General features: G+C 60.4%; 61 protein-coding genes (2 of these 61 cut by a window edge). 15 read left to right on the top strand and 46 right to left on the bottom strand.

Going from position 1 to position 54,541, the window contains the following annotated elements; all coding sequences use genetic code 11:
* Positions 1 to 440 carry the 5' portion of a thiopurine S-methyltransferase gene (locus tag ACEN8Z_RS10615; RefSeq protein WP_495597582.1) on the bottom strand. Its footprint begins 217 nt before the window's first position, so the window shows 440 of its 657 coding nt (coding positions 1-440); the start codon lies at positions 438 to 440; its stop codon lies off the left edge, out of view.
* 102 nt (positions 441 to 542) lie between these two features.
* On the opposite strand from ACEN8Z_RS10615, the gene ACEN8Z_RS10610 reads away from it, so the two are divergent.
* Positions 543 to 1,310 (top strand): DODA-type extradiol aromatic ring-opening family dioxygenase, encoded by a 768-nt coding sequence (locus tag ACEN8Z_RS10610; RefSeq protein ID WP_495597581.1) that lies wholly within the window; start codon positions 543 to 545, stop codon positions 1,308 to 1,310.
* A 220-nt stretch (positions 1,311 to 1,530) separates the two neighbouring features.
* Here the strand turns inward: ACEN8Z_RS10610 and ACEN8Z_RS10605 are convergent, their stop codons facing one another.
* Complete coding sequence (locus tag ACEN8Z_RS10605) at positions 1,531 to 3,204, bottom strand: DEAD/DEAH box helicase (protein ID WP_008002675.1); 1,674 nt, start codon at positions 3,202 to 3,204, stop codon at positions 1,531 to 1,533.
* Between the two features lie 423 nt (positions 3,205 to 3,627).
* Between ACEN8Z_RS10605 and ACEN8Z_RS10600 the strand changes: the two genes are divergently transcribed.
* A complete protein-coding gene (locus tag ACEN8Z_RS10600) occupies positions 3,628 to 4,419 on the top strand; it encodes a crotonase/enoyl-CoA hydratase family protein (RefSeq protein WP_495597580.1) in 792 nt (263 codons plus the stop codon).
* Positions 4,420 to 4,529: 110 nt separating this feature from the next.
* Here the strand turns inward: ACEN8Z_RS10600 and ACEN8Z_RS10595 are convergent, their stop codons facing one another.
* On the bottom strand, positions 4,530 to 5,285 hold the full coding sequence (locus ACEN8Z_RS10595) for a spermidine synthase (protein ID WP_495597579.1): 756 nt from the start codon (positions 5,283 to 5,285) through the stop codon (positions 4,530 to 4,532).
* Between the two features lie 150 nt (positions 5,286 to 5,435).
* Between ACEN8Z_RS10595 and ACEN8Z_RS10590 the strand changes: the two genes are divergently transcribed.
* Positions 5,436 to 6,782 carry a class II 3-deoxy-7-phosphoheptulonate synthase gene (locus ACEN8Z_RS10590; RefSeq protein ID WP_108229893.1) on the top strand — a complete coding sequence of 449 codons (1,347 nt, stop codon included), beginning with the start codon at positions 5,436 to 5,438 and terminating at the stop codon, positions 6,780 to 6,782.
* 123 nt (positions 6,783 to 6,905) lie between these two features.
* Here the strand turns inward: ACEN8Z_RS10590 and ACEN8Z_RS10585 are convergent, their stop codons facing one another.
* Both ACEN8Z_RS10585 and ACEN8Z_RS10580 read right to left on the bottom strand, forming a co-directional pair.
* Positions 6,906 to 8,135, bottom strand: a complete 1,230-nt coding sequence (locus ACEN8Z_RS10585) for a winged helix-turn-helix domain-containing protein (RefSeq protein WP_495597578.1) — start codon at positions 8,133 to 8,135, stop codon at positions 6,906 to 6,908.
* A gap of 80 nt (positions 8,136 to 8,215) precedes the next feature.
* Positions 8,216 to 8,431, bottom strand: coding sequence for a DUF1127 domain-containing protein (locus ACEN8Z_RS10580; RefSeq protein ID WP_007983517.1), 216 nt, complete (start codon positions 8,429 to 8,431; stop codon positions 8,216 to 8,218).
* A gap of 95 nt (positions 8,432 to 8,526) precedes the next feature.
* Here ACEN8Z_RS10580 and ACEN8Z_RS10575 point away from each other — a divergent pair, with 95 nt between their 5' ends.
* Positions 8,527 to 9,381 carry a LysR substrate-binding domain-containing protein gene (locus tag ACEN8Z_RS10575; RefSeq protein WP_108229891.1) on the top strand — a complete coding sequence of 285 codons (855 nt, stop codon included), beginning with the start codon at positions 8,527 to 8,529 and terminating at the stop codon, positions 9,379 to 9,381.
* On the opposite strand, the gene ACEN8Z_RS10570 is transcribed toward ACEN8Z_RS10575, so the two are convergent.
* Positions 9,371 to 10,105, bottom strand: a complete 735-nt coding sequence (locus ACEN8Z_RS10570) for a sulfite exporter TauE/SafE family protein (RefSeq protein ID WP_495598114.1) — start codon at positions 10,103 to 10,105, stop codon at positions 9,371 to 9,373. The genes ACEN8Z_RS10575 and ACEN8Z_RS10570 overlap by 11 nt on opposite strands.
* A 125-nt stretch (positions 10,106 to 10,230) precedes the next feature.
* Between ACEN8Z_RS10570 and ACEN8Z_RS10565 the strand changes: the two genes are divergently transcribed.
* From ACEN8Z_RS10565 to ACEN8Z_RS10550, 4 genes are all read left to right on the top strand, one after another.
* Complete coding sequence (locus tag ACEN8Z_RS10565) at positions 10,231 to 11,187, top strand: LysR family transcriptional regulator (RefSeq protein ID WP_495598113.1); 957 nt, start codon at positions 10,231 to 10,233, stop codon at positions 11,185 to 11,187.
* Positions 11,188 to 11,254: 67 nt separating this feature from the next.
* Complete coding sequence (locus tag ACEN8Z_RS10560; protein ID WP_495597577.1) at positions 11,255 to 11,716, top strand: MarR family winged helix-turn-helix transcriptional regulator; 462 nt, start codon at positions 11,255 to 11,257, stop codon at positions 11,714 to 11,716.
* 358 nt (positions 11,717 to 12,074) lie between these two features.
* On the top strand, positions 12,075 to 12,494 hold the full coding sequence (locus ACEN8Z_RS10555; protein WP_007983526.1) for an organic hydroperoxide resistance protein: 420 nt from the start codon (positions 12,075 to 12,077) through the stop codon (positions 12,492 to 12,494).
* Positions 12,495 to 12,528: 34 nt separating this feature from the next.
* Complete coding sequence (locus tag ACEN8Z_RS10550) at positions 12,529 to 13,542, top strand: alpha/beta hydrolase (protein ID WP_495597576.1); 1,014 nt, start codon at positions 12,529 to 12,531, stop codon at positions 13,540 to 13,542.
* A gap of 185 nt (positions 13,543 to 13,727) precedes the next feature.
* Here ACEN8Z_RS10550 and ACEN8Z_RS10545 read toward each other — a convergent pair whose 3' ends face one another.
* Positions 13,728 to 14,297 (bottom strand): elongation factor P, encoded by a 570-nt coding sequence (locus ACEN8Z_RS10545; RefSeq protein WP_007983530.1) that lies wholly within the window; start codon positions 14,295 to 14,297, stop codon positions 13,728 to 13,730.
* A 48-nt stretch (positions 14,298 to 14,345) separates the two neighbouring features.
* Entirely contained in the window at positions 14,346 to 15,488 is a 1,143-nt protein-coding gene (gene earP / locus ACEN8Z_RS10540) for an elongation factor P maturation arginine rhamnosyltransferase EarP (protein ID WP_495597575.1), read from the bottom strand.
* Positions 15,489 to 15,612: 124 nt separating this feature from the next.
* Between earP and ACEN8Z_RS10535 the strand changes: the two genes are divergently transcribed.
* Together ACEN8Z_RS10535 and ACEN8Z_RS10530 are read left to right on the top strand one after the other, a co-directional pair.
* Positions 15,613 to 16,023 carry a hypothetical protein gene (locus tag ACEN8Z_RS10535; protein WP_007998139.1) on the top strand — a complete coding sequence of 137 codons (411 nt, stop codon included), beginning with the start codon at positions 15,613 to 15,615 and terminating at the stop codon, positions 16,021 to 16,023.
* Between the two features lie 2 nt (positions 16,024 to 16,025).
* Entirely contained in the window at positions 16,026 to 16,508 is a 483-nt protein-coding gene (locus ACEN8Z_RS10530) for a GreA/GreB family elongation factor (RefSeq protein WP_495597574.1), read from the top strand.
* A gap of 16 nt (positions 16,509 to 16,524) precedes the next feature.
* On the opposite strand, the gene cysB is transcribed toward ACEN8Z_RS10530, so the two are convergent.
* The 5 genes from cysB to ACEN8Z_RS10505 all read right to left on the bottom strand — a co-directional run bounded on the left by cysB (position 16,525) and on the right by ACEN8Z_RS10505 (position 20,482).
* Complete coding sequence (gene cysB / locus ACEN8Z_RS10525; RefSeq protein ID WP_007998136.1) at positions 16,525 to 17,499, bottom strand: HTH-type transcriptional regulator CysB; 975 nt, start codon at positions 17,497 to 17,499, stop codon at positions 16,525 to 16,527.
* Positions 17,500 to 17,612: 113 nt separating this feature from the next.
* On the bottom strand, positions 17,613 to 18,116 hold the full coding sequence (locus tag ACEN8Z_RS10520; RefSeq protein WP_007973551.1) for a universal stress protein: 504 nt from the start codon (positions 18,114 to 18,116) through the stop codon (positions 17,613 to 17,615).
* 95 nt (positions 18,117 to 18,211) lie between these two features.
* On the bottom strand, positions 18,212 to 19,117 hold the full coding sequence (locus ACEN8Z_RS10515) for a 5'-nucleotidase (RefSeq protein WP_495597573.1): 906 nt from the start codon (positions 19,115 to 19,117) through the stop codon (positions 18,212 to 18,214).
* A gap of 25 nt (positions 19,118 to 19,142) precedes the next feature.
* Entirely contained in the window at positions 19,143 to 20,099 is a 957-nt protein-coding gene (locus ACEN8Z_RS10510; RefSeq protein ID WP_495597572.1) for a putative 2-dehydropantoate 2-reductase, read from the bottom strand.
* Entirely contained in the window at positions 20,096 to 20,482 is a 387-nt protein-coding gene (locus ACEN8Z_RS10505; protein ID WP_033052386.1) for a thioredoxin family protein, read from the bottom strand. Before ACEN8Z_RS10505 ends, ACEN8Z_RS10510 begins: the two co-directional genes overlap by 4 nt.
* Between ACEN8Z_RS10505 and ACEN8Z_RS10500 the strand changes: the two genes are divergently transcribed.
* Both ACEN8Z_RS10500 and ACEN8Z_RS10495 read left to right on the top strand, forming a co-directional pair.
* Positions 20,481 to 20,924 carry a PilZ domain-containing protein gene (locus ACEN8Z_RS10500; protein WP_204934229.1) on the top strand — a complete coding sequence of 148 codons (444 nt, stop codon included), beginning with the start codon at positions 20,481 to 20,483 and terminating at the stop codon, positions 20,922 to 20,924. The two genes, ACEN8Z_RS10505 and ACEN8Z_RS10500, sit on opposite strands and share 2 nt — an antisense overlap.
* A 189-nt stretch (positions 20,925 to 21,113) precedes the next feature.
* Entirely contained in the window at positions 21,114 to 22,190 is a 1,077-nt protein-coding gene (locus tag ACEN8Z_RS10495) for a 3-deoxy-7-phosphoheptulonate synthase (protein WP_495597571.1), read from the top strand.
* A 71-nt stretch (positions 22,191 to 22,261) separates the two neighbouring features.
* Here ACEN8Z_RS10495 and ACEN8Z_RS10490 read toward each other — a convergent pair whose 3' ends face one another.
* On the bottom strand, positions 22,262 to 22,549 hold the full coding sequence (locus ACEN8Z_RS10490; protein WP_007973562.1) for a GNAT family N-acetyltransferase: 288 nt from the start codon (positions 22,547 to 22,549) through the stop codon (positions 22,262 to 22,264).
* A 639-nt stretch (positions 22,550 to 23,188) separates the two neighbouring features.
* On the opposite strand from ACEN8Z_RS10490, the gene oprI reads away from it, so the two are divergent.
* Complete coding sequence (oprI, locus tag ACEN8Z_RS10485; RefSeq protein ID WP_003199355.1) at positions 23,189 to 23,440, top strand: outer membrane lipoprotei OprI; 252 nt, start codon at positions 23,189 to 23,191, stop codon at positions 23,438 to 23,440.
* A gap of 121 nt (positions 23,441 to 23,561) precedes the next feature.
* On the opposite strand, the gene ACEN8Z_RS10480 is transcribed toward oprI, so the two are convergent.
* The 11 genes from ACEN8Z_RS10480 to ccmA all read right to left on the bottom strand — a co-directional run bounded on the left by ACEN8Z_RS10480 (position 23,562) and on the right by ccmA (position 32,675).
* A complete protein-coding gene (locus ACEN8Z_RS10480) occupies positions 23,562 to 24,536 on the bottom strand; it encodes a L,D-transpeptidase family protein (protein ID WP_007998126.1) in 975 nt (324 codons plus the stop codon).
* Between the two features lie 771 nt (positions 24,537 to 25,307).
* The gene (locus ACEN8Z_RS10475) at positions 25,308 to 25,715 is read right to left on the bottom strand and encodes a hypothetical protein (protein WP_008000415.1); all 408 of its coding nucleotides are present in this window, start codon (positions 25,713 to 25,715) and stop codon (positions 25,308 to 25,310) included.
* 15 nt (positions 25,716 to 25,730) lie between these two features.
* Positions 25,731 to 26,933 carry a c-type cytochrome biogenesis protein CcmI gene (ccmI, locus tag ACEN8Z_RS10470; RefSeq protein ID WP_495597570.1) on the bottom strand — a complete coding sequence of 401 codons (1,203 nt, stop codon included), beginning with the start codon at positions 26,931 to 26,933 and terminating at the stop codon, positions 25,731 to 25,733.
* Entirely contained in the window at positions 26,926 to 27,399 is a 474-nt protein-coding gene (locus tag ACEN8Z_RS10465) for a cytochrome c-type biogenesis protein (protein ID WP_495597569.1), read from the bottom strand. Before ACEN8Z_RS10465 ends, ccmI begins: the two co-directional genes overlap by 8 nt.
* The gene (locus ACEN8Z_RS10460) at positions 27,396 to 27,932 is read right to left on the bottom strand and encodes a DsbE family thiol:disulfide interchange protein (RefSeq protein ID WP_008000409.1); all 537 of its coding nucleotides are present in this window, start codon (positions 27,930 to 27,932) and stop codon (positions 27,396 to 27,398) included. The genes ACEN8Z_RS10465 and ACEN8Z_RS10460 overlap by 4 nt, the downstream gene beginning before the upstream one ends.
* Positions 27,929 to 29,917 (bottom strand): heme lyase CcmF/NrfE family subunit, encoded by a 1,989-nt coding sequence (locus tag ACEN8Z_RS10455; protein ID WP_495597568.1) that lies wholly within the window; start codon positions 29,915 to 29,917, stop codon positions 27,929 to 27,931. Before ACEN8Z_RS10455 ends, ACEN8Z_RS10460 begins: the two co-directional genes overlap by 4 nt.
* 3 nt (positions 29,918 to 29,920) lie before the next feature.
* The gene (gene ccmE / locus ACEN8Z_RS10450; RefSeq protein ID WP_008000405.1) at positions 29,921 to 30,376 is read right to left on the bottom strand and encodes a cytochrome c maturation protein CcmE; all 456 of its coding nucleotides are present in this window, start codon (positions 30,374 to 30,376) and stop codon (positions 29,921 to 29,923) included.
* The gene (gene ccmD, locus ACEN8Z_RS10445) at positions 30,373 to 30,549 is read right to left on the bottom strand and encodes a heme exporter protein CcmD (protein ID WP_007983322.1); all 177 of its coding nucleotides are present in this window, start codon (positions 30,547 to 30,549) and stop codon (positions 30,373 to 30,375) included. Before ccmD ends, ccmE begins: the two co-directional genes overlap by 4 nt.
* Positions 30,546 to 31,301, bottom strand: coding sequence for a heme ABC transporter permease (locus ACEN8Z_RS10440; protein WP_008000403.1), 756 nt, complete (start codon positions 31,299 to 31,301; stop codon positions 30,546 to 30,548). Before ACEN8Z_RS10440 ends, ccmD begins: the two co-directional genes overlap by 4 nt.
* Before the next feature lie 73 nt (positions 31,302 to 31,374).
* The gene (gene ccmB / locus ACEN8Z_RS10435) at positions 31,375 to 32,043 is read right to left on the bottom strand and encodes a heme exporter protein CcmB (RefSeq protein ID WP_116263136.1); all 669 of its coding nucleotides are present in this window, start codon (positions 32,041 to 32,043) and stop codon (positions 31,375 to 31,377) included.
* A complete protein-coding gene (gene ccmA / locus ACEN8Z_RS10430) occupies positions 32,040 to 32,675 on the bottom strand; it encodes a cytochrome c biogenesis heme-transporting ATPase CcmA (RefSeq protein WP_007983328.1) in 636 nt (211 codons plus the stop codon). Before ccmA ends, ccmB begins: the two co-directional genes overlap by 4 nt.
* Before the next feature lie 199 nt (positions 32,676 to 32,874).
* Here ccmA and fliK point away from each other — a divergent pair, with 199 nt between their 5' ends.
* Both fliK and ACEN8Z_RS10420 read left to right on the top strand, forming a co-directional pair.
* Positions 32,875 to 34,449 (top strand): flagellar hook-length control protein FliK, encoded by a 1,575-nt coding sequence (gene fliK, locus ACEN8Z_RS10425; protein ID WP_495597567.1) that lies wholly within the window; start codon positions 32,875 to 32,877, stop codon positions 34,447 to 34,449.
* Complete coding sequence (locus ACEN8Z_RS10420; RefSeq protein ID WP_495597566.1) at positions 34,446 to 34,775, top strand: EscU/YscU/HrcU family type III secretion system export apparatus switch protein; 330 nt, start codon at positions 34,446 to 34,448, stop codon at positions 34,773 to 34,775. The genes fliK and ACEN8Z_RS10420 overlap by 4 nt, the downstream gene beginning before the upstream one ends.
* Positions 34,776 to 35,123: 348 nt before the next feature.
* Here the strand turns inward: ACEN8Z_RS10420 and ACEN8Z_RS10415 are convergent, their stop codons facing one another.
* From ACEN8Z_RS10415 to fliM, 21 genes are all read right to left on the bottom strand, one after another.
* Positions 35,124 to 35,516: a DUF2802 domain-containing protein gene (locus ACEN8Z_RS10415; RefSeq protein ID WP_495597565.1), complete on the bottom strand. Its 393-nt coding sequence runs from the start codon at positions 35,514 to 35,516 to the stop codon at positions 35,124 to 35,126.
* Entirely contained in the window at positions 35,517 to 36,002 is a 486-nt protein-coding gene (locus ACEN8Z_RS10410) for a chemotaxis protein CheW (RefSeq protein ID WP_007980742.1), read from the bottom strand.
* Positions 36,003 to 36,075: 73 nt separating this feature from the next.
* On the bottom strand, positions 36,076 to 36,996 hold the full coding sequence (locus ACEN8Z_RS10405; protein WP_495597564.1) for a CheW domain-containing protein: 921 nt from the start codon (positions 36,994 to 36,996) through the stop codon (positions 36,076 to 36,078).
* Positions 36,997 to 37,122: 126 nt separating this feature from the next.
* Entirely contained in the window at positions 37,123 to 37,911 is a 789-nt protein-coding gene (locus tag ACEN8Z_RS10400) for a ParA family protein (protein ID WP_115948140.1), read from the bottom strand.
* 43 nt (positions 37,912 to 37,954) lie between these two features.
* Positions 37,955 to 38,845 (bottom strand): flagellar motor protein MotD, encoded by an 891-nt coding sequence (gene motD, locus ACEN8Z_RS10395; RefSeq protein ID WP_008000388.1) that lies wholly within the window; start codon positions 38,843 to 38,845, stop codon positions 37,955 to 37,957.
* Between the two features lie 12 nt (positions 38,846 to 38,857).
* A complete protein-coding gene (locus tag ACEN8Z_RS10390; protein ID WP_442096860.1) occupies positions 38,858 to 39,598 on the bottom strand; it encodes a flagellar motor protein in 741 nt (246 codons plus the stop codon).
* Positions 39,598 to 40,728, bottom strand: a complete 1,131-nt coding sequence (locus tag ACEN8Z_RS10385) for a protein-glutamate methylesterase/protein-glutamine glutaminase (protein ID WP_495597563.1) — start codon at positions 40,726 to 40,728, stop codon at positions 39,598 to 39,600. The genes ACEN8Z_RS10390 and ACEN8Z_RS10385 overlap by 1 nt, the downstream gene beginning before the upstream one ends.
* A gap of 48 nt (positions 40,729 to 40,776) precedes the next feature.
* The gene (locus tag ACEN8Z_RS10380) at positions 40,777 to 43,065 is read right to left on the bottom strand and encodes a chemotaxis protein CheA (protein WP_495597562.1); all 2,289 of its coding nucleotides are present in this window, start codon (positions 43,063 to 43,065) and stop codon (positions 40,777 to 40,779) included.
* A 47-nt stretch (positions 43,066 to 43,112) separates the two neighbouring features.
* Positions 43,113 to 43,901: a protein phosphatase CheZ gene (locus tag ACEN8Z_RS10375; protein WP_007975364.1), complete on the bottom strand. Its 789-nt coding sequence runs from the start codon at positions 43,899 to 43,901 to the stop codon at positions 43,113 to 43,115.
* Positions 43,902 to 43,922: 21 nt separating this feature from the next.
* Positions 43,923 to 44,294, bottom strand: a complete 372-nt coding sequence (locus ACEN8Z_RS10370; protein WP_003183998.1) for a chemotaxis response regulator CheY — start codon at positions 44,292 to 44,294, stop codon at positions 43,923 to 43,925.
* Positions 44,295 to 44,462: 168 nt separating this feature from the next.
* Positions 44,463 to 45,203, bottom strand: coding sequence for an RNA polymerase sigma factor FliA (fliA, locus tag ACEN8Z_RS10365; RefSeq protein ID WP_008001745.1), 741 nt, complete (start codon positions 45,201 to 45,203; stop codon positions 44,463 to 44,465).
* Positions 45,200 to 46,030: a flagellar synthesis regulator FleN gene (gene fleN / locus ACEN8Z_RS10360; protein WP_008001746.1), complete on the bottom strand. Its 831-nt coding sequence runs from the start codon at positions 46,028 to 46,030 to the stop codon at positions 45,200 to 45,202. Before fleN ends, fliA begins: the two co-directional genes overlap by 4 nt.
* Before the next feature lie 116 nt (positions 46,031 to 46,146).
* Positions 46,147 to 47,475: a flagellar biosynthesis GTPase FlhF gene (gene flhF / locus ACEN8Z_RS10355; protein WP_495597561.1), complete on the bottom strand. Its 1,329-nt coding sequence runs from the start codon at positions 47,473 to 47,475 to the stop codon at positions 46,147 to 46,149.
* An 11-nt stretch (positions 47,476 to 47,486) separates the two neighbouring features.
* A complete protein-coding gene (gene flhA / locus ACEN8Z_RS10350) occupies positions 47,487 to 49,616 on the bottom strand; it encodes a flagellar biosynthesis protein FlhA (protein WP_007975358.1) in 2,130 nt (709 codons plus the stop codon).
* A gap of 254 nt (positions 49,617 to 49,870) precedes the next feature.
* The gene (gene flhB / locus ACEN8Z_RS10345; protein ID WP_495597560.1) at positions 49,871 to 51,010 is read right to left on the bottom strand and encodes a flagellar biosynthesis protein FlhB; all 1,140 of its coding nucleotides are present in this window, start codon (positions 51,008 to 51,010) and stop codon (positions 49,871 to 49,873) included.
* A 3-nt stretch (positions 51,011 to 51,013) separates the two neighbouring features.
* On the bottom strand, positions 51,014 to 51,799 hold the full coding sequence (gene fliR / locus ACEN8Z_RS10340; RefSeq protein ID WP_495597559.1) for a flagellar biosynthetic protein FliR: 786 nt from the start codon (positions 51,797 to 51,799) through the stop codon (positions 51,014 to 51,016).
* Positions 51,800 to 51,802: 3 nt separating this feature from the next.
* Positions 51,803 to 52,072, bottom strand: a complete 270-nt coding sequence (gene fliQ / locus ACEN8Z_RS10335) for a flagellar biosynthesis protein FliQ (protein WP_007975354.1) — start codon at positions 52,070 to 52,072, stop codon at positions 51,803 to 51,805.
* Positions 52,069 to 52,827, bottom strand: a complete 759-nt coding sequence (gene fliP / locus ACEN8Z_RS10330; RefSeq protein WP_008001750.1) for a flagellar type III secretion system pore protein FliP — start codon at positions 52,825 to 52,827, stop codon at positions 52,069 to 52,071. Before fliP ends, fliQ begins: the two co-directional genes overlap by 4 nt.
* Complete coding sequence (gene fliO, locus ACEN8Z_RS10325) at positions 52,827 to 53,282, bottom strand: flagellar biosynthetic protein FliO (RefSeq protein WP_495597558.1); 456 nt, start codon at positions 53,280 to 53,282, stop codon at positions 52,827 to 52,829. The genes fliP and fliO overlap by 1 nt, the downstream gene beginning before the upstream one ends.
* The gene (gene fliN / locus ACEN8Z_RS10320) at positions 53,283 to 53,729 is read right to left on the bottom strand and encodes a flagellar motor switch protein FliN (RefSeq protein WP_495597557.1); all 447 of its coding nucleotides are present in this window, start codon (positions 53,727 to 53,729) and stop codon (positions 53,283 to 53,285) included.
* A gap of 66 nt (positions 53,730 to 53,795) precedes the next feature.
* Positions 53,796 to 54,541: the 3' portion of a flagellar motor switch protein FliM gene (gene fliM, locus ACEN8Z_RS10315; protein WP_008001753.1), read on the bottom strand. 223 nt of this gene lie beyond the right edge of the window; the window shows 746 of its 969 coding nt (coding positions 224-969); its start codon lies off the right edge, out of view; it ends in the stop codon at positions 53,796 to 53,798.

The following is a 54,541-nucleotide window of genomic DNA, read 5'->3' as shown; positions in this document are numbered from 1 at the left end:
TTCGGCAATATGCGATTCAGGTGCGCGGCATATTGCTCACGCATCTTCGGCGGCAAAGCAATCAGCGCGGCGCGATCATAGAGCGCAGAGCAATCAGCCGTGTCCCCGGCCGTCAGCTCAAAGAAATCGCCGCACCACAGCTCAATGGAACCTGCCCGATAAACCTTGAACGGCCCCTGCTCGCTGACGGCCGGATCAAAGCCATGTTCGCTGAAAAACTCCTCGACGGCTTTTTCCGACAGCTCGATTCCCAAGACCTCATGACCTTGATGGGCGAGCCAAAGCAAATCCAGGCTTTTTCCACATAACGGCACCAACACGCGTGCCCCTTCTTCAAGGCTTAACCCTGGCCAGAACCGCTTCAGATAAGGGTTCACCTGCGGCAGGTGAAAGCCGATCTGATTCGCCGCCCATTTTTTGTGCCAAAACTCAGGCTGCATAATTAACCCCGAAAATTCGATCAAAACACCCTAAAACTTATATTAGATTTAGATCAATGATCTGGCTGAAGATGTAGCATCTTAACTCTCAGGAGCTCATTCATGTTCCCCAGCCTGTACATATCCCACGGCTCCCCGATGCTCGCTCTGGAACCCGGCGCCAGCGGGCCGGCGCTCGCTCGCCTGGCCGCCGAGATACCGAAGCCCAAAGCCATCGTGATTGTTTCTGCGCACTGGGAAAGCAATGAGCTGCTGGTCAGCGGCAGTCCACAACCGGAAACCTGGCATGACTTCGGCGGCTTTCCCAAAGCCCTGTTCGAGGTGCAGTACCCGGCTCCCGGCGATCCACGACTCGCCGCAGAGGTTGCCGGGTTATTGAAAACAGCTGGCTTTCCTGCACGTATCGACAGCAATCGGCCTTTCGACCATGGTGTCTGGGTGCCTTTATCGTTGATGTACCCGCAAGCAGACATCCCGATTGTCCAGGTTTCGCTGCCCACCCGTGGCGGCCCTGCCCTGCAGACCCGCGTTGGCCACGCGCTGGCCAGCTTGCGTGAGCAAGGCATACTGCTGATCGGCTCCGGCAGCATCACTCACAACCTGCGGGAACTGGACTGGCATGCCGGCCCCGAAAGCGTTGAGCCCTGGGCCCTGGCGTTTCGCGACTGGATGATCGGGAAACTCGCAGCGAACGACGAAGCCGCGCTGCACGACTATCGCGCGCAAGCACCGAATGCCGTGCGCAACCATCCCAGCGACGAACACCTGTTGCCGCTGTACTTTGCCCGAGCTGCCGGTGGGCCGTTCAGCATTGCCCACCAGGGGTTCACCATGGGTGCGTTGGGGATGGATATCTATCGCTTCGGGTAACCCATGGACCGAGTCGTCCCCATCGCGAGCAGGCTCGCTCCCACATACGACCGCGTTTTTTCAGAATGAATACGATCAAATGTGGGAGCGGCGGTGCGGCGATCCGACTTGCTCGCGAAGGGGCCACCGCCGCTCACCAGCCAAGTCTTGACGACAGGCAAAAAAAATCCCCGAACCAGTCGGGGATTTTTTATGTTCGATCAATCAGCCCGAAAGCGGATCAATCTTCGCGGTAGCGACGCAGCTTCAACTGCTTACCGGCAACGCGAGTGTCCTTCAGCTTGGTCAGCAACTTCTCAAGACCATCTTCCGGCAGCTCGACGAGGCTGAAGCTGTCACGCACCTGGATGCGACCGATCGCTTCACGCGCCAGACCACCTTCGTTGAGGATGGCGCCCAGCAGGTTCTTGGCGGCGATACCGTCACGCGCGCCCAGCGCGGTACGGCAACGGGCACGACCTTCGGCCAGTGGCATCGGAGCACGACGCTCACGGTCACCACGCTCAGGACGATCACCGGAACGCTCTGGACGATCGCCACGCGGTGCATTGTTCGGCACCAGTGGACGCTCTTTCTCGATAGCGGCCAGGTTCAGCGCTTGACCGTTGGTAGCCTTGCGCAGCAGGGCTGCGGCCAGGGCACGCGGGCTGCAACCGATGTCGGCAGTCAGGCGATCCAGCAGATCACCGTGGGTCGATTCAGCATCGGCCACCAGTGGCGACAGGCTGTTGGTCAGTTTCTTGATGCGCGCATCCAGAACAGCTTGAGCGTCTGGCAGGCGAACTTCAGCAACCTTTTGACCGGTTACACGCTCGATCACTTGCAGCATGCGGCGCTCGCGCGGAGTCACCAGCAGCAGTGCACGACCTTCGCGACCGGCACGGCCGGTACGGCCGATACGGTGAACGTAGGACTCTGGATCGTACGGCATGTCAACGTTGAACACGTGAGTGATGCGCGGAACGTCCAGACCACGAGCAGCAACGTCGGTCGCCACAACGATGTCCAAACGGCCATCCTTGAGGGAGTCGATTACGCGCTCACGCTGGTTCTGGGCGATGTCACCGTTCAGCGCAGCGGCTTTGTAGCCTTTGGCTTCCAGGGCACTGGCCAGATCCAGGGTCGCTTGCTTGGTGCGCACGAACATGATCAGGGCGTCGAAATCTTCCACTTCCAGCAAGCTGAGAACGGCCGAAGTCTTCTGGTCAGCGTGAACCAGCAGGTGAGCCTGCTCGATCGCGGTAACGGTCTGGGTCTTGCTCTGAATCTTCACGTGCTTCGGATCGCGCAGGTGGCGTTCGGCGATGGCACGGATCGATTGAGGCAAAGTAGCCGAGAACAATACGGTCTGACGGGTTTCCGGCATGGCCTTGAAGATGACTTCCAGGTCGTCCATGAAGCCCAGCTTGAGCATTTCGTCGGCTTCGTCGAGAACCAGGTGGTTCACGGTCGCCAGTACTTTTTCGTCGCGACGCAGGTGGTCGCACAGACGGCCCGGAGTGGCGACAACGATTTGTGCGCCATTACGGATTGCTTTCAGTTGTGGGCCCATCGGCGCGCCGCCGTAGACAGCCACAACAGTTACACCCGGCATTTGCTTGGCGTAGGTTTCGAAAGCGGTTGCAACTTGTAGCGCCAACTCACGAGTTGGGGCCAGGATCAGAGCTTGCGGCTCGCGCTTGGACGGATCAATGCGGTGCAGAATTGGCAGAGCAAAGGCAGCGGTTTTACCGGTACCGGTTTGCGCCTGACCAATCATATCGTGACCGGCGAGAATGATCGGGATCGACTGCTGCTGAATGGCCGAAGGCTCTTCATAGCCGGTAGCGACTACTGCAGCGACAATATTTGGATGAAGTTCAAGAGCGGCGAAGCCGCCGATTTCCTGGGTCATGGGTCTGCCTCTAAGTGCATCCGCAAAGACCCATGCTCCAAAGCTGCGCATGCCGTGTTGAGACTCAAGAGTCGCCCTGGCAGCTTTGTCGGCGGGGATTTGCGAAAACGAATGAATGAAAAGAATCGTCAAGGAAGAGTCCGCTGGGCGGACGTGCAGCCGAAGCTGGCTTCGGGGAATTGCGCTACCTAAACGCGGCCCGGTTAAAGGCCGGCGCGCACTATACCGGAATTCGCCCAAAAAGGGAGTTTTTTTTATCGGAAATCCACTGGATACGCCGTTGTGTCACAGGCTTTGCGAATAATCGATCAGCCGTCTATTTTTCAAAGGCCCGGCCTTGCGGGTGACGGCGCTAAAACGGTTCACCCTTTGCCGTGCAGACGGCCTGTCTGGCACGCCTTTCCTACCCCCGAGGATCGCTCCATGAATCAGCCCTGCTCCAGTCGAGTCAGCCGCGAACGGCATGGTCATGTGTTCCTGATCGGTCTGGATCGGGTGGCCAAGCGCAACGCCTTCGATCTCGACCTGCTCAACGCATTGAGTCTGGCCTATGGCGAATTCGAAACCGACAGCGAGGCGCGGGTGGCTGTAGTGTTCGCTCATGGCGAGCACTTTACCGCCGGGCTCGATCTGGTCAATGCCAGCGTCGCACTGGCAGATGGCTGGCAGGTTCCACCCGGCGGCTGTGATCCGTGGGGAGTGTTCGCAGGTCCCCGGGTCAGCAAACCGGTGATCGTCGCCGCCCAAGGTTATTGCCTGACCATCGGCATCGAACTGATGCTGGCCGCCGACATCAACCTGTGTGCCAGCAACACCCGGTTCGCGCAGATGGAAGTGCAACGCGGGCTCTTCCCGTTCGGCGGTGCCACCCTGCGTCTGCATCAAGTCTCAGGTTGGGGTAACGCCATGCGCTGGTTGCTGACCGGTGATGAGTTCGACGCCCATGACGCCTTGCACCTGGGACTGGTGCAGGAAGTCATGGCCAGCGAGGATTTGCTGCCCCGGGCGATCGAGCTGGCAGAACGGATCGCCCGCCAGGCTCCGCTCGGGGTCCAGGCAACGCTGATGTCTGCACGACAGGCCCGGTATGAAGGGGAAACCGCAGCGGCACAGGCGTTGCCGCTGCTGGTCAAGAAGTTGATGGCTAGCGAGGACGTCAAGGAAGGCGTGCGATCGATGGTTGAGCGGCGGCCTGGCGTCTTCAAAGGGCTTTAGCCTTGTATTGCCAGGTAGAAAGCTATCGCGAGCAAGCTCGCTCCCACAGGGGATCGCGTTCAAATGTGGGAGCGGGATTGCCCGCGAAGAGGCCCGGATAGTCAGCGCAATCATGTCGCCGGGCGAATGCACTTGATCAACGACTGCAACGAATACCCCAGGCGCGGCGCCAGCGCTTCGGCGCGGGCGATCAGGCCGGCCATGTCCAGTTCCTGGTCCAGCTCCGACGGCACGATCAGAATCACGTTGCCCTCCTTCACCGGCAGCTCCCAGTAATGTCGGTGATACAAACCGCGCAACAAGGCGGCGCCCAAGGGTTTGCCGTCGTCGGTAGCCCATTGGTTGATGACCAGCCAGCCACCCGGATTCAATCGCTTCTGGCAGTTTTCCAGAAAGCTCCAGGCCAGATGCCCGACACCCGGACCGACATCGGTATAAAGGTCGACGAAAATCAGATCGGCCGATTCAGCGGTGTCGAGCAACTCCAGCGCATCGCCAACGCGGATGTACAGGCGCGGGTCGTCATCCAGCCCCAGATACTCAATGGCCAGGCGCGGTACATCCGGGCGTAGTTCGATGGCTTCGACATCTTCCAGCGGCAGGAACTTGAGGCAAGCCTGGGTCAGCGTACCGGCGCCGAGGCCGAGAAACAGCGCACTTTCCGGTTGTTCGTGGCACAACGCACCGATCAGCATCGCCCGGGTGTAGTCGTACTCGAGCCAGCTCGGATCGGCCGTGAACACGCAGCTTTGCTCGATGGCATCACCGAACTCGAGAAAACGGTAATCGGCCACTTCCAGCACACGAATCACGCCGAACTCGTCCTGTACCTCGGCGAGCAGATGCTCGACGCGCTCCTCAGTCATTTCATCTCCTGATCGTCACCGGGGCCGGCAACGCAATAACACCGCGTGTAGAGAGCGGCAAAGGCGAGATTGTCGGCGAAGCGACGGGAGCAGGTCACGTACTAATTTGCTGATAACATGGACGTCCGAGCGAAAACACTAGAGACCGTGATGAGCCAACCCTGGAGCCCTGACAGCTGGCGCGCCCTGCCGATCCAGCAACAACCCCAATACCCCGACGCCGCACATTTGCAGCAGGTCGAGCAGACCCTGGCCAGCTATCCGCCTCTGGTGTTTGCCGGTGAAGCCCGCGAGTTGCGCCGTCAGTTTGCCGAGGTGACCCAGGGCCGCGCGTTTCTGTTGCAGGGTGGCGACTGCGCCGAAAGCTTCGCCGAGTTCTCCGCGGCGAAAATCCGCGACACCTTCAAAGTGTTGTTGCAGATGGCGATCGTGATGACTTTTGCCGCAGGCTGCCCGGTGGTCAAGGTCGGGCGCATGGCCGGGCAGTTCGCCAAACCGCGTTCGGCCAACGACGAAACCATCGATGGCGTGACCCTGCCCGCCTACCGTGGCGACATCGTCAACGGCATCGGTTTCGACGAAAAAAGCCGCGTGCCAGACCCGGAACGCCTGCTGCAGTCCTATCACCAGTCCACCGCCACCCTGAACCTGTTGCGCGCGTTCGCCCAGGGCGGTTTTGCCGATCTGCATCAGGTGCACAAGTGGAACCTGGACTTCATCGCCAACTCGGCACTGGCGGAAAAATACCGCCACCTGGCCGATCGCATCGATGAAACCCTGGCGTTCATGCGCGCCTGCGGCATGGACAGTTCGCCGCAACTGCGCGAAACCAGTTTTTTCACCGCCCACGAAGCCCTGCTGCTGAACTACGAAGAAGCCTTTGTGCGTCGCGACAGCCTGACCAACGATTACTACGATTGCTCGGCGCACATGCTGTGGATCGGCGACCGCACCCGCCAGCTCGACGGCGCCCACGTCGAATTCCTGCGTGGGGTGAACAACCCGATCGGGGTCAAGGTCGGCCCGAGCATGAACCCCGACGACCTGATTCGCTTGATCGACGTGCTCAACCCGGACAACGACCCGGGCCGCCTGAACCTGATCGCGCGGATGGGCGCGAACAAGGTCGGCGATCACTTGCCGCAACTGATCCGGGCCGTCCAGCGTGAAGGCAAGCAGGTGCTGTGGAGTTCCGACCCGATGCACGGCAACACCATCAAGGCCAGCAGCGGCTACAAGACCCGCGACTTTGCGCAAATCCTTGGCGAGGTGAAGCAGTTTTTCCAGGTGCACCAGGCCGAAGGCAGTTATGCCGGTGGCATTCACATCGAAATGACCGGGCAGAACGTTACCGAGTGCATTGGTGGTGCGCGACCGATTACCGAGGACGGCTTGTCGGATCGCTACCACACCCATTGCGATCCGCGGATGAATGCCGATCAGTCGCTGGAGCTGGCGTTCTTGATTGCGGAAACACTGAAGCAGGTTCGGCGGTGAGTCAGTAACCTTTTTGCTGCCTGATAGTCCGCCTTCGCGGGCAAGCCCGCTCCCACAATAAACCGCGTTCGTCCGGATAATTCGGTCAAATGTGGGAGCGGGCTTGCTCGCGAAGGGGCCAGTTCAGTCACCCTCAATCTGTGCCAATGCCACCCGCAACCGCGCCGCACTCGCCCGCGGGCAATTCAACTGAACCTGCGCCAACCCCAGCCAAGCCGCCATCTGTCGCAGATTGACGGCCAACGCCAGCATTCCCTCGTCATCCAGCCCCGGCTCTTCCTCATGCACTGCATACACCGCCAGTCGCCCCATCGCCCGTTCGGCGCGCAGGTCGACCCGCGCGGCAATCCGTTCGTTGTGCAAAAACGGCAGGACGTAATAGCCGTAGACTCGCTTGTCCTGCGGCGTGTAGATCTCCAGGCGGTAGCGAAAGTCGAACAGGCGCTCGGTGCGGCTGCGCTCCCAGATCAGCGAATCGAACGGTGAGAGCAATGCACTGGATACAACTTTGCGCGGCACCTTGGGCTCGGGCAGGCAGTAAGCCGGCTGTCGCCAACCCTGTACTTCACAGGCACTCAACTCACCTGCCTCGAGCAACTCCGCCAATCGCAAACGACTGTCCGTCGGGTTCAGGCGAAAATAGTCCCGCAAGTCTTTCTCCGTGCCCACGCCCAAGGCTGTCGCGGCATGCAGCAACAGGCCGCGCTGGGCCTCGGCCTCACTGAGTAGGGGTTGTTGCAGAATCGCAGCAGGGATCACCCGCTCGGGCAGGTCATAGAGCCGTTCGAATCCCCGCCGGCCGGCAACGGTCACTTCACCGGCAGCGAACAACCATTCCAGTGCATGCTTTTCCGCACTCCAGTCCCACCAGGGCCCGGCACGCTCCTGACGGGTCGACAGGCTCCCGGCGCCCAGCGCGCCCTGCTCTTCAACCGAAGCCAGCACCCGGCGAATAGTGTCCTGTTGTTCCCGCCCAAAGCGCGCCAATTGCTGATAAATGTCTTCGCCGCGGCTTGCACGCTGCATGCGCCAACGCATCAATGGGAACATGGAAAGTGGCAATAACGAGGCTTCATGGCCCCAATACTCGAACAACGTACGGCGCCGGCCCTGGCTCCAGGCAGCCTGGTCGAGCAAATCGGAGGAGTAATTGCCGAGGCGGGAAAACAGCGGAAGGTAGTGCGAACGCACCAATGCATTGACCGAATCGATCTGCAAGATGCCCAGCCGCTCGATCAGGCGATTGAGCGCAACAGCCTTGATCGCCGCTGGCGGCGACCGCCCATTGAACCCTTGGGCGACCAGCGCCAGACGCCGAGCCTGTTTGAGGGTAAAGGACAACGTTGCGGGCATGGATACCTCCTTGTCTGCTCGCAACCTACCTCACTGGTAAGGGGTTTGTGTAGCGTGGCATTCATCATTTATTGACCGGATCATTTATGCATCGGGTCGTTCCAGAACGGTTTGATCGACTCGTTCTCCACATCCGCACGGCTCATGCCGATGTCCTTGAGTGCTTCGTCGCTCAAGCTCGCCAGCAGTTCGCGCTCGCGATGCAGTTCGTACCAGCGGCCGACCTTGTGCAGCAGATCGGAAATCACGTGAATCGAGTGTTTTTCTGCACCGTGGAACTCATGTTGACCTTTCATCTTGTTACCCTCCGTTTGGATGGCTCCAGTCTCGCGCCGGGTCTAAGATCAATCCAACGAATGTTTCTGATGTCACATATCTCGGAGATTGATGGATGTCGGCCTACCCGAGTATCGATACCGAAGTCTTGCGCACCTTCGTCGCCATCGCCGACCAGGGCGGCTTTACCCGCGCCGGTGAAATGGTCAATCGCACCCAGTCAGCCGTCAGCATGCAGATGAAACGGCTGGAAGAAGATGTGCTGCAGCGCCAGTTGTTCCAGCGCGACGGGCGGCAGGTGCGGCTGACAGCCGAAGGCCAGGTGTTGCTCGGCTATGCGCGGCGTATCCTCAAGCTGCACAGCGAGGTCTTCAATACGCTGCGTGAGCCCGATATGGTCGGCACGGTGCGCATCGGTACGCCGGACGATTATGTGATGCGATTTCTCCCGGGGATTTTACGCCGGTTTGCCCAGTCCTATCCGCTGATTCAGATCGAAGTGCACTGCGAATCATCAAAGCAACTGCTGATGCGCCAGGACCTCGACCTGTCCATCGTCACCCGCGAACCGGGCAGCGAAATCGGCCAGTTGTTGCGCAAGGAGCGTTTCGTCTGGGCCGAGGCGCAATGCTATAGCGCCCACGAGCAGACGCCGCTGCCCCTGGCGATGTTCAACAGCGACTGCTTCTGCCGCCAGTGGGCCTGCAACGCCCTTGATGCCCAGGGGCGCGATTACCGGGTGGCGTACAACAGCGACAGCCTGTCGGCGATCATGGCCGTGGTCAGCGCCGGCCTGGCCGTCACGGCACAGCTTGAAAGCCTGATCACCGCGGACATGCGCATCCTCGGTGAAGCCGAGGATCTGCCGCTGCTGCCCGAGGCCAGCATCATGCTCGTGCGCAACCTGCATAATCCGTCGCCGATCACCGAGTGCCTGGCCGAGCACATCATCGAAGGCTTCAAACTTTGAAGGCGAGCATCACCGCACACGCCACCAGATAGCCGCAGAACAGCCCACGCAGCAGCCGCTCCGGAATTGCATGGGCAATCTTCACGCCCCAACTGATGCTGAGCAGCCCGCCTATCGCCAAGGGCACGCCGATCAACCAGTCCACCTGATGGTGCACGGCATAAGTCACCAACGTCACGCCGGTGCTTGGCAACGCCAGGGCCAGGGACAGTCCTTGCGCCACCACTTGGCTGGTCCCGAACACGCTGGTCAGCACCGGTGTCGCCACCACGGCTCCGCCGACGCCAAACACGCCGCCCATGGTGCCGGACGCCGCACCGAGTACGCCCAGCCATGGCCACGGATAATTCATCTGCGACGCCGCCGGGGCGCTGGCGGAGAACATTCGTGCCAGGTTAAGGGCCGACAGCGCGATGAGGAACCCGACAAAGCCTGAACGCATGGTTTGTGCATCAATGCCCACGGCCCATATCGAGCCGAGCCAGGCAAAACTGAAACCCATCGTTGCCAACGGCAGCGCATGTCGCAGTTCAATCCGGTTGCGCTGCTGATAACGCCATAGCGCCAGCATCACGTTCGGCACCACCATCACCAGCGCTGTGCCTTGGGCAATCTGCTGGTCGAGCCCGAACAGCACGCCCAGCAGCGGAATGGCGATCAGGCCGCCGCCGATACCAAACAACCCGCCGAGCGTGCCCAACGCAGCGCCGAACACCAGATACATCACAAACTCAATCACGGCCGATTTCTCCTCACATCACGCCATTGATCCTACGCAGTTGCTTCTGGCGCGGAAACGCACAGCAACGCACAATGGCTGTGCCAAATTCGCACAAGCGCAAACCTGCCATGAACCCCAGTCAACTGACCGACCAACTGGCTTTGTTCCTCGACGTGCTGGAAACCGGCAGTTTTTCCGCCGCATCGCGCCGTCATCCGCTGACCCCTTCGGCCGTGGCACGGCGGATCGACAGCCTGGAAAGCGCGGTCGGCAGTCAGTTGTTCATCCGCAGCACCCATGCGGTACGCGCCACCCCGGCGGGATTGGCCTTTGCCGAGCGCGCACGGCGGATCGTCGCCGAGTTGCGCCTGGCCCGGGCCGAGGCAGTGTCCCTGAGCAGCGCGCCGGAAGGCTTGATTCGTATCGATGCGCCGGCAGCCTTTGGTCGCCGGCATCTGGCACCGGTGATTGCCGATTTCCTGATGCTCTACCCCGGACTCGACGTGCAACTGCACTTGATCGACAGCTTCGTCGACATGCAGGGCCAAAACCTTGGCAAGGTCGATCTGGTGCTGCGTGCCGGACAATTGGCCGACACCCGGCTGGTGGCCACGCCACTGGCGAGCATGGTGCGCATCGCCTGCGCCAGCCCTGATTATTTGCAGAGCCGCGGCGTGCCGACCGATCCGTCGCAACTGAGTGAACACGATGGACTCGACTGGGATGGCCTGACCCCGCCCTTCGCCTGGCGCTTCGAGCGGGACGGGCAAATGCAGTTGCACCGGCCGGCACGGATCCGCATGAGCGCCAACAATGCCGAGGCGCTGGTGTGCGGCGCATTGGCCGGACTGGGTATCGCACACCTGCCGACCTGGCTGGCCAGCGAGTACCTGTTGCGCGGTGAGTTGCTGCCGCTGTTCTGCGAAAGCGGCCTGCCGAAACCGGAAAGCGCCGGCATCTATGCCTTGCGCCTGGAACAGCAACCCAACTCCCGCAGTCGCTTGTTGCTGGAGTACCTGAAAACCCGCTTCAGTCCAGTTCCACCCTGGGATCTGGTGCTTCAAACCCATTTGCAACGGCACTGATCAAAATTATCTGGCGCATTAAAGATTCGCCCGCTAGATTCCTAAGATCACAGATCAAGGCTTCGACATGACCACCGAGCGCGACACTCCGGACACCTGCGACGACCTGCTGCTGGACAACCAGGCCTGCTTCGCCCTGCATTCCACTTCGCTGATGATGACCAAGGTCTACAAACCCTTGCTGCAAGCATTGGGGCTGACCTACCCGCAATACCTGGCAATGATGGTGTTGTGGGAACGGGACGGTTTGACCGTAGGCGAAATCAGCACGCGGTTGCTGACCGATCCTGGCTCGCTCACCCCGCTGCTCAAACGCCTGGAGGCCGAAGGCGTGCTCAGCCGCACCCGCAGCCGCGAAGATGAGCGGGTGGTGATCGTCGAACTCACCGAACAGGGCCGGGCGTTGCGCGACAAGGCCCGCAACATACCCCAGTGCATCCTCGGCGCCAGCGGGATGACGCTGGAGCGCCTGCAAAAGCTGCAAGCGGAACTGCAAGAGCTGCGTCGTCACCTGCAAGACAGCCTGTAACCTCCAATCCAACCCCCCTGTGGGAGCGAGCCTGCTCGCGATTGCAATGTCACATTCAACATTGATGTTGGCTGACACACCGTAATCGCGAGCAGGCTCGCTCCCACAGTAGTTCTGCGGCGTACCGAAAAACGGGTTCGCCACCTTTTCCTGAAAAAATCCAGACTGAAAAAGCTCGTTCCAACAGCTCTAAATCAACGCTTCCAACCAAAACCGCCCTGCTGCCCTTTGGTATTTTTCAAATTTCTTTGAAATTTTATCTTGCGCGCTAAACATTAGCGCGATACATTCATCTCGCACTTACTTAGCGCACAAACATTTAGCGCAAAAAAATCAAACCCTGAACGAGGCTTTCTCCATGCAAACTCTCTACACCGCAATCGCAACTTCCACTGGTGGCCGTGACGGTCGTGCGGTTTCCAGCGACAACATCCTCGACGTCAAACTCGCCACGCCGAAAGAACTCGGCGGTGCCGGCGGCGCAGCCACCAACCCTGAGCAACTGTTTGCCGCCGGTTATTCCGCCTGCTTCATCGGCGCCCTGAAATTCGTCGCCAGCCAGTCCAAGCGCAGCATCCCCAACGACGCCTCGATCACCGCCCACGTCGGCATCGGCCAGATCCCTGGCGGTTTCGGCCTGGACATCGACCTGCACATCAGCCTGCCGGGTCTTGAGCAAGCCGATGCACAAGCACTGGTCGACGCGGCCCACCAGGTCTGCCCGTACTCCAACGCCACCCGTGGCAACGTCGATGTGCGCCTGCACGTAACCGTCTAACCGCTGACCTACCAGGCCCGAACAGGAAACGAACATGAACACTTTCAGCAAAGTCTTGACCGGTACCCTTCTCGCCCTGTCCATCCACAGTGCATTTGCCGGCGACGTTGAACACAACACCCAGGCATTCCTTGATGTGCTGAATGCCGGCACCGGCAAGCCGCTTGAACAGCTCAGCCCGAAAGACGCCCGCGCCGTGCTGACGGGCGCGCAGGCCGGGGTGAAACTGACACTGCCAAAAGCCGATGTCAGCCAGAAAACCATTCAAGTCGACGGCCAACCGCTGAACCTGACCATCGTCCGGCCGGCCGGGGTCAAGGGTGAGCTGCCCGTGTTCATGTTCTTCCACGGTGGTGGCTGGGTACTGGGAGACTTCCCAACCCACGAGCGGCTGGTGCGTGACCTGGTAACGGGTTCGGGTGCAGCGGCCGTGTTCGTGAACTACACACCGTCGCCGGAAGCGCATTACCCGGTGGCGATCAACCAGGCTTACGCCGCGACAAAATGGGTGGCCGAGCACGGTAAAGAGATCAACGTCGACGGCAAACGCCTCGCCGTGGCCGGTAACAGTGTCGGCGGCAACATGGCGGCCGTGGTTGCGCTGATGGCCAAAGACAAGGGCACACCGGCGATCAAGTTCCAGGTGCTGTTGTGGCCGGTGACGGATGCCAACTTCGAAACCGCGTCCTACAACCAGTTTGCCGAAGGGCACTTCCTCACCAAAAATGCGATGAAGTGGTTCTGGGACAACTACACCACCGACGCCAACCAGCGTAACGAGATCTACGCCTCACCGTTGCGCGCAACCACCGCCCAGTTGAAAGGGTTGCCGCCAGCGCTGGTACAGACCGCCGGTGCCGATGTGCTGCGCGATGAAGGTGAAGCCTACGCCCGCAAACTCGATGAAGCCGGTGTGCCGGTGACCTCGGTTCGCTACAACGGCCTGATCCACGACTACGGTCTGCTCAACGTGGTGAGCCAGGTGCCAGCGGTGCGTTCGGCGATGTTGCAGGCGTCTGAAGAGCTGAAACAACACCTGAAGAAGTAACACCGCCCCCACCCTGTAGGAGCGAGCTTGCTCGCGATGGTTGTTAACGATAACGCGGGCTATCTGAATGCCCGCGTTGACTGGGCCTCCATCGCGAGCAAGCTCGCTCCTACAAAGGGTGGACTGTTTCAGGCACAAAAAAGCCCGACTCAATGGTCGGGCTTTTTTCATTCCTCAAGCTGTGCTTATTTGGCACGGCCTTTGTAGGAACCGCCTTCGCGGGTATCAATCTCGATCATATCGTCGATATTGATGAAGTCAGCAACCGACAGCTCGGTACCGTTCTTCAGTTTGGCAGGCTTCATCACCTTGCCGGAAGTGTCGCCGCGAGCGGAACCTTCGGTGTAGGCAACCTGACGCACGATGGTGGTTGGCAGTTCTACGGAAACCAGACGGCCTTCGAAGAACACGGCTTCGCAAACGTCGGTCATGCCTTCTTCAACGAACGGCAGAACGGCTTCGATGTCTTCGGCGTTCAGCTCGTACATGGTGTAGTCAGTGGTGTCCATGAACGTGTAGGAGTCGCCGCTGATGAAGGACAGGGTCGCTTCCTTGCGGTCGAGGATCACGTCGTCCAGCTTGTCGTCCGCACCGTATACGGTTTCGGTCTTGTAGCCGGTCAGCAGGTTTTTCAGCTTGGTCTTCATGATCGCGCTGTTACGACCGGACTTGGTGAATTCAGCTTTCTGAACCAGCCAAGGATCGTTGTCGATACGGATCACGGTACCGGGTTTGAGTTCTTTACCAGTTTTCATTGCGAATATCCGAATTTGGATGGGATTTACAAAAATCTAGGCCGCGTATCATATCCAATTTCCATAAAACTGTACCAGCGCCGTGGCAAGATCGGCCTGCAAGGCCTGTTCCAGACACCATGCCTCGGCGTGTTTTTCCAGCTCTGGCCAGTGTTTACGGGTGAATTGCCAGTGGTCGGCCATTTTCTCACCAACGTTCCACGCCCGCCAGAGACCGCTGATCGCCTCCCGCGCAGGTTCCGAAAGCCCCTTTACATAGAGTTCGAGGAAGGCTTCGAGCTTGTCCAGGTGGATGTCCTCTTCCTGCTGGTAGATGTGCCAGAGAAAAGGCCGGCCAGCCCATTGAGCGCGCACAAAGGAATCTTCGCCGCGTACGGCATTGAAATCGCAGCACCACAGCAAGCCGTCGTACTGGTCCTGGCGGACGAATGGCAGCACTTGAATGGTCAAGGCATCACGCACATGCACGGCACCAGCCGTCAAACCCTGCACACCGAGCCAGCGTTCGACATCGCCGAGAATCCGCCCTTCCGGCACCAGCAGATGAGTGGCCGTCGAATCGCCAGCCATCGCATCGAGCCAACTGGCCAAACCGGTGTTTTCGTAGGCAAACAATGAGATCAACTGTGCGCCGGGCGCACGATCAATCCCCAAACCTTGCAGGAATTCTTCTTGAGCCTCCGGGTTTTGCTGAAATTGCCGACGACGCTCAAGCAACCCTCGCTCACGTAACAACCCACCCGTGCCCTTCTGGAATCCAGGGAAGAAAAAGAACTTCTGTACGCTTTTGTACTTCACCGAGGGCAAGCCGTGGCAACCGATCACCCAGGCTTCGGCACTGAGGTAGTCGAGGTTCATCCACAGCGGTGTCTTTTCCCGTTCGACCATGGCGTCCATGTAAGCGCTCGGCAATTGACAGGCAAATGCAGCAATCACCACATCGGCGGCTTCGGTCGGCTGCCACTCGGCTGGCCATTGGCGCACTTCGACGTCTTGCTGCCACTGCTGAGGAGCGTGGATGTCGACTTCCGGGCACAGGCGCTCGAACGCTCGCAGGTCATCGACCCATAGACGCACCGCCAGTCCATGTTCGGCCACCAGTTGCCGGGCCAGTCGCCAGGTCACGCCGATGTCGCCGAAGTTGTCGACCACGGTGCAAAAAATATCCCAGCGGGTTTTCATTTCAGGCATTCCAGGTTCCCGTTGGCAAAGGCGCCGATTGTCCGCATAAATTACCCCGCGCAGAAGAGCCGACGGCGATTATTCTTCATGCGACAATCGCCACTCGCCAGTGACCTTTCGCCAGGAGGCAACCATGCCCCACCGCCCCACTCCGCGCCGATCCTTCCCCATCAGCCTCAATGCCCTGCAACTGACTGGCAGCATCGCCCTTGGCATGTGGCTGGGATTCATTGCCATTGTGCTGACCTGCTGGCTCGCTTCCCACTTTTTGTTCAGCAAACAACTGGCACCTGTTGCAGCCGCCGTGGAGCAACTGGCCAAACCGTCCGTGGCAGCGCAACCGGTACCGGACATTGCGCCGCAGAATCCACTGTTCGAGCAGTACGAAGAAAACCTGCGCAAGAACGAGCAGGCACAACGGCTCGATCAGGCTCGCAGCAGCAGCCGCAACCTGTCCAATCCGACCTGTCAGTTCTGGTTGCAACAGGACCGGACGATACCGAGCGAAAAAAGCCGCGCCAACGTCCTGCAATTCTGCGATTGATCATGAATAAGCATACCGTCCACCAACTGATTCTCGACAAGCTGCGGATCGATCTCGACATCGCCGAACGGGCCGCGCAAACCGCTTACGAAACGGCGACCCACGAAGAAAACATCGCCGAGAACAAGTACGACACCCTGGGGCTGGAAGCGTCCTATCTCGCGGCCGGACAAGCTAAAAGGGTCGAGGAGATTCGCCAGTCACTGACCCTTTGCCAGAACCTGGCCCTGCGCCCGTATGACGATCAGCGGGGCATCGAAGTGGGCGCGTTGCTCGGGATCGAGGACGAAAAGGGGCGCGAACAATGGCTGTTTCTCGCCCCTGATGCAGCCGGGTTGAAAGTCGATCTGGTGGGGCAACTGATTACCGTCATCACCCCGCGCTCACCGCTGGGCAAAAGCCTGCTGGGCAAGTTCGAGGGCGATGAGGTGGAGATTTTGGTGGCGGGCGCTCGGCAACAGTTCGCTGTCACCGAGGTGGTTTGACCGGCAGGAAACGCTATCAGTGAACGGGCAGTTCGACGCCGTCGAACAGCTCTTCCAGTTCCTGCTTGTTGTGGCATTGAATGGCCTTGGCCATGACTTCGCGGGTCAGGTGTGGCGCGAACTTCTCGATGAAGTCGCACATGAACCCCCGCAGGAAAGTGCCACGACGGAAGCCGATCTTGGTCACGCTGGACTCGAACAACTCACTGGCATCGAGCACCACCAGGTCGCTGTCGAGTTTGCTGTCGACAGCCATTTTCGCCACGATGCCCACCCCCAGACCCAGGCGAACATAGGTTTTGATCACGTCGGCGTCGGCAGCGGTGAACACCACTTTCGGCGTCAGGCCACGATGACTGAACGCTTCGTCGAGTTTCGAACGGCCGGTAAAACCGAACACGTACGTCACGATCGGGTATTCGGCCAGCGCTTCGAGGGTCAGTTTCGACAGCTTGGTCAGCGGATGGCCCTGAGGCACGACCACGCAACGGTTCCAGCGGTAGCACGGCATCATCACCAGATCACCGAACAGTTCGAGCGCTTCGGTGGCAATGGCGAAATCCACGGTGCCGTCAGCGGCCATTTCGGCGATTTGCATCGGCGATCCCTGGTGCATGTGCAGGGCAACGTCCGGGTATTGCTTGATGAAATTGCTGATCACCGGCGGCAACGCATAACGCGCCTGGGTGTGAGTGGTGGCAATCGACAGGGTGCCTTTCTTCTCGTTGGAGAATTCCTGGGCGATCTGCTTGATGCTTTCAACCTTACGGAGAATTTCGCCAGCGGTGGTGATGATGCGCTCGCCGGCCGGGGTAACGCGGGTCAGGTGCTTGCCGCTGCGGGCAAAAACCTCGACGCCCAGTTCGTCTTCCAGCAGGCGGATCTGTTTGCTGATGCCCGGTTGAGAGGTGTAAAGGCTTTGGGCTGTAGCGGAAACGTTGAGGTCGTGGTGCGCCACTTCCCAGATGTAGCGCAATTGTTGAAGCTTCATATGAATCCCTCAAAGCAGGTAGACGCCACGGGCATCAGCGACGGTATATAACTATATTAATGGCTTGAAGAATAAATCTAGAACTTTTTTATCAAATTGCCATTATTCGTGTTCTAGCGATCCCCTTGGCGACGACGTTGCACCAGCGGCACCAGATAGACCGGCACCTTGGACAGTTGCAACACACGGGCGGCGGTTCGCCCCAGAGGCGTTTCCGCACCAGCACCATGGCTGTGACTACCTACGATCAATAAATCCACGGAGAGTTTCTGCGCCTGGTCCAGAATCACCTGCGACGGATCGCCCTGCAGCACCCGCACCGCCTGAATCCGCTCCAGGTCATGCTCCCCCTCGTCCCCCAGCTCCTCGCGAAAACTGTCGAGCACCCGCTGCTCGATACTCGCAATCACCGTATTCAGGCCCTGGCTGTGAAACTCGTTCAGCGCCTGTTCATCGAGATAGCTTTGCAGCACCGATTCGGCAAACAACCCCATGGGTTCAACCGCATGCACGACATACAAATTGGCATTGAAGGTCCGGGCCAGTTCCAGTGCATGCTGCATCACCACGGGCGCATACAGCCCGAGGTCCGTGGCATACAGCATCGAACGAATCATATGACCTCCTCGACTGCCAACATGGCGGAGATTTGATTCAGCTTAGCAGTGCCTTGGCGACTACGACGTCCGGCGCAACGCATTGAACGGCGGGCTTAAACCTTTTGCTCGTTGCTTATGCCATGGGGCACGTGACCGGTGGCGACGACTTCACGGGCCAATTCGCAGTGGCCGGCCTGATCGTCGAAAAACACATCGGCCGCGAAGGCTTCGAGAAAGGCTGACTTGGTCAGGCCGCCGAGAAACAGCGACTCATCGAGACGGATGTCCCATTCGCGCAACGTGCGAATCACTCGCTCATGGGCCGGCGCCGATCGCGCCGTGACCAGCGCGGTACGGATCGGACAGGCATCCTCCGGGAACTCACGCTGCAACAGATTGAGAGCCGCGAGAAACCCCTTGAACGGCCCACCGCGCATGGGCTCGCGGGCGGCTTCACGCTCGCTGGCCTGGAACGCTTCCAGACCACCAGTCTGATAAATGCGCTCCGACTCATCGGAAAACAGCACCGCGTCTCCGTCGAAGGCGATGCGCAATTCATCGCTGGCCGCACGGCTGGCACCGCCCGACAGAATGGTCGCTGCCGCGAACCCGGCGTCCAGCGCATTGCGTACGTCTTCGGCGTGGGTGGAAAGAAACAGGTCGCAGTCAAAGGCCTTGAGGTAGGGATACGGACTGCGCCCGCCGACAAAGGCCGCCCGGGAAATCGCCAGCCCGTAGTGGTCAATCGAGTTGAATACCCGCAGCCCGGTGTCGGCGCTGTTGCGCGACACCAGGATCACCTCGACCCGGGCGCGACCGAGGCTGTTGTTGAGGTTCAGGAGTTTCTGCACCAACGCAAAGGCATCGCCGGGCTCGAGGATTTCGTCCTCGTGTTCGATCTGATACTGCCGGTAGGCTTCGACGCCACTCGACAGGTAGACCTTGTGGCTTTCGCTCAGATCGAACAGCGCCCGCGAAGAAATCGCCAGCACCAGCTTGTCGTCAATTGCCTTTGGCATGCCCTTCCCCCTCAGGTCGGTCGACTCAGGTGTTGCGTCGATCAATGAAACTCAAACTGCGATACAAGGCCTCGATGCGCGGCATCTCACATCCCGCGGCCCTGGCTGCCGCCAGCGGCCGGGCGTAAATCGCCTCCAGTTCCAGCGGCCGCTTGTGCAAGTAATCGTGGTACATGCTCGGCCAGTAGTCGGGCATTTTCTCGGTCACCATGAACAAGTGCTCGGCATAACCCGCCGGTACGTCGTGCCCGCAGGCGATTGCGCCTTGCACCACTTCTGCCATCAGCGCCTTGATCAACTCACGAGTGTCGGCATCGGCCATCAATGGTGTGGTGCTCGCTCCCAGCAAAACCGAGAGACCGTTGTAGGGGATATTCCAGACCAGTTTTTGCCAACGCGCCTGGTGCAAATTCGCCATGGCCTGGGAATCGAGGCCGGCGCTGCGAAACAGGCCGACACCCTCCTCGACAATGGCGGCGCGCGTCGGCCCATCGACGGCGGGACCGCTGTGATAGCCAACGTGCACTGCGCCTAGCGCTTGATGGGTGATGACGCCCGGCGCCTCACGATGGACGCAGATATAGCAGAGCCCGCCGAGCACGTGCAGCGCGTCGGGGAGCAACTCGCGCAGGCTGCCTTCGACATCCAGGCCATTTTGCAACAGCAGTACCTTGGCATTCGGTGCCGCTGCCTGCAGGATGGCTGGTGCCAGGCCTGCGTTGCTGGTGGTTTTCGCGCCCACCAGCAGCCAGTCGCAGGGCGGCATGTCTTCAGCGCTCGAATAGGCCTGTACCGGGTTCAACGTCAGGGCACCGTGGGGCGCGCTATCGACTCGCAATCCATGCTCGGCCACCGCGGAGAATTCGCTACGCAGCAGAAAATGCACATCAAAACCGGCACGCGCCAGCATCACCCCGTAGAAACCGCCGATTGCGCCGGTCCCGATAATGCCGATCGTCGGCCTGGCAACTGTCCCCATCATGGCAACTCCTCTGCTGTTCGACTCAGCGCCTGCCGCACGGCCCGATTGAGCTCGGTGTCGGTCAGGCGGGATTTCAGTGCTCCGAAGAATTCGCCGTCGCGAACGACAAACAGCGCCGGCAAGTGAAAGACCTGATAACGCTCGACCACCCCTCCGTTATTGCCGGCATCGATCCAGCACAGTCGATCGACTGCCAGGTCAAGTGTCGGCAATTGCTCGCGGGCAAAACGGCAACTGGCGCAGCCGACACTGGTGAAAATAACCAGCGATACGCCGCTCATCGCCAGCAGCCGTTGGTCGGCGTCAAAATCGGTCAGTTCCAATTCGACCACTATACTGGGGAGAACAATGTCAGATGGCCGACACATGGAGTCTGTGTTCATGGGACGATTCATTCCTCACCCTGACGATGTGCCCGTCGAATTAACGTTGCTGAAACCTGAGTGTATTTCGCGACGACAGCTGCACACTATCAGCCTCGGCGGCATGGCTTGCAATTATCACCGCGCGTGGCGCCACGGCACGGCGCTGGAAGTACGCATGCCGACCGTGAACCCGGACATGCGCTACCTGGGCTATGTCGCCTGGTGCCTGCGGCGCAAGCACGGTTATCTGGTGGGCATCGCCTTCGTCGACGAACAAACGCTGTTCAGCGCCCGAATGGGCGAGCAGGTGTGCCAGATCGAACGTTACTGCCGCCTGCATGACACCCACGATGATTTGCAGGATATCCAGGCCCTGGCCCTCGAATGGGTTCAGGAGCATGCCGACGAGTTCTCTCACGATTCGGTGCAAAAGGCTTTTGCCGAGCCTGTGCCGGATTAGGGGCATTGCCGAAGGGTGTTTGCCCGTCACGTTGGGGAAACTCACTGTGAATGGCCCCTAAACCGGTGTCTGCCCATTGTCGAGCCACGGTGTAACGCGCTAAGGTTCGGCTCCCCGACGCGCTTAATTTGCTGTGCTCCGCCGCGCGGGTTCGCTGGCGGCCGGCACCCGTGACCTGACGAGTAAACGATGGCTGATTTACCGATCAACGACCTAAACGTCGCCTCCAACGAGACTCTGATCACTCCCGATCAGCTCAAGCGCGATATTCCCCTGAGCGACGCCGCACTGCGCACCGTCACCAAGGGCCGCGAAGTCATTCGCAACATCCTGGATGGCACCGACCACCGCCTGTTCGTCGTCATCGGGCCTTGCTCGATCCACGATATCAAGGCTGCCCACGAATATGCCGAGCGCCTGAAGGTTCTCGCTGCCGAAGTGTCCGATACCCTGTATCTGGTCATGCGCGTGTATTTCGAGAAGCCACGTACCACCGTGGGCTGGAAAGGCTTGATCAACGACCCGTACCTGGACGACTCGTTCAAGATCCAGGACGGCTTGCACATTGGTCGCCAGTTGCTGCTGGACCTGGCCGAAAAAGGCCTGCCGACCGCCACCGAAGCCCTCGACCCGATCTCCCCGCAATACTTGCAGGACCTGATCAGTTGGTCGGCCATCGGCGCGCGCACCACCGAATCCCAGACTCACCGTGAAATGGCGTCCGGCCTGTCCTCGGCCGTCGGCTTCAAGAACGGCACCGATGGCGGCCTGACCGTGGCAATCAACGCCCTGCAGTCGGTTTCCAGCCCGCACCGTTTCCTGGGCATCAACCAGGAAGGTGGTGTGTCGATCGTGACCACCAAGGGCAATGCCTACGGTCACGTGGTGCTGCGCGGCGGTAACGGCAAGCCGAACTACGATTCGGTCAGCGTTGCACTCTGCGAGCAGGCACTGAACAAGGCGAAGATCAAGCCCAACATCATGGTCGATTGCAGCCACGCCAACTCCAACAAGGATCCGGCCCTGCAACCGCTGGTGATGGAAAACGTCGCCAACCAGATCCTCGAAGGCAACAAGTCGATCATCGGCCTGATGGTTGAAAGCCACCTGAACTGGGGCTGCCAGGCGATCCCGAAAGACCTCGCCGACCTGCAATACGGCGTGTCGATCACCGACGCCTGCATCGACTGGACCACGACCGAAAACACCTTGCGCAGCATGCATGCCAAGCTCAAGGATGTACTGCCTAAACGCGATCGCAGCTGATCGCTTTTGCAGTACAAACAAAAACGCCGGGCTAACCCCGGCGTTTTTTTATGCATTCGTTTTATTGAAGGTCACTGACTCAGCTTGGCAGCATGCCGCTGGTGACGCTCCATGTAGCGCTCGACGTAGGAGCACGATGGAATGACTGTGTAGCCCATTTCGTCAGCGTACTCCAGCGCCTTCTCGGTCAAGGCTGCCGCAATACCGCGACCACGCAGTGCGTTGGGCACGAAGGTACGATAGATATCCAGGGTCTGCTTCCCCAGATCCATATAGGTCAGATAGGCACGATGACCGTCCACATTGGTCTCGAACTGATGACCAGCCTGGTCATGGTGGATGGACAACGCCTCGCTCATCACTACTCCTCGCGGGTCTGGAATTCCGACCCCTACCTTACCGATGTTTTTCCGGCGAAGGAACATCTACGCCACCCCGTGCCTGAATGGACACCGAGAAGAGCTGCACCGATCTCGCGCTACCGAGCACGTACAAATAGTAGGCACCATTGGCAGAAATGCTCAAGGTGCGCTCGTCATCGTGCGGGTTGGCGGGTGCTGCTCCGGATCACGCAGGATTGCGCTCGACCGAAGATCACTCCGGGTCGATAGCCTGTACATTGCCGGATGTTGAGACTTAAGACGAGCGCCCGTTGTTAAAGTCACCTGAACATCGAGAAAGATATTGAGAGGTGCTACGCAAAAGCCGAACAAAAGTGTAGACGAATCCATGTAGGCGGACTTTAGCCAGACTGAAAAACAGCGCTGTGCCATAGGAACTTTTTCTCGCTGGCTCGCTCAGCCACGGGCCTTGCAGCTGGATATTTTTTAAACAATTCAGTTAAAAGTTGCTCGAAAAAGAATCAACGCCTACAATTTTTTTTGCTTCTTGCGTCACGTCAGTTTTACTTACTACAAGTAATGGGTAGTATGTACGCCGGCTATTTCCTCAATCGGAGGAGATAGCTACTTAATAGAAAGTCCTTGAAGGGGAACACGATGAACAACGTTCTGAAATTCTCTGCTCTGGCTCTGGCCGCAGTTCTGGCTACCGGTTGCAGCAGCGCATCGAAAGAAACCGAAGCACGTCTGACCGCTACTGAAGACGCAGCTGCTCGCTCCCAGGCTCGTGCAGACGAAGCTTACCGTAAAGCTGATGAAGCTCTGGCTGCTGCTCAAAAAGCACAACAGACTGCTGACGAAGCTAACGAGCGTGCTCTGCGCATGCTGGACAAAGCTAGCCGCAAGTAATAATCCTTCGGGATTGTTATCAAGCCGACCCATTTTTTGGGTCGGCTTTTTTATTGCCCGGCGTTTCTTCAGGCAAAAAAAACCCGTCGACGCGATACGCGCCGACGGGCTCTTTGCAAGCTTACTGCATCGGGTCGATCGGAGTGCTCGACACCATCGGTGCGACGTTGGCGCCCGGTACAGCGATCTCCACCGGCAGGCCGTCTTCAGCGGCGACCACATCACGCACCACATCCCAGTTCATGCGCAGGTTGTTGGTGATGTCTTCACGCTTGAGCATCGCGTTGATGACCGCGGTGTGCTTGTCGACCACCGACGGGTTGCCCTTGTCGTCCAGCGGCGTATGCGCCTCCAGATAGACCTTGCCGCCACTCATGCCGAACTTGTACGGGTCGTTGATGATCCGCACCGACGTCCCGACCGGCACCATGCCCGCCATTTCCAGCACGTTGTTGTTGAACATGCGGAAGCAGCCGTGACTGGTACGCATGCCGATACCGAACTTCTTGTTCGAACCGTGGATCAGGTAGCCCGGTGTACCCAGGGTGAACTTGAACGGCCCCAGCGGGTTGTCAGGGCCGGCCGGCACCACGTTGGGCAGCGGATCACCGTCAGCTGCGTGTTCGGCCTTGATCGAAGCCGGAGGCGTCCAGGTCGGGTTAGGTGTCTTGGCGGTGATGCTGGTGTGGGCAATCGGCGAGCCCCAGCCTTCACGACCGATACCCAGCGGGAACGTGTACACCACGTTCTTGCCTTTCGGGTAGTAGTAGAGGCGGTACTCGGCCAGGTTGATCACGATGCCTTCACGCGGGCCTGGTGGCAGGATGAAGCGGGTCGGCAGAATGATTTCCGTGCCGACGCCTGGTAACCAGGCATCGACACCCGGGTTGGCCGCGACCATTTCCGTATAGCCCAGATCGTAGGTGGTACCAAGGTCGGCGAAGGTGTCTTCGTACTTGGCCTTGATCACCTGCACCTGGCCGATGATGTCCTCACCGGGCGGTGGCAGGGGAAACTCCAATGCTGCAACGGGACCGGCCACAAAAAGGGCGGCAAGAGTCAGGCAGCGGGTGACGGCAGGAAAACGCGGCAACATCCGGAAAATCCTTCGCATGATCAACTGAGATATAAGAACGCGATTGTACACCGCTGTCCGTTATTTCGGGGAGATGGCCCGATTGCAGGCAATGTAAGGCGATTTTGCGATGCTCCGAGATCAGAAACCGTTTGAGCTGAAATCGGCTTGACGTTAAACACAGTTGCTTGCTCCGGTCCTGCTCGGCCTCTCAAGGGGGGCAAGAAGATCAAAAGCAAAAGCAAGGCGGCCTACTGGCCGGCCTGATCGCAATTGAACTCGTTTCCCTGTAGGAGCGACGGTGCGGCGATCCGACTTGCTCGCGAAAAACGCCAGGACAACACGATCATTCAGACAACACGCGTTATCGTTGACGTCCATCGCGAGCAAGCTCGCTCCTACAGGGCCGAGCGTTAGCTCGCCTGCCGCTCTTGATCTTGATCCACCCGCCCCCTCGGCAGGCTGAGTGGAGGCGTTCATCCGGGAGTAGGCGCGCAGCGCCGTTCGGCGCAGCCGAACACATCGATAGGAGGTCGAGCGAAGCCGACCGGAGGCGATACCCCCGGATGAATGCCGGAGCGAAGGAACCCCGAGCCTAAGCGAGGGGCCGTACGTAAGGGCGAAACCATAAGCCACCGTTACCGCAGAAACGGATATGTACCCCCGTAAAAATCCACGCCGCCTGACACACCGCCTTCGCGAGCAAGCCCGCTCCCACAGGGGTCAGCAGTGAGCCGCCAGTCACATTCCAGAGCAGGCACAAAAAGGCGACCCGAAGGTCGCCTTAGTGCGTTACTGCCCGAATTGCCGTCCCAGGCCACCCGGTACACCATGAATGTCCGTCTCTTCCCACGGCCCGTTCGGACCAATCGACCGGCTCCAGCCGTTATCCCAGCGGTAATAGGTACGCTGGCGATAGAAGGTATTGGGCTGGTCATCGAGCACATAGACCCCAAGCTTCGGATCCCAATGGCTGTTGCCCCCCGGTGGCGGCGCAAAGCTGGCCGATGTGCGTGGCAACGGTTTGGCAGGTTTCGCCGGAATGCCCGGCTTAACCGGTGTGGGCGAAGTCGATGGCGTGGGGCTGGGCTGCGACGGCGGGAACGGTGGTGGTGCCGGATGTTCCGTTGGTTGCTGGACCGCACAAGCGCTTAACCCCATAACGACGCTGAGCAGGGTGATACGAGCGAATGCGGTCATGATTGCGTTTTCCTGTTATTTGTCCGGGCTGTCGATGGTCAGTGTTTGCGGCGCGGTAGTGCTGCTGGCCAAGGGCTGGCTGCGACCGATCCATTCGCCGGCGGTCGGTTTGCCGGCACGGGAAATGCGCGCAACCAGTTGGACTTCAGGGAAGTTCGACAGTTTCAATTGCGGCATCATCGCGTCGGCATCGCCCAGTTCGACGGTCACCGGCAGGTCGGCCACGGTCATGCGCTTGACCGCCAGCGGGGCCGGAGGACCGGAGATCGCACGGGCGAAGATGAACACGCTGTCGCCAGGCTGGACCTTGGTTTTGATGTCTGCGGCCAGATCGACGCTGACCTTGAGCAACGCCGAGGCCTTGGCCGCCGGTGCTTGCGCAACCTTGCCGCCACTGGCCACCAGTTTCTCCGTGGCCCGGGAAATCCCGCCTTGCAGCGCCTCGCGGGACTTGTCGTCCGGCGGCAACTGCGCCAACAGGCGATTCCAGTAATCGATGGCGTCCTGATAACGCTCGCCTTCAAACGCGGCAATGCCGAGCAAGCCAAGGCTGGTGACTTCTTTCGGATCGGCCTTGAGCGCTTCGTCGGTCAGGGCCTGGACCTTGTCCGACCACTTCTTGCCATCGGCGAAGTACTGGGCCTGGGCCCATTGACCGAGCAGCTCGGGCTGACGACCGGCCACGCTCACCGTGCGCTCGAACATCTTCGCCGCGTCCGCCGGGCGATCCTGAGCCATGTAGGTGCGACCGAGGAAGTACATGCCTTCAGCGGATTCCGGCTGAGCGGCGACCACACGCTCCAGGCGCCGGGTCATTTCCTCCATCGACTTGGGTGCCTGGGAAAACTCGCGGGTCAGTTCGACCTTGTCGCTGGCGCCGTAATGCATGTACAGCCCCAGGCCCAGCATCGGCACCAGAACGGCCGCCAGCAACGGCAAGGGTTTGCCCAGTCGCGACACTCGCGGCGCCTCGACGCCTTCGGTATCCGCCAGCAACTCACGGGCAGCTTCGGCGCGACCGGCGTCCATTTGCGCCGCATCGAGCACCCCCTCTTCCTGCTGAGTCTGCAACTCAGCCACGCGTTCCTGATAAAGCGCGACGTTCAGGGCGGTACGATCCTCTTCGCGCTGGGCACGACGACTGCGCAGAACGGGGATCAACAGAAAACTCAGGGCAACCAGAAGCAGCAGACCTGCAGCGAGCCAGAAATCAATCATTCTTGGTTTTATCCAACAAGTGGTCGAGGCGCGAGCGCTCCTCGGGAGAAAGCTCATCCCGGGTGCCGGCGCGTTGCACGCGACGACGGCGAACGATCACCGCGATGATCACGACACCGCCCAGCAGCAGGCCGGCGGGGCCGAACCAGAGCAACGCCGTCTTGGCGTTCAGGGCGGGCTTGTAGCGGACGAAGTCACCGTAGCGGTCGACCATGAAGTCGATGATCTGCTGGTTATCCTTGCCCTCGCCGAGCATGCGAAAAATCTCTTTGCGCAGGTCCGCGGCAATCGGTGCGTTGGAATCGGCGATGTCCTGATTCTGGCACTTGGGGCAACGCAGCTCCTTGGTCAGCTCGCGAAAACGCTCGCGATCACCTTCCTTGGCGAACTCGTAGGTGTCGATGGCCGCGTGGGCCACGCCAGACAGGCTCAAGCCCAGGACAACGGTTGCGATCCAGCGTTTCATGGCTTGGCCTCGTCGACCAGCGCCTGGTACTTGGCTGCCAGTTTTTCGCGCCAGACCTGCTCGTCGATCACGCCGACAAACTTGTCGCGGATGATCCCCTTGGCATCGATGAAGAAGGTTTCCGGCGCGCCGTACACACCGAGATTCAGGCCCAGCGAGCCTGCGTCGTCACGAATATCCAGTACATAGGGGTTGTGGAAGTCCGTCAGCCACTTCAAGGCATCGGCGTTGATGTCCTTGTAGTTGATGCCGTAGATCACCACGCCTTGCTGGGCCAGCTTGTTCAGCACCGGGTGCTCGACCCGGCAGGAAATGCACCAGGTGCCCCAAACGTTGACCAGCGCCGGCTTGCCGAGAATGTCAGCGCGGGTCAGGGTCTTGTCGCCCTGCACCGCCGGCAGGGAAAACTCCGGGAACGGCTTATTGATCATGGCCGAAGGCAGCTCGGCCGGATCCAGGTACAACCCACGGTAAAGAAACACAGCAACCACCAGAAAAATCGCCAGTGGCAACAACATCAACCAACGCTTCATGCAGTGGCTCCCGACATGCCCAGTGCTTCGCGCACGCGGCTTTTTACCTTGACCCGATAACGCCGATCCAGCGCAGCCAGCAACCCGCCGAAGCCGGTCAGCAAACCGCCGAACCAGATCCAGCGCACAAACGGTTTGACGTGCACGCGCACAGCCCAGGCGCCGTTGCCCAGTGGTTCGCCGAGGGCGACATAGAGGTCGCGGGTGAAACCGGCGTCGATGCCTGCTTCAGTCATCACCGAGTTCTGCACGGTATAGAGGCGTTTTTCCGGGTACAGCACGCTGACTTCCTTGCCGCCCTTGATCACCCGGACGGTGCCCTTGTCGGACGTGAAGTTCGGGCCTTCGAAGTGCTTGGCGCCTTCAAAGATGAAGTGGTAACCGGCCAGGTCCATGGACTCGCCCGGTGCCAGGCGCAGGTCGCGCTCGGCACTGTTCTGGCTCGACAGCACGACCCCCAGCGCACACACGGCAATGCCCAAATGCGCAATCTGCATGCCCCAGTAGCTGCGGGTCAGGGTCGGCAGGCCCTTGATCAGGCCTTTGTGACGGGTCTTGTCAAAGATGTCGCGCGCACCGGCCAACAGCACCCAGGCAGCGAGCATGAAGGTCGCGAGCACCGCCCAGTTGAAATCGCCGTAGGCGACACCGGCCACCACGGCCATGGCAGCGCTGCCGAGCAATACCGGGGTGAGCATGCTCACCAGCCATTTCACCGGGGTATCTTTCCAGCGCACGATCACACCGACCGCCATCACTACCATCAGCAAAGCCATCAACGGAATGAACAGCGCATTGAAGTACGGCGGGCCGACTGACAGCTTGGCACCGGTCATGGCATCCAGAATCAGCGGATACAAAGTGCCGAGCAGGATCATCGAGGCGGCCACCACCAGCACCAGGTTGTTGCCCAGCAGCAGGGTTTCCCGGGACCAGAGGTTGAAGCCTACCTGGCTCTTGACCACCGGCGCGCGCAGGGCGAACAGCGTCAGCGAACCACCGACCACGAACAGCAGGAAAATCAGGATGAACACACCGCGCTCCGGATCGGACGCAAAGGCGTGCACCGAGGTCAGCACGCCGGAGCGCACGAGGAACGTCCCCAGCAGGCTCAACGAAAACGCAGCGATGGCCAGCAACACGGTCCAGCTCTTGAACACGCCACGTTTTTCCGTGACCGCCAACGAGTGAATCAGCGCGGTACCCACCAGCCATGGCATGAACGAGGCGTTCTCCACCGGGTCCCAGAACCACCAGCCGCCCCAGCCGAGTTCGTAGTACGCCCACCACGAACCGAGGGTGATGCCGATGCCGAGGAACGCCCAGGCGACGATGGTCCACGGACGCGACCAGCGCGCCCACGCGGCATCCAGGCGACCGCCCATCAGCGCGGCGATGGCGAAGGCGAAGGCTACCGAGAAACCGACGTAGCCCATGTACAGCATCGGCGGGTGAACGATCAGGCCGATGTCTTGCAGCAACGGATTAAGATCGGCGCCGTCGCTGGGCACTTGCGGCAGGATGCGCTTGAACGGGTTGGAGGTCATGATCAGGAACAGCAGGAAACCGGTGCTGATCATGCCCATCACCGCCAGCACGCGGGCCAGCATGACCTGCGGCAATTGCCGGGAAAACACCGACACCGCGAAGGTCCAGCCGCCGAGAATCAAGGCCCACAACAGCAAGGAACCTTCGTGGGCACCCCACACGGCGCTGAACTTGTAGTACCACGGCAACGCGCTGTTGGAGTTGTTGGCCACATAGGCCACGGAGAAATCGTCGACCATGAAGGCGTAGGTCAGGCAACCGAAGGCAAACACCAGAAAGGTGAACTGTCCCCACGCGGCCGGCTGGGCCAGGCTCATCCACAGGCGGTCACCGCGCCAGGCACCGAACAGCGGCACCACGGCCTGCGCCAGGGCGAAGCACAGGGCCAGAATCATCGCCAGGTGGCCAAGCTCGGGAATAAAAATGCCGGATGTCATGGATCAACCCTCCTTCGCGGGCGTTGGAGCCGATTGACCGCTGTCTTTCAACGCCTTGGTCACTTCCGGCGGCATGTACTTTTCATCGTGCTTGGCCAGCACTTCATCGGCCACCACCACGCCATCGGCATTGAGCTTGCCCAGGGCGACTATGCCCTGCCCTTCACGGAACAGGTCCGGCAGGATGCCGCGATAGGTGATGGTCACGGATTTATTAAAGTCGGTGACGACGAATTTCACATCCAGGGAGTCGCTGGAACGCTCCAGCGAGCCCTTCTCGACCATGCCGCCGGCGCGAATGCGCGTGTCTTGTGGCGCTTCGCCGTTGGCGATCTGGGTGGGTGTGTAAAACAGATTGATGTTCTGCTGCAGGGCGCTCAGGGCCAGGCCGACGGCTGCGCCGACCCCGACCAGGATCGCGAGAATGATGGTAAGACGCTTTTTGCGCAGCGGATTCACTTGCCGTTCTCCCGGCGCAGACGACGCGCCTCTTGTTGCAGATACCGCTTGCGGGCCAGGATCGGCGCCGCCACGTTGAGGGCCAACACCGTCAGGCAAATGCCATAGGCTGACCAGACATACAGGCCATGATGACCCATGGCGATGAAGTCGCCGAATGAAGCAAAACTCATCGAGCGACCTCCAGGCTGTTTTCCACTTCTGCCTTGACCCAACTGGCCCGGGCTTCGCGCTTGAGCACTTCAAGACGCATGCGCAGCAGCAGGACCGCGCCGAAGAAACAGTAGAAACCCAACACCGTCAGCAGAAGTGGCAGCCACATCTCGGCAGGCATTGCCGGTTTTTCGGTGAGGGTGAAGGTTGCGCCCTGGTGCAGGGTGTTCCACCACTCCACCGAGTACTTGATGATCGGGATATTGATCACGCCGACGATCGCCAGCACCGCACAGGCCTTGGCCGCGCTGTCACGATTGCTGATCGCGTTGCCCAGTGCAATGAGACCGAAGTACAGGAAAAGCAGGATAAGCATGGACGTCAGGCGTGCATCCCAGACCCACCACGAGCCCCAGGTCGGCTTGCCCCAGATCGCCCCTGTGACCAGCGCTACGGCGGTCATCCAGGCGCCAATCGGTGCGGCGCATTGCAGGGCGACGTCGGCCAGTTTCATCTTCCATACCAGCCCGACGATGCCGCACACGGCCAGCATCACGTAGATGGACTGCGCCAGCATGGCGGCCGGAACGTGGATATAGATGATGCGGAAGCTGTTGCCCTGCTGGTAGTCCGGCGGTGCGAAGGCCAGGCCCCAGACCACGCCAACGCTGATCAGCAGCAACGCCGCGACGCTCAGCCAGGGCAGCATTTTGCCGCTGATGCCGTAAAACCATTTGGGCGAGCCGAGCTTGTGAAACCACGTCCAGTTCATACTGTTTCCATCACGGTTGCTCTTTACTGTGAAGAGCCTGGGTCTTTACTGGTTAAAAAATAACCAGACCTCATTATTCGCCGACGCTGATCTTCAGGCCAGCAGCTATTGCAAAAGGTGTCAGGGTTATCGCCAGGGCGGCCAGGCTGCCAAGCCACAGGAGATAACCGGTCGCCGGCATGCCCTGCAAGGCAGCCTGCAAGGCGCCACTGCCAAGGATCAACACCGGGATGTACAACGGCAGAATCAGCAGTGCCAGCAGCAGGCCACCGCGCTTCAAGCCCACGGTCAGCGCCGCACCCACTGCACCGAGCAGGCTCAGTACCGGTGTACCGAGCAACAACGAAAGCAGCAACACCGGCAGACAGGCGGCAGGCAAACCGAGCATCAACGCCAACAAAGGTGCGAGCAAAACCAGTGCCAGGCCGGAAAAGGCCCAGTGTGCCAGCACCTTGGCCAAAACCAGAAGAGGCAGGGGGTGCGGCGAAAGGACCCACTGCTCGAGCGATCCATCTTCGAAATCACTGCGGAAAAGCCCGTCCAGCGAGAGCAGAACCGATAAAAGTGCCGCCACCCAGACCAACCCCGGGGACAAGGTTTGCAACAATTGAGACTCGGGACCGACTGCCAACGGGAACAGCGAAACGACGATGGCAAAGAACACCAGCGGATTGGCCAGCTCCGCCGGACGGCGGAACAGCAGACGCGCCTCGCGGGCGACCAACAGGCCGAAAACACTCATACGGCCCAGCTCCCCAGATCGATGTCGCGATAACCGGCCGGCATCCGGCTCAGCGTGTGGTGAGTGGTCAACACCACCATGCCACCGCGTTCGCAGTGGCCGGCCAGGTGTTCTTCGAGTTGTGCCACACCCTGCTTGTCGAGGGCGGTAAAGGGTTCATCGAGGATCCACAGCGGCGGGCTGTCCAGGTACAAGCGCGCCAAGGCAACGCGACGCTGCTGGCCCGCGGACAGGGTGTGACAGGGAACATCCTCGAAACCACGCAGGCCTACTGCGGCCAGCGCTTGCCAGATCGCCTCATGGGTCGCCGGGTGATGCAAGGCACACAGCCAGCTCAGATTCTCTTCCGGCGTCAGCAAATCCTTGATCCCGGCAGCGTGGCCGATCCACAGCAGGTTGCGCGCCAGTTCGCCGCGTTGCTCGTTCAGTGGCTGGCCATTGAGCAGCACTTGACCGGCGGTCGGGTGCATCAGCCCCGAGAGCAGGCGCAACAGGCTTGTCTTGCCACTGCCATTGGGGCCGCTGATTTGCACCATTTCGCCACTGGCCAGTCTCAAATCGAGATTTTCGAAGAGCAGCCGCAAGTCTCGCTCACAGGCAAGGGCAACGGTTTGCAGGACAGGACTGGTCAAGGGTTCACGGGCCTTATACGGTTCAAGTCGGCACTGGCGCGGCCGTTAAAGAGATGCAGCATAGATGCAATGACGTCTTGTACTAGAGAGCTGCGTCAAACAATTGCAAAGTTTTCGCCATTTTTGGATACAACGGCGCGGCATTATACATGCCAGGCCCTACTCTAAAGAGTGCATTTTCCTCAGGTTGTGACCGCGTATGACAGGCGAAATGAACATCCTCCCGCTACCGCAAACCCTCCCGGCGCCCTCACGCCCGCAGGTGGTCAGCGGTGAGTTGCTCAAGTTGCTGACGCCGGTAGAGGGGCTGATCAGCGTCGGTCAAACCGCTCAGGCTGAAGTGTTGTCGCTCAAGCAGGCGGATCAGACTTTCCAGATGCTGCTCAAGGTCACCCTCGACAGCGGCCGCCAGACCACCGTCCAGACCACCAGCAATCAACCGCTGACCCAAGGCACTACGCTATTCGTCACCCAACCCTCGGCCGGCAATCTGGCCGTGACGGTGCAACAGGCCATTGCCTCCAGCGTCGCCACCCTCAGCCGCCTCGACACCGCGCAATTGCCCGTCGGCACCCTGCTGCAGGGCAAGGTGCTGACTTCGCAAGTGCTGCCGCAAGTGCCCGGCCAGCCCATGGTGTTTCGCTCGATGGTGAGCCTGCTCAACAGCGCACTGAGCGGCAGCACCCTGAGCATCGACAGTCCGCAACCCTTGCGCATCGGCACCTTGTTGAGCGCGCAGGTGCAAGACAGCCAGACATTGAAATTCGTGCCACTGAGCAGCCGCCAGGAACAACTGGCAGTAACCCGGCAACTGGTCGACCAGCAAAGCCGCCAGGGCTCGCTGGATGGCTTGCTCAAGCTCCTGCAGAACCTTCCGGCCTCGGACCGGACCTCTGCCGAATTGCGCAGCGCCGCTGCCCGGTTGCTCGCCGGCGTGCCGGATGTCCAGCAACTAAGCACCCCCAAGGGCCTGGCCCTGGCGCTGGCCAGCAGTGGTGCGTTCCTCGAAAGCAAACTGCTGAACGGGCAAAACCCGACGCTCGCACCGGACATGAAAGGCGATCTGCTGAAACTGGTTGCGCAATTGAGTCAGGGCTTGCCGGCCAGCACCAGCCTCGGCGCGATCATCGCCGCCAACACCCTGGCCCAGGCCATGCCGAATTTCGTCCGCAATGCCCTGGGCATGCTCGGTCAGGTCAGTGCCAAACCGTCGCCGACCGGCTTCCCGCTACCCGAACGCCAGTTGCAAAGCGCCAACAGTGAAAACGACCTCGAACACCTGCTTCGCCTGGCTGCCGCCGCAGTTTCGCGCCTGCAAAGCCATCAGCTGTCGAGCCTGGAACAAACCGGCGTCACCGCCGACGGACGGCTGATGAGCACCTGGCAGCTGGAAATCCCGATGCGCAATCTCCAGGACATCGTGCCCTTGCAGGTCAAGTTCCAGCGCGAAGACGCACCCGAAAAACAACAACCAAAGGAGCGCCGCGAAGAGCGCGAACCCAAGCAACAGCTGTGGCGTGTGGAACTGGCCTTCGCCATGGAGCCTTTGGGGCCGCTGCAAATCCAGGCGCAGTTGATCAAAGGCAGCCTCTCCAGCAAGCTCTGGGCCGAACGGCCGTACACCGCCAGCCTGATCGAAAGCAATCTGGCCGGGCTGCGTGATCGCCTGCTGTCCGCCGGCCTGAACGTCGGCGACCTGGATTGCCACCTCGGCACACCGCCCCAAGGCCCACAAACCCGCCTCGAACAACGCTGGGTCGACGAAACCGCATGAAAAAACCCAATGCCCCACGCCAGGCCATCGCCCTCAAATACGACGGCACCCACGCTCCCACCCTCACCGCCAAGGGCGACGAAGAACTGGCGGAAGAAATCCTGCGGATCGCCCGCGACTGCGAAGTTCCGATCTATGAAAATGCCGAGCTGGTGAGACTGTTGGCGCGAATGGAGCTGGGGGATAGCATTCCGCAGGAGCTCTATCTGACGATCGCCGAGATCATCGCGTTTGCGTGGAATCTGAAGGGCAAGTTTCCGAAGGGACAAGATCCGGATGCGCTGATGGTCGAGAAGGTCATTACCGAGCACGGGGAAGACTACTGAGGATTTGAAGACGCCTTCGCGAGCGAGCCCGCTCCCACATTGGATCTTCAGTGAACACGTCTTTCGTGTACGAAATACAACTACTGTGGGAGCGGGCTTGCTCCGGGCGGCGTTCCGACGATGGAGGCATGAGCGCCGCGCTTCTCCAGGAGGCCCGCGTCATCGTTGACGTCCATCGCGAGCAAGCTCGCTCCTACAGTTGATCTTCGGTGAACACATGTTCTGTGTACGACATAGAACCACTGTAGGAGCGAGCCTGCTCGCGATGAACTCAAGTGCGACGCGGTCATTCAGACAGCCCGCGCAATCGTTGATGTCCATCGCGAGCAGGCTCGCTCCTACAGGTAACTAGTTCTTGTGAAGCTTGCTCATCAACTCCGCCTCAGCCTGGGTCAAGCCGCAGGACTGGGTCAGTTCGTCGACGCTGGCGCCCATCCCGACCAGTCGCGCCGCCTGGGCAAACGACAGACTTGTAGGATCGCGTTGTTCCATCTGAGCCAGCTTGTCCGGCAACGGCGCAACGATCGCGCGCAGTTCATGCAGGTCTTCGCCCATGCGCACGTTGCCGTTCTGGTAGTCCTTGACGCGCTTGCCCAGGTCCTTGATGCGCTGATCACGCAATGCATCACCCTGGGCCTGTTGTGCGGCGATCTGCTTTTGACCGCGAATGTACGCCAGGAACATAGCCAGCGTGCCTGCCCAGAACAGGAACAGGACAATGACCGCAACCTCGAGAATCAATCAGATACTCTCCAGTTCCGACCATTCTTCTTCGCTCATCATCTTGTCCAGCTCGACCAGGATGAGCAGTTCGTTGTTCTTGTTGCACACGCCTTGAATGAACTTGGCGGACTCTTCGTTACCCACGTTCGGCGCGGTTTCGATTTCCGACTGACGCAGGTAAACCACTTCGGCCACGCTGTCGACCATAATCCCGACAACCTGCTTGTCGGCTTCGATGATGACGATACGGGTGTTGTCGCTGATCTCGGCATTCATCAGGCCGAAGCGCTGACGGGTGTCGATCACGGTGACGACGTTGCCGCGCAGGTTGATGATGCCCAGCACGTAGCTGGGGGCACCCGGGACCGGGGCGATTTCGGTGTAACGCAGGACTTCCTGAACGCGCATCACGTTGATGCCGTAGGTCTCGTTGTCCAGCTTGAAGGTGACCCATTGCAGGATCGGATCTTCGGAACCTTTTGCCGCCGTTGCCTTGTCATTCATACCCTGACCCCTCAAGAAACCGCCCTGGCGGTGTGTGTTCCGTGCAACGCCATCGAGTGACGTCGCCTGTTGTTTATCTATTGTTTGTCGGTTTGTGGTTCGGCTTGCTGCCGGACATGTGCTTTGCCCCGCCACTGGCGATCAACTCGGCCAGTGAGGCGACGTCGAGCAAGGCGCACATGTGTTCAATCACCGTGCCGGCGAGCCATGGCCGCTGACCCCGGTGACTTCTCCATTTGATTTCATTCGGGTCCAGACGCAACGAGCGGCTGACCTGATGCACCGCCAGGCCCCATTCATAGCCCTGGACCGAAATCACGTATTGCAGACCCTGCTTGAAATCGTCGCGGTAACGGTCGGGCATAACCCAGCGCGCGGTATCGAGCACCTTGAGGTTGCCGGCCTGGCTCGGCAGGATGCCCAGGAACCATTCCGGCTGGCCGAACAACGGCGTCAGCTCGTGACCGGCCAGGGAGTAAATCGACCCCAGGCACACCAGCGGCACCGCCAGGGTCAATCCGGCGACATCGAACAGCAGGCATTCGAAAGGCTCGGCGGCCCAGGACGGACGACCGTCGGTTTCCACCGGTGGCGGCGTGTTCGCGGGCGGCAGATGCACTTCGACGACTGGCGGTACCAGGGTTTGCGGCACTTCGACAGCGACTGGCTGCGCTTCAACAGGTGGCAGTACCAAGGCTTGCAGCAGCGGAGCGATGGTCGAAACGGACGCCATGACTGGCGCCGGGGCTTCGATCACCGGCGCCTTGAACACTGGCGCTACGGATGCCGGCACCGGCGCGGCCGCCGCGGCATCACGGGCCTGCTCTTCGAGCACCGCTGCCTGGAATTCGTCCAGCACCGCTTCGGCGGCGATCTCCTCGGCCACTTCCTCCTGGGGCAGCGTCAACTCTTCGGTCACTTCCTGCAGCAGGCTGTCCAGATACGACTGCAACGCCAATTGCGGGCGCGATGTGGTCTTTAACGGCCGGTTCATGAGCGCTCACCTGTAGGAGCGAGCTTGCTCGCGAAAAACTGTCGCAGAACGCGGTCATCCAGACAGCCCGAGTTATCGTTATCGTCCATCGCGAGCAAGCTCGCTCCTACAGGAAATGGGCTCATATCACGCCACCTGCGGAACAAGTTGTGCCGCCAACAGGTGCTTGAGCAATGCGCGATAAGCCAGAACACCACGGCTCTTGCCGTCGAACTGCGAAGGCGTCAGCCCGGCACGGCTGGCATCACGCAGACGCGTGTCCACCGGGATGTAGCCCTGCCAGATTTCGTCGGGGAATTTGTCGCGCAGCACGCGCAACGTCCCGAGGGACGCCTGGGTGCGGCGGTCAAACAGTGTCGGCACGATGGTGAAGGGCAACGCCTGTTTGCGCGAGCGGTTGATCATCGCCAGGGTGTTGACCATGCGCTCAAGGCCTTTGACTGCCAGGTGTTCGGTCTGCACCGGAATCACCAGTTGCTGGCTCGCCGCCAAGGCATTGACCATCAGCACGCCGAGCAAGGGTGGGCTGTCGATCACGGCGTAATCGAAGTCCTGCCACAGTTGCGCCAGGCTCTTGGCAATCACCAGGCCCAAGCCACTCTGCCCGGGCGACTGGCGCTCAAGAGTGGCCAGCGCGGTGCTGGACGGCAACAGGGAAATGCGTTCGTCGCTGGTCGACAGCAGCAGTTGACCCGGCAGGCCTTGCGGCACGTTGCCCTTGTGCAGGAATAGGTCGTAGTTGCTGTGTTCCAGGCTGTCCGGATCGTAGCCGAAGTAGCTGGTCATGGAGCCGTGGGGGTCGAGGTCGACCACGACCACGCGCTTGCCCGCCTCCGCCAGTAAACCGGCTAAAGCGATGGAGGAAGTGGTTTTACCAACACCACCCTTTTGATTGGCGACTGCCCAGACTCTCATTCGGATTGTTCCTCCCGGCCGCACGGATCGGCCGAGAAATAGCTCAACGTGTTAATGCGGGTGACGGAGAATTGACGGCGCTCTCTCGTACCGGCGACTTGACCGGGGTCGGTGCAGTTTGTGTGCCAGCACGCTTCAATGCGGCATCCGGTTGCGCATGGGCGGTTCCGGTGCCGGTCAGGCTGCGGCGAACATCGAGGTTGCGCGACACCACCAACACCACGCGACGGTTGCGGGCGCGACCTTCAGCGGTGGCATTGTTGGCCACCGGCTGAAACTCGCCGTAGCCCACCGAAGCCAGGCGACCGGGGTTCACCCCTTGCATCGCCAGCATGCGCACAATGCTGGCCGAGCGGGCCGAGGACAGTTCCCAGTTGGTGGGATACTGCGCGGTGCGGATCGGTTGATCGTCGGTGAAACCTTCGACATGAATCGGGTTGTCAAACGGCTTCAGGATCGCGGCGACCTTGTCGATGATGTTGAATGCGATGTCGCTGGGCATGGCATCGCCGCTGCCGAACAACAGGCTGGAATTGAGCTCGATCTCGACCCACAGTTCGTTGCCGCGCACGGTCATCTGATTGGAGCTGATCAGGTCACCGAACGCCGCGCTGATGTCGTCGGCGATGCTTTTCAGCGGATCGCTGGCGCCAGCGACACCGGCATCGACCTGGTCACTGTCCTTGACCAACGGCTTGGCCGGGGTCACGGTCTTCGGCCGCTCGTCACCGATGGGGATCGGCTTGAGCGCGCGATCGGAATCGGTGAAGACGCCGATCAGCGCTTCGGAAATGACCTTGTACTTGCCTTCGTTGATCGACGAAATCGAGTACATCACCACGAAAAAGGCGAACAGCAAGGTAATGAAGTCCGCGTAGGACACCAGCCAGCGCTCGTGGTTGACGTGTTCTTCATGCTGGCGACGACGTGCCATGAGCCTAGTCCCTTAATCCATGAAGCCCTGAAGCTTCAACTCAATGGAGCGAGGGTTTTCACCTTCGGCGATCGACAGGATCCCTTCCAGCAACATTTCGCGATACCGCGACTGGCGCAACGCGATGGATTTGAGTTTGGCGGCAATCGGCAGCAGCACCAGGTTGGCACTGGCCACGCCGTAGATGGTGGCAACGAAGGCGACGGCGATACCGTTACCCAGTTGCGACGGATCACCCAGGTTACCCATGACGTGAATCAGGCCCATCACCGCACCGATGATACCGATGGTCGGCGCATAGCCGCCCATGCTTTCAAAGACCTTGGCGGCTTCGATGTCGCGGGCTTCCTGGGTGTAGAAATCCACTTCCAGAATGCTGCGGATCGCTTCCGGCTCGGCGCCATCCACCAGCAATTGCAGGCCTTTGCGCGCGTAGTTGTCGGGTTCGGCGTCGGCGATACTTTCCAGGCCGAGCAGGCCTTCCTTACGTGCCGTCAGGCTCCAGTTCACCACGCGGTCGATGCCACCAGCCAGGTCGACACGGGGCGGAAACAGGATCCAGGCGAGGATCTGCATGGCACGCTTGAAGGCGCTCATCGGCGATTGCAGCAGCGCCGCGCCAATGGTGCCGCCGAGCACGATCAGTGCTGCCGGGCCGTTGGCCAGGGCGCCCAGATGACCGCCTTCAAGGTAGTTGCCGCCGATGATGGCGACAAAGGCCATGATGATGCCGATCAGGCTTAGAACATCCATCAGATACAGGCCTCGACCAGGTGCTTGCCGATGTCGTCCAGGCTGTACACCGCGTCGGCGAGCTCAGCTTTGACGATGGCCATCGGCATGCCGTAGATCACGCAACTGGCTTCGTCCTGCGCCCAGATCGAACTGCCGCCCTGCTTGAGCAGGCGCGCGCCTTCACGGCCATCGGCACCCATGCCGGTCAGGACGACCGCCAGAACTTTGTCACCGTAAGACTTGGCTGCCGAACCGAATGTGATGTCCACGCACGGCTTGTAATTGAGACGCTCGTCACCCGGGAGGATTTTCACTGCGCCGCGGCCGTCGATCATCATTTGCTTGCCACCCGGTGCCAGCAACGCCAGGCCCGGACGCAGGATGTCACCATCCTCGGCTTCCTTGACACTGATACGGCAGAGCTTGTCCAGGCGCTCGGCGAAGGCCTTGGTGAAGGCGGCCGGCATATGTTGAACCAGCACGATCGGGGCCGGGAAGTTGGCCGGCAATTGGGTCAATACCCGTTGCAGGGCAACCGGGCCGCCGGTGGACGTACCGATGGCCACCAGTTTGTAGTTTTTGCGTTTCGGCGCGGGCGACGAAGGGGCGGCCGCATGCGCGCGCGCAGGGGTCGGTGCCGGTACCGGACGCACGTGGGCACTGCTGCCAAAGCTGCCCACGCTCGAAGGCGCAGGCGTCGGGGCTGGCGCAGCGACAGGCGCCGGAGCGCTGTAGTGACTGACACGACGATTACTGCGCGAGATGCTCAGAATCTTCTCGCACAGCAGTTGCTTGACCTTCTCGGGGTTGCGCGAGATGTCTTCGAAATTCTTCGGCAGGAAGTCCACCGCACCGGCATCCAGCGCATCGAGAGTGACGCGGGCGCCTTCGTGGGTCAGCGAGGAGAACATCAGGACCGGGGTCGGGCAGCGCTGCATGATGTGCCGCACGGCGGTGATGCCGTCCATCATCGGCATCTCGTAGTCCATGGTGATCACGTCGGGCTTGAGGGCCAGCGCCTGATCAATCGCCTCTTTGCCGTTGGTCGCCGTGCCGACGACCTGGATATTCGAATCCGCTGAAAGAATTTCCGAGACGCGGCGGCGGAAAAACCCCGAATCGTCCACCACCAGGACTTTGACTGCCATAAACACTCCATTAGATGGAGCGAGGCCAGGCGCCCCGCTCCACCAGAATCAAATACGCCGTGTGGCGTAACGCTTGAGCATGCTCGGAACATCGAGAATCAGCGCGATGCGGCCGTCACCGGTGATGGTGGCGCCGGACATGCCCGGCGTTCCCTGGAGCATTTTGCCCAATGGCTTGATGACCACTTCTTCCTGGCCCACCAGCTGATCGACGACAAAGCCGATCCGTTGCGTGCCCACCGAAAGGATCACCACATGACCCTCGCGCTGCTCTTCGTGAGCCGCGGAGCTGACCAGCCAGCGTTTGAGATAGAACAGTGGCAGTGCCTTGTCCCGCACGATCACCACTTCCTGGCCGTCCACGACGTTGGTGGTCGACAGGTCGAGGTGGAAGATCTCGTTGACGTTCACCAGCGGGAACGCAAACGCCTGGTTGCCGAGCATGACCATCAGTGTCGGCATGATCGCCAGGGTCAGCGGCACCTTGATAACGATCTTCGAACCCTGGCCCTTGACCGAGTAGATGTTGATCGAACCGTTGAGCTGGGAAATCTTGGTTTTCACCACGTCCATGCCCACGCCGCGACCCGATACGTCGGAGATCTCGGTCTTGGTCGAGAAACCCGGGGCGAAGATCAGGTTGTAGCACTCGGTATCGCTCAGTCGGTCTGCCGCGTCCTTGTCCATCACACCGCGTTTAACCGCGATGGAACGCAGGACGTTCGGGTCCATGCCTTTACCGTCATCGGAGATCGACAGCAGGATGTGATCGCCCTCCTGCTCGGCCGCCAGGATGACTTTGCCGCCACGGGCCTTGCCCGAGGCTTCGCGTTCTTCCGGCGATTCGATGCCGTGGTCGACCGCGTTGCGCACCAAGTGGACCAACGGATCGGCCAGGGCCTCGACGAGGTTCTTGTCGAGGTCGGTTTCTTCGCCGACCAGTTCCAGGTTGATCTCTTTCTTGAGCTGGCGAGCCAGGTCGCGAACCAGGCGCGGGAAGCGCCCGAAGACTTTCTTGATCGGTTGCATCCGGGTCTTCATGACCGCGGTTTGCAGGTCGGCCGTGACCACGTCGAGGTTCGACACGGCCTTGGACATGGCTTCGTCGCCGCTGTTGAGGCCCAGACGGACCAGGCGGTTACGCACCAGCACCAGCTCGCCGACCATGTTCATGATTTCGTCGAGGCGCGCGGTATCGACCCGCACGGTGGTCTCGGCTTCACTGGCGGGTTTTTCCGCCGGTGGCGCGGCCGGAGCGCGGGACGATGCCAGTGCAGCACCCGGTACGGCAGCCGGTGCAGCAGCGGCTGCCGGGGCCGGCGCCTGGGCTTTTGGCTCCGGTGCCTTGGCCACAGGTTTGGGCGCCGCAGCCTTGGCTGCCGGTGCCGCGACAGAAGCGTTCGAACCGTTGGCCACGCTCGCGGTGCCGACTTCGCTGAACTTGCCTTTGCCATGCAGTTCGTCAAGCAGCGCTTCGAACTCGTGATCGGAAATCAGATCGCTGCCGGCCGCCACCGCGCTTGGGGCTGCGGGTGCAGGTACCGAAGCAATGGCCGATTCCAGTGCCTCGACAGCAAAGTTGCCCTTACCGTGCAGTTGGTCGAGCAGTGCCTCGAATTCGTCATCAGTAATATCGGAACTGTCGCCTGACGCCTTCGGGGCCTCTGGCGCAACGGGCGCCGGGACCACCGCATCGACGGCGAACTGGCCTTTACCATGCAGTTGATCGAGCAATGACTCGAACTCGGCATCGGTGATTTCGTCGCTGGCGGCCGTCTCGCTGGCAAGCGCCTGCGCAACTGCCGGAGCCTCGGCCTGGGCCTTGACGGCATTCAGCGAGTCCAGCAACTGCTCAAATTCATTGTCAGTGATGTCGCCCGAATCGGCTTCAGCCACGGGCGCTTCGACCACGGCAGCAACAGGCGCAGAGGCCACCTCGTCAGCCGATTGCGGCTCGGCCAGACGGGCCAATGCCGCAAGCAACTCAGGTGTCGCAGCCGTGATCGGGCTGCGTTCGCGGACTTCGCTGAACATGCTGTTCACCGCGTCCAGCGCTTCGAGAACCACGTCCATCAGTTCCGAATCTACGCGCCGCTCACCCTTGCGCAGGATGTCGAACACGTTCTCGGCGATGTGGCAGCACTCCACCAGCTCATTGAGCTGGAGGAAGCCGGCGCCCCCTTTTACAGTGTGAAAACCGCGAAAAATTGCATTGAGCAAATCCGCATCATCCGGCCGGCTTTCCAGCTCGACCAGTTGCTCGGACAGTTGCTCAAGAATCTCGCCGGCCTCAACCAGGAAATCCTGAAGGATCTCTTCATCGGCGCCGAAGCTCATCAGGGGGGTGCTCCTAACAGGTCTAAAAACCTAAAATACCTAAAGTTCTAAAACCCTAGGCTGGATAGCAAATCGTCCACATCGTCCTGACCGGACATAACGTCTTCTCTTTTATCGGCATGAATCTGCGGACCTTCACCCTGAGAGAGATGTTTTTGTGGATCTTTTTCAGCAAGCATCGCTTCACGGTCATGTTCGATGCCCGCAAAGCGGTCCACCTGACTGGCCATCAGCACGAGCTTGAGCAGATTGCTTTCAACTTCGGTGACCAACTGGGTCACGCGTTTGATCACTTGCCCTGTGAGGTCCTGGTAATCCTGGGCGAGCAGGATGTCGTTCAGGTTGCCCGACACCGCGCGATTGTCCGTGCCGCTGCGCACCAGGAAACCGTCGACCCGCCGGGCAAGTTCACGAAACTCTTCAGCGCCGACTTCACGACGCATGAAGCGCCCCCAGTCCGTGCTCAAGGCCTGGGCTTCATCCGCCAGGCTGTTGACCAGCGGCGTGGCATTCTCCACCAGATCCATGGTGCGGTTGGCCGCGGCCTCGGTCAGCTTGACCACATACCCCAGACGCTCGGTGGCGTCGGTGATCTGCGACACTTCTTCGGCTTGCGGCATGTGCGGGTCAATCTGGAAATTGACGATCGCGCTATGCAGCTCGCGAGTGAGCTTGCCCACCTCCTGATACAGGCCGCGGTCACGGGTCTGGTTGAGCTCATGGATCAATTGCACCGCGTCGCCGAACTTGCCTTTTTCAAGGCTCGCGACCAATTCGACGGCGTGTTTTTTCAGGGTCGACTCAAAGTCGCCCAATGAAGTTTCGTTATTGCCCATAGCTCCCCCGTGGCGCACTCATCAACCGATGCGTTCGAAAATCTTCTCGATTTTTTCTTTCAACGCCTGGGCCGTGAAGGGTTTGACCACATAGCCGTTAACGCCGGCCTGGGCCGCTTCGATGATCTGCTCACGCTTGGCTTCAGCGGTCACCATCAGCACCGGCAGGTGCTTGAGCTTTTCATCGGCACGCACGTGGCGCAGCAGATCGATACCGGTCATGCCAGGCATGTTCCAGTCCGTTACCAGAAAGTCGATGCTTCCGCTGTTGAGCACCGGAATGGCGGTAGTGCCATCGTCGGCCTCGACGGTGTTGGTGAACCCAAGGTCACGCAGCAGGTTCTTGATGATCCGCCGCATCGTTGAGAAGTCATCAACGATGAGGATTTTCATGTTCTTGTCCAATTCGACCTCCAAGCAGTCTTAAACGCGCCCAGCACCTGGACGCGCCATTTCAATCAATCCGGCAAAGCACTCAATGACTGTCTGGAGCACAACAGATCGAGACCGGCGCAGTTCAACACCACACCAGCTTCGTTCGCAGTGTCCCCCACACTGCCTTCAGCGCGCTCGCCACTCCCCCAAACGCCCCCGCAAACGGGCCGCGCACTGGCTGTGTAACTGGCTGACCCGAGATTCGCTGACCCCCAGGACCTCACCGATTTCCTTGAGGTTCAACTCTTCGTCGTAGTACAGCGCCAACACCAGTCGCTCACGCTCCGGCAAATTGGCAATCGCATCCGCCAGCGCAGCCTGGAAGCGTTCATCTTCCAGATCGCGTGACGGCTCGAGATGAGCACTCGCGCCATCCTCGTGCAGTCCTTCGTGTTCGCCGTCCTGCAACAGATCGTCGAAACTGAACAGCCGGCTGCCCAGGGTGTCGTTCAAAATTCCGTAGTAATCGTCGAGACTCAATTGGAGTTCGGCCGCAACTTCGTGATCTTTAGCATCACGGCCGGTTTTCGCTTCAATCGAGCGAATGGCATCGCTGACCATGCGCGTATTGCGGTGAACCGAACGTGGCGCCCAGTCCCCCTTGCGCACTTCATCGAGCATGGCGCCGCGGATTCGAATGCCCGCGTACGTCTCGAAACTGGCGCCTTTGCTGGCGTCATATTTGGTCGACACTTCAAGCAGGCCGATCATCCCGGCCTGGATCAGGTCTTCAACCTGGACACTGGCCGGCAAGCGCGCCAGCAAGTGGTAGGCAATGCGTTTAACCAGCGGCGCGTAACGCTCGATCAGCTCGTACTGCGCATCACGTGCCGATGCTTTGTAGAGGTTGTAACCGCTGGCTGTCATAGCACAGGTCCTGCTGTCTGCTGCACGAGGCGCTCGACGAAAAACTCCAGGTGTCCGCGCGGGTTGGCAGGCAGCGGCCAGGTATCGACCTTCTGTGCGATGGCCTTGAACGCCAGCGAGCACTTGGAACGCGGGAAGGCCTCGTAGACGGCGCGCTGCTTCTGCACGGCCTTGCGCACGCTTTCGTCGTAGGGCACCGCGCCGACATATTGCAGGGCGACGTCGAGGAAGCGATCCGTGACCTTGGTCAACTTGGCGAACAGGTTGCGCCCTTCCTGCGGGCTCTGGGCCATGTTGGCCAGGACGCGGAAGCGGTTCATGCCGTAGTCGCGATTGAGCAACTTGATCAAGGCGTAGGCATCGGTAATCGAGGTCGGCTCGTCGCACACCACCAGCAGCACTTCCTGGGCTGCGCGAACGAAGCTGACGACCGAGTCACCAATGCCCGCAGCGGTGTCGATCACCAATACGTCGAGGTTATCGCCGATATCACTGAAGGCCTGGATCAGGCCGGCGTGCTGCGCAGGGCTCAGATGCACCATGCTCTGAGTGCCGGATGCGGCCGGAACGATACGAATGCCACCTGGTCCCTGCAGCAGTACATCGCGCAGTTCGCAGCGGCCCTCGATCACGTCGGCCAGGGTACGTTTGGGTGTCAGGCCCAGTAGAACGTCGACGTTCGCCAACCCCAGGTCGGCGTCCAGCAACATGACGCGCCGGCCAAGCTCAGCCAAAGCCAGGGACAAGTTCACTGACACGTTAGTTTTCCCGACGCCACCTTTGCCGCCGGTCACCGCGATCACCTGTACGGGATGCATGCTGCCCATGTTATTTCTTTACCTTGTCTTGCATAGACGGAGGCCACATTACTGGCTGCGCGTTCGCAAACGGAACAATGCATGGCAGACCATCGATGTAGGTACAAAAACTGTTCATTATTACCTCAGCCAACCTGCTTGGTCGGGCTGTGGTAGATGTCAGCGAACATGTCAGCCATGGCTTCTTCGCTGGGTTCTTCCTGCATTTGCACACTCACGGCGCGACTGACCAACTGGTGACGACGCGGCAGATGGAGATCATCCGGAATCCGCGGACCATCGGTCAGGTACGCCACCGGCAGCTCATGACTGATGGCAAGGCTCAACACCTCACCCAGACTAGCCGTTTCATCCAGTTTAGTCAGGATGCAGCCTGCGAGCCCGCAACGCTTGTAACTGTGGTACGCGGCGGTTAGAACCTGTTTTTGGCTGGTGGTTGCCAGGACCAGATAATTTTTCGAGCGGATGCCACGACCGGCCAGGCTTTCTAGCTGCATGCGCAGGGCCGGATCGCTGGCCTGCAGGCCGGCGGTATCGATCAGCACCACGCGCTTGCGCAGCAAGGGTTCCAGAGCCTGCACCAGGGACTGGCCCGGATCGACGTGGGTCACCGACACATTGAGTATGCGCCCCAGGGTCCTGAGCTGCTCCTGGGCACCAATGCGGAAGCTGTCCATGCTCACCAGCGCAATGTTCTGCGCGCCGTACTTGAGCACGTAACGGGCGGCCAGCTTGGCCAGGGTGGTGGTCTTGCCCATGCCGGCCGGGCCGACCATGGCGATCACACCACCCTCTTCCAGCGGCTCTACTTCCGGCGTAACGATCATGCGCGCCAGGTGCGCCAGCAACATGCGCCAGGCCTGACGAGGCTCTTCGATTTCGGTGATCAGCGCCAGCAGGTCGCGCGACAGCGGGCCAGACAGACCAATGCGTTGCAGGCGACGCCAGAGGTTGGCCTGGTCCGGACGACTGCCCTGCAGCTGATTCCAGGCCAGGGAGCCCAGCTGGACTTCCATGAGTTCACGCAGGCTGTTGAGTTCGAAACGCATCGAGTCGAACGCACGCGGGTCCACGCCTGTGGAGGCGGGCGCCGCAGCCGGTGCAGGACGACGGGGTTCGGTATACGTCGGCTCGATCAGTGGCTCGGCGGCCGTCAGCGGCAGGCCGGCGAACAACTGGCGGTTGGTGCTCTTGTCGCTCTCGCCCTCGCCGCGCAGGCTCAATTCGGCCTGGGCGGTGACGATCCGCGACTGAGTCTTGCGCAGCTCGTCTTCGAGTTCCATGTTCGGAACCCGAGGCGCCAATGCCGACAACTTGTAATCCAGCGCAGCCGTCAGCTCGACACCACCGGCGATCCGGCGGTTGCCAATGATGGCGGCATCAGCGCCCAGCTCATCACGAACCAGCTTCATGGCCTGACGCATATCGGCGGCGAAAAAACGCTTAACTTGCATAAACCACTACCTCAGCCGTTGGGCCCTACTGTCGCAACGATGGTCACTTGCTTGTTGTCAGGGATTTCCTGGTAAGCCAACACGTGCAAACCCGGGACTGCGAGCCGGCCGAATCGCGAGAGCATCGCGCGAACCGGACCGGCCACCAGCAGAATCACCGGCTGACCTTGCATCTCCTGGCGCTGCGCTGCGTCGATCAGCGAGCGTTGCAGCTTCTCAGCCATGCTTGGCTCCAGCAGAACGCCCTCTTCCGAGCCTTGCCCTGCCTTTTGCAGACTATTGAGCAATATCTGTTCCAACCTTGGCTCCAGCGTGATAACTGGTAGCTCCGACTCAGTGCCGACAATGCTTTGCACGATTGCACGGGATACGCCAACACGCACGGCGGCCACCAGAGCGGCGGTATCTTGACTCTTGGCGGCATTGTTGGCGATGGCCTCGGCAATGCTGCGGATATCGCGCACAGGCACTTGTTCGGCCAACAGCGCTTGCAGCACCTTGAGCAGCTGCGACAGCGAAACCACGCCCGGCACCAGTTCCTCGGCCAGTTTCGGCGAGCTTTTGGCCAGTAACTGCATGAGTTGCTGCACTTCTTCGTGACCGATCAGTTCACTGGAATGCTTGTAGAGTATCTGGTTCAAGTGGGTAGCCACGACCGTACTGGCATCGACCACCGTATAACCGAGGGATTGCGCCTGGGCGCGCTGGCTGATTTCGATCCAGACCGCCTCCAGACCGAAAGCCGGATCTTTGGCGGTAATGCCATTGAGCGTACCGTAGACCTGCCCTGGGTTGATCGCCAGCTCGCGATCCGGGTAAATCTCCGCTTCAGCCAGGATCACCCCCATGAGGGTCAGGCGATAGGCACTTGGCGCCAGGTCGAGGTTGTCGCGGATATGCACGGTCGGCATCAGGAAGCCCAGATCCTGGGACAGCTTCTTGCGCACCCCCTTGATCCGTGCCAGCAACTGGCCGCCCTGGTTGCGGTCCACCAGCGGAATCAGGCGATAACCCACTTCCAGGCCGATCATGTCGATGGGCGTCACATCATCCCAGCCAAGCTCCTTGGTCTCCTGGGCGCGGGCCGGCGACGGCAGCAGCTCCTGCTGGCGCTTGACCTCTTGCAGGGCCTGCACCTTGGCGACGTTTTGCTTTCTCCAGAACAGGTACGCGCCACCCGCCGCCAGTGCAGCCATGGTCAGGAAGGAAAAATGCGGCATGCCGGGCACCAGCCCCATCACCGCCATCAGGCCGGCCGAAACGGCCAAGGCTTTGGGCGAGGCGAACATCTGGCGATTGATTTGCTTGCCCATGTCTTCCGAACCGGAAGCACGGGTCACCATGATCGCAGCCGCTGTCGATAACAACAGTGATGGCAATTGCGCCACCAAACCGTCACCGATGGTCAGCAGTGCGTAAACCTTGCCGGCATCGGCAAACGTCATATTGTGCTGGAAGATACCGACCGCCATGCCGCCGATCAGGTTGATGAACAGGATCAACAGGCCGGCAATGGCGTCACCACGGACGAATTTGCTGGCACCGTCCATGGAGCCATAGAACTCGGCTTCCTGGGCGACTTCCGAGCGGCGGGCCTTGGCCTGGGCCTGATCGATCAGGCCGGCGTTGAGGTCGGCGTCGATCGCCATTTGCTTGCCGGGCATCGCATCGAGGGTGAAACGCGCGCTCACCTCGGAAATCCGCCCCGCACCCTTGGTCACCACGACGAAGTTGATGATCATCAAGATCGCGAAGACCACGATACCAACCACGTAGTTGCCGCCGATCACCACCTCACCGAAGGCCTGAATCACCTTGCCGGCAGCGGCGTGACCATCCTGGCCGTGGAGCATGACCACCCGCGTGGAGGCCACGTTCAACGCCAGGCGCAACAGCGTCGCCACCAGCAGAATGGTCGGGAACACCGCGAAATCCAGCGGGCGCAAGGCGTAGACGCAGACCAACAGAACGACAATGGACAGCGCAATGTTGAAGGTGAAGAACACGTCCAGCAGGAACGGCGGCACCGGTAGCATCATCATCGCCAGCATGACCAGCAACAACAGCGGCACGCCCAGATTGCCTCGACTGAGGTCGGCAATGTTGCTGCGGGCACTGTTGATTAACTGAGAGCGATCCACCGGTTTTCCCCGTTCCTTTAAAGCAAACTTTTGACGCCTGAAGCGGGCGCAGGGCGGCTACTGCAAGAAGCTTTCCAACTTTTGCGAGGGTTTGAAATAGAGGGGTTTATCAACGAAATGAGCGCGTGAATTATCCGTAGCAGCTGCCGAGCCCGCGAGGCTGCGTTCGGCTGCGCAGCAGTCGTCAGTTCCCGGCGAGGACTGCGTCCTCGAACGCAGCCTCGCGGGCTCGGCAGCTGCTACAAACTAAAAAGTCAGGTGTCGCGGCGCAAATCCGGCGGAATCGGCAGATCATCCTTGAGCGGATCCGGTCGTTTACCCTTGCCCGCCCGGTACTGTCGAATCTGATAGACGTAAGCCAGCACCTGCGCGACTGCCAGATAGAGCCCGCCGGGAATTTCCTGCTCAAGTTCGGTGGAGTAGTAAATCGACCGCGCCAGCGCCGGCGACTCCAGTAGCAGGATCTCGTTGGCCGCCGCGATCTCACGGATTTTCAGGGCCAGGAAGTCACTGCCCTTGGCCAGCAACACCGGCGCATTACCCTTCTCCGGATCGTACTTGAGGGCCACGGCGTAGTGGGTCGGGTTGGTGATGACCACGTCCGCCTCGGGAACCGCCGCCATCATCCGCCGCTGGGACATTTCGCGCTGCAACTGACGAATCCGCTGCTTGACCTCCGGCCGCCCTTCCTGATCCTTATGCTCGTCGCGCACTTCCTGCTTGGTCATCTTCAGTTTCTTGATGCTTTCCCACAGCTGTATCGGCACGTCCACGGCGGCGATAATGATCAGCCCGCAGGCCATCCACAGGCTGCTCCAGCCAACCACTTGCAGGCTATGAGTGATCGCCCGGTCCAGAGGTTCATGGGCGATGCGTAACAGGTCGTCGATATCCGCCGACAACACCACAAGGGCCACGAACAGCACGATGAAGAACTTCGCCAGCGCCTTGAGCAGTTCGGCCACGGCCTTACCCGAGAACATACGCTTGAGGCCGGCGCCGGGGTTCATGCGGCTGAACTTCGGCGCCATGGTGCCGGCGGAGAACAGCCAGCCCCCGAGAGAGATCGGCCCGATCAACGCCGCCAGGAGCAAGGTGATCATCACCGGCTGAATCGCCAGCAAGGCAATCTGCCCCGAGTGCAGCAGATAGGTTCCCATCGCACGTTGATCCAGCACCACGTCGCGCGACAGGGAAAAGTTCAGGCGCATCAAGTCCATCATTTCCTGGGCAAGCGCCCCTCCGAAGACCAGCAGCGCACCGGCACCGGCGAGCATGATCGCCAGGGTGTTGAGTTCCTTGGAGCGCGCAATCTCACCCTTTTCTCGGGCATCCTTTTTCTTTTTCTCCGTGGGGTCTTCTGTTTTGTCCTGACCGCTTTCGCTCTCAGCCATGACTCAGCGCGCCTTTGCCAATTCGCGTAAAAACTGCAGGGCTTCGGTGGCCAGCGGTTGATACTGATTAATGATGTCCGCCAGCCCGACCCAGACGATAAACAGCCCGAGCACCAGGGTCAGCGGGAAGCCGATAGAGAAGATGTTCAGCTGCGGCGCGGCGCGGGTCATCACGCCAAACGCGATGTTGACCACCAGCAGCGCGGTGATCGCCGGCAGCACCAGCAACAGCGCCGCGCCGAGCACCCAGCCGAGTTTGCCGGCCAGCTCCCAGAAATGATTGACCATCAAGCCGCTACCGACGGGCAACGTGGTGAAGCTTTCGGTGAGCACCTCAAACACCACCAGATGACCGTTCATTGCCAGGAACATCAGTGTCACCAGCATCGTGAAGAACTGCCCGATCACCGCCACCGACACACCGTTGGTGGGGTCAACCATCGAGGCGAAACCCATGCCCATCTGGATCGCGACAATCTGCCCCGCCACCACGAAAGCCTGGAAAAACAGCTGCAGGGAGAAACCCAGTATCGCGCCGACAAGGATCTGCTCGGCAATCAGCAGCAGCCCGCTCAAATCCAGCGCGCTCACTGGCGGCATGGGTGGCAGGTTCGGTGCGATGACCACGGTGATGGCAAGGGAAAAATACAGCCGGATGCGCTTGGGGACCAGGGCGGTGCCGAACACCGGCATGACCATCAGCAAGGCGCCGACGCGGAACAGCGGCAACATGAACGTCGCGACCCAGGTGCTTATCTGGGTATCCGTCAACTGCAGCAGCGAGGACATGGCTTAGCCGATGACCTGCGGAATGCTGCCGTACAACTGCTGGATGTATTCCATGAAAGTCTGCACCAGCCACGGCCCGGCAACGATCAGCGTCACCAACATCACCAACAGACGCGGCAGGAAACTGAGGGTCTGTTCGTTGATCTGGGTGGCCGCCTGGAACATGGCCACCAACAGCCCCACCAGCAAACTTGGAATCACCAGCACGGCGACCATCAAAGTGGTCAGCCACAGCGCTTCACGAAAGATGTCGACCGCAACTTCTGGCGTCATGGCGAGACACCGCCGAAGCTGCTGGCCAGCGTGCCGATGATCAGCGCCCAGCCATCCACCAGCACGAACAGCATGATTTTGAACGGCAGGGAAATGATCAGCGGCGACAGCATCATCATACCCATGGCCATCAACACACTGGCCACGACCAGGTCGATAATCAGGAACGGAATGAAGATCATGAAGCCGATCTGGAACGCCGTTTTCAGCTCGGAGGTTACGAAGGCCGGCACCAGGATGGTCAACGGAGCCTGATCCGGCGTCGCGATGTCAGTGCGCTTGGACAGGCGCATGAACAGCTCCAGATCGCTGGTGCGGGTCTGGGCGAGCATGAAGTCCTTGATCGGCACCTGCGCCTTGGCGACCGCATCCTGGGCCGTCAGTTTTTCCGCCAGATACGGCTGCAGGGCGTCCTGGTTCACCCGGTCGAACACCGGCGCCATGATGAACAGGGTCAGGAACAACGCCATGCCGGTGAGGATCTGGTTCGACGGTGTCTGCTGCAGGCCCAGGGCCTGGCGCAGGATCGAGAAGACAATGATGATCCGGGTGAAGCTGGTCATCAGCATGACAAACGCCGGGATAAAACTCAGCGCGGTCATGATCAGCAGGATTTGCAGGCTGACCGAGTATTCCTGCGCACCCTGCGCATTGGTGCCCAGGGTGATGGCCGGGATCGACAGCGGATCGGCGGCGAATGCCAGCGGTGCGGCCAGCATCAGGGTCAGCGTCAAGACGATGCGTAGCGCACCCATTACTTCTTATCCTTCTGATCTTTACCCAGCATCTCCAGCAGGCGCTGGGCAAATTCCGGCGTCGGCTTTTCGGTACTCGGCACCTGCACCGGCTCCTTGAGGACGTGCAGCGCAGCGATGTTGCCGGGGCTCAGGCCCAACAGAATCTGCTCGTTGCCGACCTGCACCAGTATCAGGCGGTCGCGAGGCCCCAGTGCGCGGGAGCCGACAATTTCGATCACCTGCCCCTTGCCGGCCGGACCGGCCTGCTGGACCCGACGCAGCAGCCAGGCGAGGAGGAAGATCAGCCCCAGCACCAGCAGCAATCCGAACACCAGTTGCGTCAGTTGACCAGCCACACCGCTGCTCACCGCAGGCACAGCAGCCGTGGTCGCCGTGGCGACAGGCTCGGCCCCCAGCAACCTGAACGGCATGGCCAGCGCGGCCCCCAGCAAAGCCCCCAGAACCTTTTTCACTCAGCGCAGCTTCTTGATGCGTTCGCTTGGGCTGATCACGTCCGTCAGGCGGATGCCGAACTTCTCGTTGACCACCACCACTTCGCCGTGGGCGATGAGCGTGCCATTGACCAGCACGTCCAGCGGCTCGCCGGCCAGGCGATCCAGCTCGATCACCGAACCCTGGTTCAGTTGCAACAGGTTGCGGATGTTGATGTCGGTACTGCCCACTTCCATGGAAATCGACACCGGGATATCGAGGATCACGTCCAGGTTCGGACCTTCGAGGCTGACCGGATCGCTGTTTCTCGGCACGCTGCCGAACTCTTCCATGGGCAGGCGGTTGGACGCGGAACTGCCGGAATCGGCGGCCAGCAAGGCGTCGATGTCGGCCTGCCCGGCATCACCGGTTTCTTCCAGGGCCGCTGCCCACTCATCGGCCAGAGCCTGGTCGTCTTGCGTGTTCATATTGTCAGTGTCCTCGGCGAGCAAAAATTCAGAATTCGGTTAATCGCGAATGGGTACGAGCGTCGGTCAACGGCGCTCGATCGGCTCGATCACTTGCAACGCCAGGTTGCCCTTGTGCGAGCCCATCTTGACCTTGAAGGCCGGCACGCCGTTGGCGCGCATGATCATGTCTTCCGGCATATCGACCGGGATCACATCCCCCGGCTGCATGTGCAGGATGTCGCGCAGACGCAACTGACGACGGGCCACCGTCGCACCGATCGGCACGTCGACGTCCAGCACGTCCTGGCGCAGGGCGTTGACCCAGCGCTCGTCCTGGTCGTCGAGGTCCGACTGGAAGCCGGCGTCGAGCATTTCGCGCACTGGCTCGATCATCGAGTACGGCATGGTCACGTGCATGTCGCCGCCACCGCCATCGAGTTCGATGTGGAAGGTCGACACCACAATGGCTTCGCTCGGCCCGACGATGTTGGCCATGGCCGGGTTCACTTCCGAGTTGATGTACTCGAAATTGACTTCCATGATCGCCTGCCAGGCTTCCTTCAAATCGACGAACGCCTGCTCCAGCACCATGCGCACCACACGCAGTTCGGTTGGCGTGAATTCACGCCCTTCGATCTTGGCGTGCCGGCCGTCACCGCCGAAGAAATTGTCCACCAGCTTGAACACCAGCTTGGCGTCGAGGATGAACAGCGCGGTGCCGCGCAGGGGTTTGATCTTGACCAGGTTGAGACTGGTCGGCACGTACAGCGAGTGCACGTATTCGCCGAACTTCATCACCTGCACGCCGCCGACCGCCACGTCTGCCGAAC

Source organism: Pseudomonas sp. Pseusp10, from assembly GCF_059492225.1.
This window is presented reverse-complemented; position numbering and strand designations above follow the sequence as displayed.

Coding starts and splice junctions, on each gene's coding strand:
- fleN (WP_008001746.1), bottom strand. CDS start 46,030: ATGGGCAGCATGCATCCCGTACAGGTGATCGCGGTGACCGGCGGCAAA.
- ACEN8Z_RS10500 (WP_204934229.1), top strand. CDS start 20,481: ATGGGACGATTCATTCCTCACCCTGACGATGTGCCCGTCGAATTAACG.
- ACEN8Z_RS10405 (WP_495597564.1), bottom strand. CDS start 36,996: ATGAACCGGCCGTTAAAGACCACATCGCGCCCGCAATTGGCGTTGCAG.
- ACEN8Z_RS10460 (WP_008000409.1), bottom strand. CDS start 27,932: ATGAAGCGTTGGTTGATGTTGTTGCCACTGGCGATTTTTCTGGTGGTT.
- ACEN8Z_RS10585 (WP_495597578.1), bottom strand. CDS start 8,135: ATGCCCGCAACGTTGTCCTTTACCCTCAAACAGGCTCGGCGTCTGGCG.
- cysB (WP_007998136.1), bottom strand. CDS start 17,499: ATGAAGCTTCAACAATTGCGCTACATCTGGGAAGTGGCGCACCACGAC.
- ACEN8Z_RS10455 (WP_495597568.1), bottom strand. CDS start 29,917: ATGACATCCGGCATTTTTATTCCCGAGCTTGGCCACCTGGCGATGATT.
- motD (WP_008000388.1), bottom strand. CDS start 38,845: ATGGCACGTCGTCGCCAGCATGAAGAACACGTCAACCACGAGCGCTGG.
- fliA (WP_008001745.1), bottom strand. CDS start 45,203: ATGACAGCCAGCGGTTACAACCTCTACAAAGCATCGGCACGTGATGCG.
- ccmD (WP_007983322.1), bottom strand. CDS start 30,549: ATGAGTTTTGCTTCATTCGGCGACTTCATCGCCATGGGTCATCATGGC.
- ACEN8Z_RS10520 (WP_007973551.1), bottom strand. CDS start 18,116: ATGATTCGTTCGATGCTGTATGCCACGGACCTCGGGCTGTATGCGCCC.
- ACEN8Z_RS10530 (WP_495597574.1), top strand. CDS start 16,026: ATGAATAAGCATACCGTCCACCAACTGATTCTCGACAAGCTGCGGATC.
- ACEN8Z_RS10390 (WP_442096860.1), bottom strand. CDS start 39,598: ATGGATGTTCTAAGCCTGATCGGCATCATCATGGCCTTTGTCGCCATC.
- ACEN8Z_RS10380 (WP_495597562.1), bottom strand. CDS start 43,065: ATGAGCTTCGGCGCCGATGAAGAGATCCTTCAGGATTTCCTGGTTGAG.
- ACEN8Z_RS10370 (WP_003183998.1), bottom strand. CDS start 44,294: ATGAAAATCCTCATCGTTGATGACTTCTCAACGATGCGGCGGATCATC.
- ACEN8Z_RS10440 (WP_008000403.1), bottom strand. CDS start 31,301: ATGAACTGGACGTGGTTTCACAAGCTCGGCTCGCCCAAATGGTTTTAC.
- ACEN8Z_RS10400 (WP_115948140.1), bottom strand. CDS start 37,911: ATGAGAGTCTGGGCAGTCGCCAATCAAAAGGGTGGTGTTGGTAAAACC.
- ACEN8Z_RS10580 (WP_007983517.1), bottom strand. CDS start 8,431: ATGAAAGGTCAACATGAGTTCCACGGTGCAGAAAAACACTCGATTCAC.
- ACEN8Z_RS10600 (WP_495597580.1), top strand. CDS start 3,628: ATGAATCAGCCCTGCTCCAGTCGAGTCAGCCGCGAACGGCATGGTCAT.
- ACEN8Z_RS10560 (WP_495597577.1), top strand. CDS start 11,255: ATGACCACCGAGCGCGACACTCCGGACACCTGCGACGACCTGCTGCTG.
- fliQ (WP_007975354.1), bottom strand. CDS start 52,072: ATGACGCCAGAAGTTGCGGTCGACATCTTTCGTGAAGCGCTGTGGCTG.
- ACEN8Z_RS10495 (WP_495597571.1), top strand. CDS start 21,114: ATGGCTGATTTACCGATCAACGACCTAAACGTCGCCTCCAACGAGACT.
- ACEN8Z_RS10535 (WP_007998139.1), top strand. CDS start 15,613: ATGCCCCACCGCCCCACTCCGCGCCGATCCTTCCCCATCAGCCTCAAT.
- fliR (WP_495597559.1), bottom strand. CDS start 51,799: ATGTCCTCGCTGCTGCAGTTGACGGATACCCAGATAAGCACCTGGGTC.
- fliP (WP_008001750.1), bottom strand. CDS start 52,827: ATGGGTGCGCTACGCATCGTCTTGACGCTGACCCTGATGCTGGCCGCA.
- ACEN8Z_RS10510 (WP_495597572.1), bottom strand. CDS start 20,099: ATGATGGGGACAGTTGCCAGGCCGACGATCGGCATTATCGGGACCGGC.
- ACEN8Z_RS10545 (WP_007983530.1), bottom strand. CDS start 14,297: ATGAAAACTGGTAAAGAACTCAAACCCGGTACCGTGATCCGTATCGAC.
- ACEN8Z_RS10505 (WP_033052386.1), bottom strand. CDS start 20,482: ATGAACACAGACTCCATGTGTCGGCCATCTGACATTGTTCTCCCCAGT.
- ACEN8Z_RS10590 (WP_108229893.1), top strand. CDS start 5,436: ATGAGCCAACCCTGGAGCCCTGACAGCTGGCGCGCCCTGCCGATCCAG.
- ACEN8Z_RS10605 (WP_008002675.1), bottom strand. CDS start 3,204: ATGACCCAGGAAATCGGCGGCTTCGCCGCTCTTGAACTTCATCCAAAT.
- ACEN8Z_RS10475 (WP_008000415.1), bottom strand. CDS start 25,715: ATGACCGCATTCGCTCGTATCACCCTGCTCAGCGTCGTTATGGGGTTA.
- flhB (WP_495597560.1), bottom strand. CDS start 51,010: ATGGCTGAGAGCGAAAGCGGTCAGGACAAAACAGAAGACCCCACGGAG.
- ACEN8Z_RS10610 (WP_495597581.1), top strand. CDS start 543: ATGTTCCCCAGCCTGTACATATCCCACGGCTCCCCGATGCTCGCTCTG.
- ACEN8Z_RS10490 (WP_007973562.1), bottom strand. CDS start 22,549: ATGAGCGAGGCGTTGTCCATCCACCATGACCAGGCTGGTCATCAGTTC.
- ccmB (WP_116263136.1), bottom strand. CDS start 32,043: ATGAGTGTTTTCGGCCTGTTGGTCGCCCGCGAGGCGCGTCTGCTGTTC.
- ACEN8Z_RS10465 (WP_495597569.1), bottom strand. CDS start 27,399: ATGAAACGCTGGATCGCAACCGTTGTCCTGGGCTTGAGCCTGTCTGGC.
- fliK (WP_495597567.1), top strand. CDS start 32,875: ATGACAGGCGAAATGAACATCCTCCCGCTACCGCAAACCCTCCCGGCG.
- fliN (WP_495597557.1), bottom strand. CDS start 53,729: ATGAACACGCAAGACGACCAGGCTCTGGCCGATGAGTGGGCAGCGGCC.
- ACEN8Z_RS10570 (WP_495598114.1), bottom strand. CDS start 10,105: ATGTATCTGGTGTTCGGCGCTGCGTTGGGCACGCTCGGCGGGTTGTTT.
- oprI (WP_003199355.1), top strand. CDS start 23,189: ATGAACAACGTTCTGAAATTCTCTGCTCTGGCTCTGGCCGCAGTTCTG.
- ACEN8Z_RS10575 (WP_108229891.1), top strand. CDS start 8,527: ATGTCGGCCTACCCGAGTATCGATACCGAAGTCTTGCGCACCTTCGTC.
- ACEN8Z_RS10565 (WP_495598113.1), top strand. CDS start 10,231: ATGAACCCCAGTCAACTGACCGACCAACTGGCTTTGTTCCTCGACGTG.
- ACEN8Z_RS10555 (WP_007983526.1), top strand. CDS start 12,075: ATGCAAACTCTCTACACCGCAATCGCAACTTCCACTGGTGGCCGTGAC.
- ACEN8Z_RS10550 (WP_495597576.1), top strand. CDS start 12,529: ATGAACACTTTCAGCAAAGTCTTGACCGGTACCCTTCTCGCCCTGTCC.
- ACEN8Z_RS10420 (WP_495597566.1), top strand. CDS start 34,446: ATGAAAAAACCCAATGCCCCACGCCAGGCCATCGCCCTCAAATACGAC.
- ACEN8Z_RS10595 (WP_495597579.1), bottom strand. CDS start 5,285: ATGACTGAGGAGCGCGTCGAGCATCTGCTCGCCGAGGTACAGGACGAG.
- ACEN8Z_RS10480 (WP_007998126.1), bottom strand. CDS start 24,536: ATGTTGCCGCGTTTTCCTGCCGTCACCCGCTGCCTGACTCTTGCCGCC.
- earP (WP_495597575.1), bottom strand. CDS start 15,488: ATGCCTGAAATGAAAACCCGCTGGGATATTTTTTGCACCGTGGTCGAC.
- ACEN8Z_RS10410 (WP_007980742.1), bottom strand. CDS start 36,002: ATGAATGACAAGGCAACGGCGGCAAAAGGTTCCGAAGATCCGATCCTG.
- ACEN8Z_RS10375 (WP_007975364.1), bottom strand. CDS start 43,901: ATGGGCAATAACGAAACTTCATTGGGCGACTTTGAGTCGACCCTGAAA.
- ccmI (WP_495597570.1), bottom strand. CDS start 26,933: ATGATTGATTTCTGGCTCGCTGCAGGTCTGCTGCTTCTGGTTGCCCTG.
- ACEN8Z_RS10515 (WP_495597573.1), bottom strand. CDS start 19,117: ATGCCAAAGGCAATTGACGACAAGCTGGTGCTGGCGATTTCTTCGCGG.
- flhF (WP_495597561.1), bottom strand. CDS start 47,475: ATGCAAGTTAAGCGTTTTTTCGCCGCCGATATGCGTCAGGCCATGAAG.
- ACEN8Z_RS10385 (WP_495597563.1), bottom strand. CDS start 40,728: ATGGCAGTCAAAGTCCTGGTGGTGGACGATTCGGGGTTTTTCCGCCGC.